The organism is Streptomyces vulcanius (assembly GCF_042653945.1).
Lineage (GTDB): Bacteria > Actinomycetota > Actinomycetes > Streptomycetales > Streptomycetaceae > Streptomyces > Streptomyces mangrovi.
Genome location: NZ_JBHSFK010000016.1, coordinates 171,811 through 229,481 on the forward strand (window position 1 = coordinate 171,811; position 57,671 = coordinate 229,481).

General features: G+C 70.9%; 45 protein-coding genes (2 of these 45 only partly in view). 25 read left to right on the plus strand and 20 right to left on the minus strand.

From position 1 onward, the window contains the following. From ACFPIH_RS24980 to ACFPIH_RS24990, 3 genes are all read left to right on the plus strand, one after another. Nucleotides 1–690, plus strand: the 3' end of a protein-coding gene (locus ACFPIH_RS24980; RefSeq protein ID WP_381168642.1) for a purple acid phosphatase family protein. It extends 921 nt beyond the left edge of the window; 690 of the gene's 1,611 nt are visible here — the last part of the coding sequence; its start codon lies beyond the left edge, outside the window; the stop codon is at nucleotides 688–690. 51 nt (nucleotides 691–741) lie between these two features. Further along, on the plus strand, nucleotides 742–1,497 hold the full coding sequence (locus ACFPIH_RS24985; protein ID WP_381168640.1) for an SDR family NAD(P)-dependent oxidoreductase: 756 nt from the start codon (nucleotides 742–744) through the stop codon (nucleotides 1,495–1,497). 181 nt (nucleotides 1,498–1,678) lie between these two features. After that, the gene (locus tag ACFPIH_RS24990; protein ID WP_381168638.1) at nucleotides 1,679–3,049 is read left to right on the plus strand and encodes a COG1361 family protein; all 1,371 of its coding nucleotides are present in this window, start codon (nucleotides 1,679–1,681) and stop codon (nucleotides 3,047–3,049) included. A 169-nt stretch (nucleotides 3,050–3,218) separates the two neighbouring features. Here the strand turns inward: ACFPIH_RS24990 and ACFPIH_RS24995 are convergent, their stop codons facing one another. After that, nucleotides 3,219–3,947, minus strand: a complete 729-nt coding sequence (locus tag ACFPIH_RS24995; RefSeq protein WP_381168636.1) for an SDR family oxidoreductase — start codon at nucleotides 3,945–3,947, stop codon at nucleotides 3,219–3,221. Between the two features lie 317 nt (nucleotides 3,948–4,264). Then, on the minus strand, nucleotides 4,265–5,791 hold the full coding sequence (locus ACFPIH_RS25000; protein ID WP_381168634.1) for an alpha/beta fold hydrolase: 1,527 nt from the start codon (nucleotides 5,789–5,791) through the stop codon (nucleotides 4,265–4,267). Between the two features lie 254 nt (nucleotides 5,792–6,045). Between ACFPIH_RS25000 and ACFPIH_RS25005 the strand changes: the two genes are divergently transcribed. Both ACFPIH_RS25005 and ACFPIH_RS25010 read left to right on the plus strand, forming a co-directional pair. After that, on the plus strand, nucleotides 6,046–6,390 hold the full coding sequence (locus tag ACFPIH_RS25005) for a MarR family winged helix-turn-helix transcriptional regulator (protein WP_381168632.1): 345 nt from the start codon (nucleotides 6,046–6,048) through the stop codon (nucleotides 6,388–6,390). Between the two features lie 116 nt (nucleotides 6,391–6,506). Then, nucleotides 6,507–8,153 (plus strand): MFS transporter, encoded by a 1,647-nt coding sequence (locus tag ACFPIH_RS25010; protein ID WP_381169190.1) that lies wholly within the window; start codon nucleotides 6,507–6,509, stop codon nucleotides 8,151–8,153. A 33-nt stretch (nucleotides 8,154–8,186) separates the two neighbouring features. On the opposite strand, the gene ACFPIH_RS25015 is transcribed toward ACFPIH_RS25010, so the two are convergent. Further along, a complete protein-coding gene (locus ACFPIH_RS25015) occupies nucleotides 8,187–9,206 on the minus strand; it encodes a LacI family DNA-binding transcriptional regulator (protein ID WP_381168630.1) in 1,020 nt (339 codons plus the stop codon). A 263-nt stretch (nucleotides 9,207–9,469) separates the two neighbouring features. On the opposite strand from ACFPIH_RS25015, the gene ACFPIH_RS25020 reads away from it, so the two are divergent. The 5 genes from ACFPIH_RS25020 (at nucleotide 9,470) to ACFPIH_RS25040 (ending at nucleotide 16,539) form a co-directional block, all read left to right on the plus strand. Beyond that, nucleotides 9,470–11,419 (plus strand): glycoside hydrolase family 127 protein, encoded by a 1,950-nt coding sequence (locus ACFPIH_RS25020; protein ID WP_381168628.1) that lies wholly within the window; start codon nucleotides 9,470–9,472, stop codon nucleotides 11,417–11,419. A 52-nt stretch (nucleotides 11,420–11,471) separates the two neighbouring features. Next, a complete protein-coding gene (locus tag ACFPIH_RS25025; RefSeq protein WP_381168626.1) occupies nucleotides 11,472–12,725 on the plus strand; it encodes a sugar ABC transporter substrate-binding protein in 1,254 nt (417 codons plus the stop codon). 73 nt (nucleotides 12,726–12,798) lie between these two features. Continuing rightward, a complete protein-coding gene (locus ACFPIH_RS25030) occupies nucleotides 12,799–13,782 on the plus strand; it encodes a carbohydrate ABC transporter permease (RefSeq protein ID WP_381168624.1) in 984 nt (327 codons plus the stop codon). Next, entirely contained in the window at nucleotides 13,779–14,612 is an 834-nt protein-coding gene (locus ACFPIH_RS25035) for a carbohydrate ABC transporter permease (RefSeq protein WP_381168622.1), read from the plus strand. Before ACFPIH_RS25030 ends, ACFPIH_RS25035 begins: the two co-directional genes overlap by 4 nt. Nucleotides 14,613–14,769: 157 nt before the next feature. Next, nucleotides 14,770–16,539 (plus strand): RICIN domain-containing protein, encoded by a 1,770-nt coding sequence (locus ACFPIH_RS25040; protein ID WP_381168620.1) that lies wholly within the window; start codon nucleotides 14,770–14,772, stop codon nucleotides 16,537–16,539. Nucleotides 16,540–16,587: 48 nt separating this feature from the next. On the opposite strand, the gene wrbA is transcribed toward ACFPIH_RS25040, so the two are convergent. The 4 genes from wrbA to ACFPIH_RS25060 all read right to left on the minus strand — a co-directional run bounded on the left by wrbA (nucleotide 16,588) and on the right by ACFPIH_RS25060 (nucleotide 20,151). Further along, nucleotides 16,588–17,199 (minus strand): NAD(P)H:quinone oxidoreductase, encoded by a 612-nt coding sequence (gene wrbA, locus ACFPIH_RS25045; protein WP_381168618.1) that lies wholly within the window; start codon nucleotides 17,197–17,199, stop codon nucleotides 16,588–16,590. A gap of 72 nt (nucleotides 17,200–17,271) precedes the next feature. After that, nucleotides 17,272–17,538, minus strand: a complete 267-nt coding sequence (locus tag ACFPIH_RS25050) for a WhiB family transcriptional regulator (protein WP_381168616.1) — start codon at nucleotides 17,536–17,538, stop codon at nucleotides 17,272–17,274. 38 nt (nucleotides 17,539–17,576) lie between these two features. Then, nucleotides 17,577–19,010, minus strand: coding sequence for a sugar porter family MFS transporter (locus tag ACFPIH_RS25055; RefSeq protein ID WP_381168614.1), 1,434 nt, complete (start codon nucleotides 19,008–19,010; stop codon nucleotides 17,577–17,579). Between the two features lie 154 nt (nucleotides 19,011–19,164). Next, the gene (locus tag ACFPIH_RS25060; RefSeq protein WP_381168612.1) at nucleotides 19,165–20,151 is read right to left on the minus strand and encodes an ROK family glucokinase; all 987 of its coding nucleotides are present in this window, start codon (nucleotides 20,149–20,151) and stop codon (nucleotides 19,165–19,167) included. Nucleotides 20,152–20,488: 337 nt separating this feature from the next. Between ACFPIH_RS25060 and ACFPIH_RS25065 the strand changes: the two genes are divergently transcribed. Both ACFPIH_RS25065 and ACFPIH_RS25070 read left to right on the plus strand, forming a co-directional pair. After that, complete coding sequence (locus ACFPIH_RS25065; protein WP_381169188.1) at nucleotides 20,489–20,863, plus strand: cupin domain-containing protein; 375 nt, start codon at nucleotides 20,489–20,491, stop codon at nucleotides 20,861–20,863. A 27-nt stretch (nucleotides 20,864–20,890) separates the two neighbouring features. Next, nucleotides 20,891–23,692, plus strand: a complete 2,802-nt coding sequence (locus ACFPIH_RS25070; protein ID WP_381168610.1) for an AAA family ATPase — start codon at nucleotides 20,891–20,893, stop codon at nucleotides 23,690–23,692. On the opposite strand, the gene ACFPIH_RS25075 is transcribed toward ACFPIH_RS25070, so the two are convergent. Next, nucleotides 23,689–26,526 (minus strand): helix-turn-helix transcriptional regulator, encoded by a 2,838-nt coding sequence (locus ACFPIH_RS25075; protein ID WP_381168608.1) that lies wholly within the window; start codon nucleotides 26,524–26,526, stop codon nucleotides 23,689–23,691. The genes ACFPIH_RS25070 and ACFPIH_RS25075 overlap by 4 nt on opposite strands. Before the next feature lie 94 nt (nucleotides 26,527–26,620). Between ACFPIH_RS25075 and ACFPIH_RS25080 the strand changes: the two genes are divergently transcribed. The 4 genes from ACFPIH_RS25080 to ACFPIH_RS25095 all read left to right on the plus strand — a co-directional run bounded on the left by ACFPIH_RS25080 (nucleotide 26,621) and on the right by ACFPIH_RS25095 (nucleotide 31,831). Further along, nucleotides 26,621–29,356, plus strand: coding sequence for an AAA family ATPase (locus ACFPIH_RS25080; protein WP_381168606.1), 2,736 nt, complete (start codon nucleotides 26,621–26,623; stop codon nucleotides 29,354–29,356). A 75-nt stretch (nucleotides 29,357–29,431) separates the two neighbouring features. Further along, nucleotides 29,432–29,881, plus strand: coding sequence for an SsgA family sporulation/cell division regulator (locus tag ACFPIH_RS25085; protein WP_381168604.1), 450 nt, complete (start codon nucleotides 29,432–29,434; stop codon nucleotides 29,879–29,881). A 319-nt stretch (nucleotides 29,882–30,200) separates the two neighbouring features. Continuing rightward, nucleotides 30,201–31,556: an NAD(P)/FAD-dependent oxidoreductase gene (locus ACFPIH_RS25090; protein WP_381168602.1), complete on the plus strand. Its 1,356-nt coding sequence runs from the start codon at nucleotides 30,201–30,203 to the stop codon at nucleotides 31,554–31,556. Continuing rightward, nucleotides 31,553–31,831 (plus strand): hypothetical protein, encoded by a 279-nt coding sequence (locus ACFPIH_RS25095; RefSeq protein WP_381168600.1) that lies wholly within the window; start codon nucleotides 31,553–31,555, stop codon nucleotides 31,829–31,831. Before ACFPIH_RS25090 ends, ACFPIH_RS25095 begins: the two co-directional genes overlap by 4 nt. Here ACFPIH_RS25095 and ACFPIH_RS25100 read toward each other — a convergent pair. The 4 genes from ACFPIH_RS25100 to aceE form a co-directional block, all read right to left on the minus strand. Continuing rightward, the gene (locus tag ACFPIH_RS25100; RefSeq protein WP_381168599.1) at nucleotides 31,794–32,003 is read right to left on the minus strand and encodes a hypothetical protein; all 210 of its coding nucleotides are present in this window, start codon (nucleotides 32,001–32,003) and stop codon (nucleotides 31,794–31,796) included. The two genes, ACFPIH_RS25095 and ACFPIH_RS25100, sit on opposite strands and share 38 nt — an antisense overlap. A 78-nt stretch (nucleotides 32,004–32,081) precedes the next feature. Continuing rightward, nucleotides 32,082–32,828, minus strand: a complete 747-nt coding sequence (locus tag ACFPIH_RS25105) for an SDR family oxidoreductase (protein ID WP_381168597.1) — start codon at nucleotides 32,826–32,828, stop codon at nucleotides 32,082–32,084. A gap of 91 nt (nucleotides 32,829–32,919) precedes the next feature. Then, nucleotides 32,920–34,626: an FAD-dependent oxidoreductase gene (locus ACFPIH_RS25110; RefSeq protein ID WP_381169186.1), complete on the minus strand. Its 1,707-nt coding sequence runs from the start codon at nucleotides 34,624–34,626 to the stop codon at nucleotides 32,920–32,922. A 129-nt stretch (nucleotides 34,627–34,755) separates the two neighbouring features. Next, entirely contained in the window at nucleotides 34,756–37,479 is a 2,724-nt protein-coding gene (gene aceE, locus ACFPIH_RS25115) for a pyruvate dehydrogenase (acetyl-transferring), homodimeric type (RefSeq protein WP_381168595.1), read from the minus strand. 230 nt (nucleotides 37,480–37,709) lie between these two features. Here aceE and ACFPIH_RS25120 point away from each other — a divergent pair, with 230 nt between their 5' ends. From ACFPIH_RS25120 to ACFPIH_RS25135, 4 genes are all read left to right on the plus strand, one after another. Next, nucleotides 37,710–38,081 (plus strand): cupin domain-containing protein, encoded by a 372-nt coding sequence (locus tag ACFPIH_RS25120; RefSeq protein ID WP_381169185.1) that lies wholly within the window; start codon nucleotides 37,710–37,712, stop codon nucleotides 38,079–38,081. Between the two features lie 6 nt (nucleotides 38,082–38,087). Next, nucleotides 38,088–38,672, plus strand: a complete 585-nt coding sequence (locus ACFPIH_RS25125) for a DUF5134 domain-containing protein (protein WP_381168593.1) — start codon at nucleotides 38,088–38,090, stop codon at nucleotides 38,670–38,672. 103 nt (nucleotides 38,673–38,775) lie between these two features. Then, entirely contained in the window at nucleotides 38,776–41,919 is a 3,144-nt protein-coding gene (locus tag ACFPIH_RS25130) for a family 20 glycosylhydrolase (RefSeq protein WP_381168591.1), read from the plus strand. Beyond that, on the plus strand, nucleotides 41,916–43,271 hold the full coding sequence (locus tag ACFPIH_RS25135; RefSeq protein WP_381168589.1) for a MarR family transcriptional regulator: 1,356 nt from the start codon (nucleotides 41,916–41,918) through the stop codon (nucleotides 43,269–43,271). The genes ACFPIH_RS25130 and ACFPIH_RS25135 overlap by 4 nt, the downstream gene beginning before the upstream one ends. Before the next feature lie 18 nt (nucleotides 43,272–43,289). On the opposite strand, the gene nagZ is transcribed toward ACFPIH_RS25135, so the two are convergent. From nagZ to ACFPIH_RS25165, 6 genes are read right to left on the minus strand one after another with little or no spacing between them, the layout of a single operon-like run. Next, the gene (nagZ, locus tag ACFPIH_RS25140) at nucleotides 43,290–44,744 is read right to left on the minus strand and encodes a beta-N-acetylhexosaminidase (protein ID WP_381168587.1); all 1,455 of its coding nucleotides are present in this window, start codon (nucleotides 44,742–44,744) and stop codon (nucleotides 43,290–43,292) included. Continuing rightward, on the minus strand, nucleotides 44,741–45,832 hold the full coding sequence (locus ACFPIH_RS25145; RefSeq protein ID WP_381168585.1) for an ABC transporter ATP-binding protein: 1,092 nt from the start codon (nucleotides 45,830–45,832) through the stop codon (nucleotides 44,741–44,743). Before ACFPIH_RS25145 ends, nagZ begins: the two co-directional genes overlap by 4 nt. Continuing rightward, complete coding sequence (locus ACFPIH_RS25150) at nucleotides 45,829–46,833, minus strand: ABC transporter ATP-binding protein (protein WP_381168583.1); 1,005 nt, start codon at nucleotides 46,831–46,833, stop codon at nucleotides 45,829–45,831. The genes ACFPIH_RS25145 and ACFPIH_RS25150 overlap by 4 nt, the downstream gene beginning before the upstream one ends. Further along, nucleotides 46,830–47,750: an ABC transporter permease gene (locus ACFPIH_RS25155; protein WP_381168581.1), complete on the minus strand. Its 921-nt coding sequence runs from the start codon at nucleotides 47,748–47,750 to the stop codon at nucleotides 46,830–46,832. Before ACFPIH_RS25155 ends, ACFPIH_RS25150 begins: the two co-directional genes overlap by 4 nt. Beyond that, nucleotides 47,747–48,838 carry an ABC transporter permease gene (locus ACFPIH_RS25160; protein WP_381168579.1) on the minus strand — a complete coding sequence of 364 codons (1,092 nt, stop codon included), beginning with the start codon at nucleotides 48,836–48,838 and terminating at the stop codon, nucleotides 47,747–47,749. The genes ACFPIH_RS25155 and ACFPIH_RS25160 overlap by 4 nt, the downstream gene beginning before the upstream one ends. A 25-nt stretch (nucleotides 48,839–48,863) precedes the next feature. Continuing rightward, nucleotides 48,864–50,519 carry an ABC transporter substrate-binding protein gene (locus ACFPIH_RS25165; RefSeq protein ID WP_381168577.1) on the minus strand — a complete coding sequence of 552 codons (1,656 nt, stop codon included), beginning with the start codon at nucleotides 50,517–50,519 and terminating at the stop codon, nucleotides 48,864–48,866. A 209-nt stretch (nucleotides 50,520–50,728) separates the two neighbouring features. Here ACFPIH_RS25165 and ACFPIH_RS25170 point away from each other — a divergent pair, with 209 nt between their 5' ends. Then, entirely contained in the window at nucleotides 50,729–52,012 is a 1,284-nt protein-coding gene (locus ACFPIH_RS25170; RefSeq protein ID WP_381169183.1) for an alpha-L-fucosidase, read from the plus strand. On the opposite strand, the gene ACFPIH_RS25175 is transcribed toward ACFPIH_RS25170, so the two are convergent. Continuing rightward, entirely contained in the window at nucleotides 51,957–52,430 is a 474-nt protein-coding gene (locus tag ACFPIH_RS25175) for a ribosomal maturation YjgA family protein (RefSeq protein ID WP_381168575.1), read from the minus strand. The genes ACFPIH_RS25170 and ACFPIH_RS25175 overlap by 56 nt on opposite strands. 222 nt (nucleotides 52,431–52,652) lie before the next feature. On the opposite strand from ACFPIH_RS25175, the gene ACFPIH_RS25180 reads away from it, so the two are divergent. Together ACFPIH_RS25180 and ACFPIH_RS25185 are read left to right on the plus strand one after the other, a co-directional pair. Next, nucleotides 52,653–53,684, plus strand: a complete 1,032-nt coding sequence (locus ACFPIH_RS25180) for a hypothetical protein (protein ID WP_381168573.1) — start codon at nucleotides 52,653–52,655, stop codon at nucleotides 53,682–53,684. Between the two features lie 167 nt (nucleotides 53,685–53,851). After that, the gene (locus tag ACFPIH_RS25185) at nucleotides 53,852–54,622 is read left to right on the plus strand and encodes an eCIS core domain-containing protein (protein ID WP_381168571.1); all 771 of its coding nucleotides are present in this window, start codon (nucleotides 53,852–53,854) and stop codon (nucleotides 54,620–54,622) included. 73 nt (nucleotides 54,623–54,695) lie between these two features. On the opposite strand, the gene ACFPIH_RS25190 is transcribed toward ACFPIH_RS25185, so the two are convergent. Further along, entirely contained in the window at nucleotides 54,696–56,081 is a 1,386-nt protein-coding gene (locus tag ACFPIH_RS25190; protein WP_381168569.1) for a COG1470 family protein, read from the minus strand. A gap of 160 nt (nucleotides 56,082–56,241) precedes the next feature. Between ACFPIH_RS25190 and ACFPIH_RS25195 the strand changes: the two genes are divergently transcribed. Together ACFPIH_RS25195 and ACFPIH_RS25200 are read left to right on the plus strand one after the other, a co-directional pair. Continuing rightward, nucleotides 56,242–56,865 (plus strand): response regulator transcription factor, encoded by a 624-nt coding sequence (locus tag ACFPIH_RS25195; protein ID WP_381168567.1) that lies wholly within the window; start codon nucleotides 56,242–56,244, stop codon nucleotides 56,863–56,865. Nucleotides 56,866–57,011: 146 nt separating this feature from the next. Then, nucleotides 57,012–57,671 carry the beginning of an HYR domain-containing protein gene (locus tag ACFPIH_RS25200; RefSeq protein WP_381168565.1) on the plus strand. Its footprint extends 2,499 nt past the window's final position, so only the first 660 of its 3,159 coding nucleotides appear in the window; it begins with the start codon at nucleotides 57,012–57,014; its stop codon lies off the right edge, out of view.

Genomic DNA, 57,671 nt, shown 5'->3' on the forward strand with positions numbered 1-57,671 from the left:
TGCCTCCAGGACGGCGGCGACGTCTACATCAGCGGCTACTCCGGCGGACGCCAACTCGCCTTCCTGGAAAAGGAACTGCGGGCGGCGCGGTCCTCTCGGGACATCGACTGGGTGGTCGTCGCTATGCACCAGGTGATGATCAGCTCCTCGGACGCGAACGGCGCCGACCTCGGCCTGCGCCAGAAGTACGGCCCGCTGTTCGACCGGTACGGCGTGGACCTGGTGCTGTGCGGCCACGAGCACAACTACGAGCGCTCGCTGGCCGTGCGGGGAGTCGTCACGGGCAGCGAGACCCTCACGCCGCGCCCGGTCTCCCGGGCCACCGACTCCATCGACACCGGACTGGGCACCGTCCACATGATCCTCGGCGGCGGAGGCGTCTCCGGAACCACGAACCAGAACTTCTTCAAGGACGGCACCGCCAAGGTCATCACCGCCGTGTCGGCGACCCCCGGCTCCAACGGCAAGCGCACCGCCACCTACACCAAGGAGGAGGCGGTCTGGACCGGCGTCCGGGACACCGAACACCCCTACGGCTTCGCCGCGTTCACCGTCGACCCCGGACGGCACGCCGGTGACACCACCCGTATGCACGTCACCTACTACAACGTGAACAAGCCGAACGGCGAGCTGTCGGTCTTCGAGACGTTCACCCTCCACCGCAAACGCTCCGACGGCCACACCGCCTAGCCCCGGACCGGCAGGCGGGCTGTCGAAAGCCCCGCGGCTATGCTGTCCGCCATGCCCACAGCCCTGGTCACCGGAGCGACGGCCGGTATCGGAGCGGCCTTCGCCCGGCGACTCGCCGCGGACGGCTTCGCTCTCGTCCTCCTGGCCCGGGACACCGAGCGCCTCGAACAGGCCGCGGAGCAGTACCGGACCGCCCACGGCGTCGAGGTGGAGATCCTCTCCGCGGACCTGACCACCGAGGCCGGCCTCGCCGACGCGGAGCGACGGGCCGCGCGGGACGTGGACCTGGTCGTCAACAACGCCGGGTTCGGGCAGCGTGGCGAGCTCCTCGGCACCGAACTGTCCGAGGAACTCGCGATGCTGCGCGTGCACTGCGAAGCCGTACTGCGTCTGACGCGCGCCGCTCTGCCCGGCATGACGGCGCGCGGACGCGGGGGCGTCATCAACGTCGCCTCGGTCGCGGCGTTCTTCCCGCGCGGTACGTACAGCGCGTCCAAGGCCTGGGTGGTGACGTTCAGCGAGAGCGTGTGCCAACAGGTTGCCGGTAGCGGCGCCCATGTGATGGCCCTGTGCCCCGGCTGGGTGCGCACCGAGTTCCACGAGCGGTCGGACATGGACACCTCGGGGATCCCGGACGCGCTGTGGCTCGACGCGGACCATCTCGTCGACGCCGCGATCCGCGACTTCCGCAGGGGCGTTCCGGTGAGTGTGCCGGACAGCCGCTACAAGGCGCTGGTCGGTCTCGGACGCGTCCTGCCCCGCCGACTCGTCGCCCGCCTGTCCGCCCGCGCGGGCAGCCACCACTAGGGCGTCGCCCCGGGAGCGTCGGGGGCCGACGCCCACGGGGCAGCGGTCCAGGCCGTGTTCTGGAACCGGGTGTTCTCCAACAGGGCCGGAAAACCCGGGCGCGGCGGGCTGTCCTGCCATGTGATGATCCTGCCGGTGCGCCGGGGCTGCCGGCGCGTTACCACACCCTTGGGGGGTAGCAATGAGACTGTTCTCTGCTGGACGCCCGTTACGTCTCAGATCCGGCGCCGCCTTGGCGGTGACGGCCGGCCTGCTGACTGTCGGCCTCGCCGCGCCCGCGCTCGCCGACGACGACCCGCCGCAGACCGACCAGTTGTGGATCAACGAGCCGTACGAGCAGACGCTGCCGCTCGGCATCGACGGCGGTCAGCCGCAGTCCCGCACCCTCGGCGTCGGCATCTACCACGACAACGAGAACTTCACGGTGACCGACGGCAGGCTCACCGTCGACGTCTCCGACCTCACCGGGGTCGCCGAGGTGACCTGGCCCGACAACTGCACGCCGAGCGGCACGAGTGCGGTGTGCGACGTTCCCGTGGTGCCCGCGATCGGGGGCGACTACGAGGACCAGGTGTTCCTGACGGTGCGCGCGGCCGACGGCGCCGAAGTCGGCGCACAGGGCAGCATCACCTACGAGGCGACGGCCACCGGCGGCCCCGACGGCACGCTCACCGCGCCGAACGAGAGCTTCGACACCACGCTCACCGTCGGCGCCGGGCCCGACCTCGCCCTCGACCCCGTCGCCGACATCGAGGACGGTCAGCCCGGCGACGAGCGGACGATCCCGTTGAGGATCACCAACAACGGCAACGAGAGCGCGAACGGGTTCACCGTCAAGCTGTACGCCTCGTACGGCCTGACGGATCTGACCCGGTACGACGCGTGCACCTACACCACGACGGACGGCAACGACTACGCACCGTCGAACAACGTAATCTGCACGTTCGACCAGGTGCTGGCGCCGGGCGACTCCTTCGAGCTGCCCGAGCCGCTGACGGTGCGACTCGCCCCGCACGCGCTGAACGAGCGGCTCGACATCGACGTCGAGCCGGGCGACGGCGCCCAGGACATCGACTCCCAGAACGACTACGCGGTCCTCCAGATCGGCGCGGTGAACACCGCGGACTTCTCCGTGACCGGTGACGCCATCTCCGGCGCGGCGGGCGAGACGGCCACGGCCGAGCTCACGTTCAAGAACAACGGCCCGGCCTGGTTCGGCAACCTCGGTTCCGGCGACCCGGTCGCCGAGGTCCGGCTGGTCGTGCCCGAGGGCACCAGGGTCACCGGCGTGCCGTCCGGCTGCTACCCGCGCACCCTCGACGGCGGCTACTACCCGAGGCAGACGGGCGCCCCGCGCTACGACTGCGACCTGCGGTACTGGGTGCTGGAGGACACCCGGCGCACGTTCGCGTTCTCCGTGCGCGTCGACACCGTGGTGCCCGGCGCGACCGGTGCCGTGAGCATCCACCCCACGTTCGGCGAGTTCGGCGCGTACCCCTTCGACTTCGACCCGGACCTCACGAACAACACGGCGGTCCTGGCCGTCAACTGACCGGCCCGGGGGGTTCGGAGCAGCCCTTCGAGCGGCTGCTCCGAACCCGCGCTTCACAGGGCGGACCCTGCCGGCCGGTCTCAGCCGGCCTGCCGGACACGGTGAGTGATCGCGGCGTATCGGCTCCGGATTCCGCGGTGTGCGCGCGAGCGGCCAGGCAGGAAATGGGTCAGACCTGTTCGAAGTGGAACGCCTTGATGAAGCAGTCGCGGGGCTGGGCGACGGCGAAGAGGATGCACTCCACGAGTGACTGCGCGGTGAGAGCGTCCTTGGCCTCGCGCGGTGTGGTCTCCCACTCCTCGGAGAGCGGGTCAGGGTTGTTGAAGTCGGGTGGGTAGAGGGAGATGACCCGGACTCCCTGGGGCCGCAGGCGCTTGGAGAGGATCTCGGTGAACCCTGCCTGGGCGCTCTTGGCCGCGTAGAAGGCGTCGTGCGCGTCTGAGCGGTGATGACCAGCTGTTCCGCAGGCGGAGATCATGGTCACCACGTCCGGCTTGTCCGAGTTGAGCAGGAGAGGGAGGAAGCTCTTCACGGTCAGGACGGTGCCGGTGGCGCCGGACGCGATGGTGTCGACGACGTCGGCGTCGGAGGCGGATGGGAGGTCTGGGCCGTCGAGGTAGCGGGAGCCGTTGTTGATCAGCACGTCGATGCGGTCGGTGTGCTGGGCGACGCCGGCCGCGAAGTCGCGGATCGAGGCGGGGTTTGTCAGGTCGCAGGCGAAGGCGTGGACCTGCTGGTGCCCTCGGCCGTGAATCTCGTCGCGGACACGCTCAGCGGCGGCGAGAGTGCGCGCGGAGAGGAAGACCTCGGCGCCGAGGTCCGCGAGACGGATGGCCAAAGTGCGTCCGAAATCGCGGCCGCCGGCGGTAATGACCACGCGGTGGTCGTCGAATCTCATGTCGGTACTCCTGGTTCGTGGATCGGATGCTGTGGTGAAGTGCGGCGGCTGATCTCGGCGGCGTAGGTGGCCCAGTCGCCGGCGGCGGCCCGCTGCCACTTGACGGCGACGGTGAGGTCGATGCCCAGGGTGCCGGCGAGGACCGCGGCGGGCAGCTCGGTGGCGGGCTGGAACAGCGCGGTCGAGCGGCTCTCCGCGAGCGGCTGAGGCGGCGAAGCCGTCGCAGGAGGTGTCAGGCGCCTGCGCAGCCAGCCCCGCGTCGTGAAACGCAGGATGTCCGACTACCGGCTCAAACGACCTCCGCAACGGCATGGGGCCTAGGCGTCGCAGGTCGTGTCCTCGGTCGGCAGGTGGCCTGTCGCGAGGTAGGCGTTGACCTTCGTGTCGACGCAGGTGCTGCCGTACACGCCGTACACCGCGTGCTGGGCGGGGCCGCGCAGGGTGATCAGACGGGAGGCGGGCCAGTCGCCGTGCTGGGCGACGGCGCCCGCGTAGGTGGTGCGTGGGTCACCGGTGGCGTTGACGAGGAGGGCGGGGAAGTCGTCCCGGACGGTCGTCGGGGCCTCGCGCGGCGGGTCCCAGAAGGCGCAGGGGCCGATGTTCCGCGTGATGGGGGCGAAGAGCGGCTCGCGTGCCCGGGTGCGCTGGATGTCGCGCCAGTACACCTCGGGGTCGCGCGGCGCGGCCACGTCACCGCAGAGGATCGCCGACTGCACGCTGCCGTAGGCCGAGTCGGCGTCCGTGAGGACGAACTTCAGCGTTTCGGCGAGGACGGGGTCCGGGTCGACGGGGTGACCCTGGGCGGCCCGGCGCATGTCCCGTACGGCTCGTGCCAGGTTTCCGTAGGCCTCGTCGTTGTCCTGGGAGAGCGAGCTGAAGACGACCACCGGCACGGTGTGCTCGTCCACCCGGTAGGAGCCCAGGGCGAGGGGCGCGCGGGTCGCCGCCGACCGGACGCGGTCCACGGCCTTCAGCACGGCGTCGCGGGTCCGGCCCAGCCCGTACTTGCCGTGCCGCGCGGCGGTCCACGACGCCCAGTCCTCCAACGCGAGCCGGTTCTCCGTCTCGGCGCCCCGCAGCAGGCGCGGGGAGTAGCGGGCCGGGTCGATGACTCCGTCGAGGACCATACGGTCGACGCGGCCGGGGAACATCGTGGCGTACACCTCGCCGAGGTAACTGCCGTAGGAATAGCCGAGGTAGGAGATCCTGCGCTCGCCGAGCGCCGCGCGGACGACGTCCATGTCGCGGGCGGTGTTGCGGGTGGTGGCGTACGGCAGCACCGGGCCCGCGTTGGTCCGGCAGCGGGTCGCGAGGTCGCGGGCGAACTCCGTCATCCGGTCGAATCCGGCGCGGTCCGCTCCCGCGCCCCGAATCAAGGTGCCGGTCGGCCAGCCGCAGTCCAGCGGGGTGCTGCGGCCCACGAAACGGGGGTCCACGCCCACGACGTCGTACCGTGCGGCGACGTCCTTCATCGCCTTGCGCACCCACGGCGGGTCGCCGAGGCTCTGCCCGCCGGGGCCGCCGCCGTTGAGCAGCAGCGGGCCGACGCGGTGTGCGGTGTCGGTGGCCCGGATCCTGGAGACCGCGACGGTGATGGTGCGCCCGCCGGGGTCGGCGTAGTCGAGGGGCACGGTGATGTCGGCGCACTCGGCGCCGGCCTTCTCCAGCTCCTCGCCGGTGGCGTCGTCCGGGCCCCGCACGCAGCTCTGCCAGGCGGGGCGCTGCTGGTGGAAGCGGGTCAGGGGGTCGCCGCCGCCCGTGCTCCCGGCCGCTGTGGCGGCGGGCGCGGTCAACGGCAGAACGGCCAGGGCGAGGGCCGTGCACAGGGCGGTGCGGCGGCTCATGCGGGTGTCCGTGCGGAGAACGATGTCATGCGCAGTCACGCTAGGCGACGCGCACCGGTCGATCACTCCGGTGAGCAGGTGTCCTGAACAGGGGGACAACCCAACCCCCGAACGCCCCGGATTTACTAACAATTGATTGAGCAGTCCAGCTGATAAACCTAATGTTAGTACCTGTGAAGGACACCACTCGTCTCGCATCCGATCTCCGGCTGGCCGTGGGGCGCGTGACCCGGCGCCTGCGTCAGGCTCACGCCGTGGGCGACATCTCCCTCTCGGGGGTGTCCGCGCTCGCGCGACTCGCCGGTGACGGCCCCGACTCCCCGACGTCCCTCGCCGAGATGGAGCGCGTACGCCCCCAGGCGATGGCCAGCACCCTCGCCCAACTCGAACAACGGGGGCTGGTCCGCCGTACGCCCGACGCCACGGACGGGCGGCGGAGCATCATGGAGATCACCGAGGAGGGGCGCGAGATGCTGGCCGAGCGCCGCTCCGAGTCGGTCCGGCTCCTCGGCGCCGTCCTCGAGGAGTTCACCGCCGAGGAGCGGGCGACGCTCGCGGCGGCCGTGCCGCTCCTCGACCGGCTGGCGGAGCGACTGTGACCGCGCGTACCCGGCCAGGCATCCTGCGCCCGGCGCGCCGCAAGGACACTCCGGTCGGGCCGGGCTACAAGTGGGTCGCGCTGTCGAACACCACGCTCGGTGTGCTGATCGCCACCATGGACGCCTCCATCGTGATCATCTCGCTGCCCGCGATCTTCCGCGGTATCGGCCTCGACCCGCTCGCACCGGGCAACATCGGCTACCTGCTGTGGATGATCCTGGGCTATCTGCTGGTCTCGGCCGTCCTCGTCGTCGTACTCGGCAGGCTCGGGGACATGTTCGGCCGGGTGCGGATCTACAACCTCGGCTTCCTGATCTTCGCGTGTGCCTCGGTCGCGCTCTCCTTCGACCCGTTCCGCGCCGGAGCGGGAGCACTGTGGCTGATCCTCTGGCGCATCGTGCAGGCCTTCGGCGGGTCCATGCTGACCGCCAACTCGGCCGCCATCCTCACCGACGCCTTCCCCGCCCGCCAGCGCGGCATGGCCCTGGGCATCAACCAGATCACCGCCCTCGCCGGACAGTTCCTCGGGCTCCTCGCGGGCGGACTGCTCGCCGTGGTCGACTGGCGTGCGGTGTTCTGGGTCAGCGTCCCGGTCAGCGTCACCGGGACGATCTGGTCGTATCTCAGTCTGCGCGAGACGTCGAAGGGCCGCCCCGGCCGCGTCGACTGGCTGGGCAACCTCACCTTCGCCGCGGGCGCCGGAATCCTGCTGGCCGGCATCACCTACGGCATCCAGCCCTACGGCGACAGCGCCACCGGCTGGGGAAGCCCCTGGGTGCTCACCGGCCTGATCGGCGGCTCCGCTCTGCTGCTGACCTTCTGCTACGTCGAGGCGCACGTCGCCGAGCCCATGTTCAACCTGGCCCTGTTCAAGGTGCGCGCCTTCGCCGCGGGCAACCTGGCGGCCCTGCTGACCGCGATCGCGCGCGGCGGCCTGCAGTTCATGCTCATCATCTGGTTGCAGGGCATCTGGCTGCCCCTGCACGGCTACGACTATGAGGACACCCCGCTGTGGGCGGGCATCTTCATGCTTCCGCTCACGCTCGGATTCCTCATCGCGGGCCCGCTCTCCGGCTACCTGTCCGACCGGTTCGGCGCCCGGTTCTTTTCTACGGCCGGCCTGACCGTCGTCGCCGTCTCGTTCGTCGGCCTGCTCGCGCTGCCCGTCGACTTCGACTACGGACTGTTCGCGGCCCTGCTCCTGCTCAACGGACTGGGGCAGGGCATGTTCTCCGCGCCGAACACGTCGTCCATCATGGGCAGCGTGCCGCCCGAATACCGCGGCGTCGCCTCGGGCATGCGCTCGACCTTCCAGAACTCCGGAACGGCCCTCTCCATCGGCGTGTTCTTCTCGCTCATGATCTCCGGGCTCGCGTCCTCACTCCCGGGCACACTGAGCGACGGACTGCGGACGCACGGGGTGCCGGCCGCCGCGGCCGAACACGCGGCGTCCCTGCCGCCGGTGAGCACACTCTTCGCGACGTTCCTCGGCAACAACCCCATCCAGCACCTGCTCGCCTCCGGCGGGACCCTCGACCAGCTGTCCGCCGCCCAGCGGGCCGTCCTGACCGGCCACACCTTCTTCCCCCAGCTGGTCTCCGGCCCGTTCCACCACGGTCTGACCATCGTCTTCAGCGTCGCGGCGGGCATGGCCCTGGTCTCCGCCCTCGCCTCCGCCCTGCGTGGCGGCCACCGCCCCACCATCCACGAGGACCAGCCACGCACGACCGCCCGGGAACAGGAACAGGGTCAGCCGCGCTGAAGCGCAGCCAAGTGAGCAAACATTTTCTCAGGCTCAGGTCGATTCGCGGACGACGAGGCGGCACGGAACGGTGTGCAGGCCGGGCTCCGGCTCCGAGCCGATCGCGTCCAGCAGTCGCAGGGCGGCCTGCCGGCCGATCTCGGCGAGGTCCGTGTCGATCGTGGTGAGGGGCGGGCGGCAGGCCAGGGCCATGATGTCCCAGTTGTCGTAGCCCACGATCGCGACCCTGCCGGGGACGTCAAGGCCGTTCTCGCGCAGCGCGTCGGCGACGCCCCTGGCGATCTGGTCGTTGCCGCAGAAGAAGGCGTCCGTGTCGGGCGCGGTCCGCAGGACCGCCTCGGCGGCGCGGCGCCCCCATGCCTCGCTCCACTCGCCGAAGTGGACCAGCCCGGTGGCCAGCTCCAGCGAGGAGCGTTCGAGCAGCTCGACGGTGTGGCGGGCGCGGTCGCGGGCGGCGGCGTGGTGCGCCGGGCCGGTGATGTGCGCGATCCGGGTGCGGCCGGTCGCCAGCAGATGCTCGACGGCCAGCCGCGCTCCGCTCCGGTCGTCGGAGACCACGGAGATGTCGTCCGGGTCCGTCGACGGCGAGAGCGCGTAGACCGTGGGGATCGGTTCGATCCCCTTCAGGGGCGGCCGTGGGTCGGTGCGCCGACCGGTCACGATGATGCCGTCCACCCGTCGGTCCATCAGGTTGCTCAGGTGGTGCTGCTCGCGGATGGTGTCACCGCGGGTGTCGCACAGCAGGACGGAGATCTTCCCGGCGCCGAGCGCGTCCTCGGCGCCGAGCAGGACGGGAGTGCTGAAGCGGCCGATGCCGTCCGTCGTCATCAGCCCGACGGTCCAGCTGCGGCCGGTGTGCAGGCTCTGCGCATGCTGGTTGGGGCGGAAGTCGAGCGCCTCCACGGCGGCCAGGACCCGCTGCCGTGTCTCGGGCCGCATCCGCCCGCTGCCGTTCAGCGCCTTCGAGGCCGTCCCGACGCTGACCCCGGCCAGCCTGGCGACATCGGCGAGCTTCGCCCGACCGGTGGGGGAAGAACCTGGAACCGCGGTCACGCGCAACCCTTTTCCTAGATGACATCGGCGACGAACATCCTGGCACCCTTCGTGACGGCTGGCCAGCCCCGATGCCGGCACCGAGAATACTTGTGCGTACCTCTTGACGCACGCTCCCCGTCTTTCTACGTTTCCGGGAAGAAAAACGTTTGCTCAATCGGGTTCCAGAGGCGGAGCACCGCCTGCCCGAATCCTGGGACGCCGCGTCCCGCCGCACGCGCCGGACCCTTGTTCCGCCGTTCCCTCCAACTCTCCGGAGAGCCATGCCCCGCCCACGTCCCGCCGTGCCCTCCGCCACAACCTGTCACCAGGCCGTCGGCCCGGTCCGCCACGGCCCGGGCGCCGAGGCCGCGTTCGCCCCCGCCGCCGTCGAGGTGCGGGGCGGCTTCTGGGACACCCGTCGCGAGGTGAACGCCCGTACCTCCATCCCGCAGGGTCCAGGGCTGCTGGAGTCGGCGGGGAACCTGCGCAACCTGCGGCTCGCGGCGGGTACGGACGACGGAGAGTTCCAGGGCGCGTACCCGTTCGTGGACTCGGACGTCTACAAGTGGCTGGAGGCCGCGTCCTGGCAACTCGCCCAGGCCCCGGACGACGCACTCGCGGCCGAGGTCGAGCGGATCGTCTCCCTGGTGGCCGGCGCGCAGCAGCCCGACGGCTACCTCAACACCTGGTTCCAGCTGCTCAAGGGCGGCGAGCGCTACCGGGACCTGCGCTGGGGCCACGAGCTGTACTGCGCCGGGCACCTGATCCAGGCGGCGGTGGCCCACCACCGGGCCACCGGCCGTACCGAACTCCTCGACGTGGCCGTGCGGTTCGCCGACCAGATCGACTCGGTCTTCGGCCTGCCCGGCAGCGGCAAGCCCCTCGACGGCGTCGACGGCCACCCCGAGGTCGAGACCGCCCTCGTCGAGCTGTACCGGGAGACGGGTGAGCGCCGCTACCTGGACCTCGCCGGCTACTTCGTGGACCGCTTCGGCCACGGCCTGCTGGGCGGCGAGGCGTACTGCCAGGACCGCGTCCCGCTGCGCGAGGCGGCCGATGTCGAGGGCCACGCCGTGCGCCAGCTGTACCTGCTGGCCGCCGCGGCCGACCTGGCCACCGAGACGGGGGAGGCCGGACTGCGGACCGCCGCCGAGCGGCTGTGGGCGGCGATGACCACCACCAAGACCCACATCACCGGCGGACTCGGCGCCCATCACGACGAGGAGGACTTCGGCGACCCGTACGAACTGCCGAACGAGCGCGCCTACTGCGAGACCTGCGCCGCCATCGCCTCGGTCCAGTGGAGCTGGCGCATGGCCCTGCTCACCGGCGGGGCCCGCTACTCCGACCTGATCGAACGCACCCTGTACAACGGCTTCCTCGCCGGCGTCTCCCTCGACGGCGAACACTGGCTGTACGTCAACCCGCTCCAGGTCCGCGACGGGCACACCGACACCGGCGGCGACCAGTCCGCCCGCCGCACCCGCTGGTTCCGGTGCGCCTGCTGCCCGCCGAACGTCATGCGGCTGCTGGCCTCCCTGGAGCACTATCTCGCCTCGACCGACACCGGCGGGCTGCAGATCCACCAGTACGTCACCGGGCGCTACGGCGACGACCGGTTCGCCGTCCGCTGCGAAACCGACTACCCCTGGCACGGCACCATCGCCCTCACCGTCGAGGAAGCCCCCGCCGACGGCCCCCGGACCCTCTCTCTGCGCATCCCGCAGTGGTGCCGCGAGTACCGGGTGCGGTGCGGGGAGACGACGTACGACCAGAGCGACGCGCCCGTCTCCGACGGCTGGCTGCGGCTGGCACGCACCTGGGCGCCCGGCGACCGGATCGTCCTCGAACTCGCCCTCGAACCCCGCCTCACCGCCGCCGACCCGCGCGTGGACGCCGTACGCGGCTGCGTCGCGATCGAGCGCGGACCGCTCGTGTACTGCCTGGAAGGTGTCGACCACCCCGGCGGCGGCCTGGACGACATGGTGCTCGACACCACCCGCCCGCTCGCCGTGAAGCACCGCCCCGACCTGCTCGGCGGCGTCACCACCGTCGTGGCCGCCGGGCACCGCCGGCACATCGCCGACGCGGGCTGGTGGCCGTACCGGACGGCCAGCGCCACCGCCGACGTCCCACCGGCCGACGAGCCCCTCGAACTGACCGCGATCCCCTACTACGCGTGGGCCAACCGCCAGGACGGCAGCATGCGCGTCTGGCTGCCCACCTCCTGAACCCCCGCCTCCTCCCTCTCCACGCGCCACCCCACAGACAACGAGGTCACCCGTGAGACACACCCGCCGCAACCTGCTCGCCGCCATAGCAGTCCTCGGCACCCTCGCCTCCGCCACCGCCTGCGGCGGCGGAGGCGACTCCTCAGCCTCCGGGTCCGGCGGCGCCGGCGGGACGTACGCCTTCTGGGACCCGTACCCGCAGTTCGACGCGTCCTCGGCGTGGGGCAAGCTCGTGAGCAAGTGCGGTACCGACGCCGGGGTCAAGATCAAGCGCACCGGCATGGACACCACGGACCTGGGCAACAAGGCGCTGCTCGCCGCCCAGCAGGGCAACGCCCCCGATGTGATGCTGGTGGACAACCCGGTCGTGTCCACGCTGGTGGAGGCGGGGATCATCAACAAGACGAGCGACCTCGGCCTGGACACGAAGTCGATCCAGCAGAACATCCTCGGCGCGGGCACCATCGACGGCTCCGCCTACGGTGTGCCGATCGGCGCCAACACGCTCGCCCTCTACTACAACAAGAAGGTCCTGTCCGCCGCGGGCGTCAACCCGGCCGCCATCAAGGACTGGAACTCGCTGACCGCGGCCCTGAAGAAGGTCAAGGACGCGGGCAAGAAGGGCATCACGTTCTCCGCGATCAACACGGAGGAGGGCAGCTTCCAGTTCCTGCCGTGGTTCTGGGGCGCCGGCGGCGACCTCACCAAGCTCGACTCGGCGAAGGGCGTCGCCGCGCTGTCCCTGTGGAAGCAGTGGGTCGACGCCGGGTACGCGCCCAAGGACGTCCTGCAGAACACCCAGACCACCAGCTGGCAGGAGTTCGCCACCGGCGACTACGCGTTCGGCGAGAACGGCACCTGGCAGCTCGGCAACGCGGCGAAGGCCGGATTCGAGTACGGCGTCATCAGCATCCCGGGGCAGAGCGGCGGATCGGCACCGGTGCCGACCGGCGGCGAGTTCGTCACCGTCCCCATGCAGAAGGACAGCGCGCGCTACGACGTCAGCAGCAAGATCGTCACCTGTCTGACCAGCTCGGCCAATCTGCTGTCCACGGACACGACCCTGGCGTACGTGGCCCCCACCGCGGCGGTGCAGGCCGAGCAGGTCAAGGCGAACCCCGAGCTCAAGCCGTGGGTCGAGGCGGTGGCCGCGGCGCGTGGCCGTACCAGCGGCGGGCTGGGCACCAAGTACCCGACCATCTCCCAGCCCATGTGGACCGCCGTCCAGGCCGCCCTGTCCGGCAGCCAGAGCCCGCAGGACGCCCTCGACGCCGCGCAGACGGCCGCCGGCAAGGGCACGAACTGACCCCCCGACGTGCTCGCGGCCCGTCCCGGGGCCCTTCCTCCGAACCGCATGCCACCCGCATCCAGGAGTTCGCATGACCACCGCCCGCGTCGACCGCCGCTCCCAGCGGTCCCCGGCCAGGTCCGGGGCGACCGGTGCAGACGACCGTACGGACGCCCCGGCGCTCCGGCGCCGTCTGCGCCGGAAGAGCCGGCTGACCGCACTGGCGTTCCTCGCGCCCCTGGCCGTCTACCTCGCCGCGTTCTACGTCTATCCGCTCTACCGCAACCTCGATCTGAGCCTGCGCGACTACACCGTCCGGTCGTTCGTGGCGGGCGACGCGCCGTTCTCCGGGCTGGACAACTTCAGGACCGTCCTCGACGATCCGACGTTCGGCCCGGCGATCCGCCACACCATGATCTTCACCTTCGTGTCGATCGCGTTCCAGTACGCCGCCGGGCTCGCCCTCGCCGTCTTCTTCAACCGCCACTTCCGGCTGGCCGGCACCCTCAGGGCGCTGTTCCTGATCCCCTGGCTGCTGCCGCTGATCGTGTCGGCGTCGACCTGGTCGTGGATGTTCAACAGCGAGTCCGGCGTCATCAACTACGCCCTCCACCTGGTGGGCGTGGCCCCGGTCGACTGGCTCACCTCGCCCGACTGGGCGTTGACCTCGGTCATCATCGCCAACGTCTGGATCGGCATCCCGTTCAACCTGGTCATCCTCTACAGCGGACTGCAGAACATCCCCGGCGAGCTGTACGAGGCCGCGTCGCTGGACGGGGCGAGCGCCTGGCAGCAGTTCCGGCGCATCACCTTCCCGCTGCTGCGGCCGGTCTCGGCGATCACGCTGCTGCTGGGTCTCGTCTACACCCTCAAGGTGTTCGACCTGATCTGGATCATGACCAAGGGAGGCCCCGGCGACGCCTCGTCCACCCTGGCGACCTGGTCGTACCAACTCGGCTTCGGCACCCTGCTGCCCAGGTTCGGCCCGGGCGCGGCGGTCGGCAACATCCTCATCCTCATCGCCCTCGCCTTCGGGCTGCTGTACATCCGTGTCCAGAGGAGGCAGCAAGCATGACCGCCGTCCACCGCCCCGCCCGGCGCTCGCGCCTCTACACCGCCGTCGGCGTCCTGCTCACCGCCGTCATGCTGTTCCCGGTCTACTGGATGCTCAACGTGTCCCTCACCCCGCAGCAGGACATGCGCAAGAGCCCGCCCGACCTGCTGCCCCTGCACCCCACCTTCGAGGGCTACCGCGCCGTTCTGCACGACCAGCTGCCCTACCTCGGCACCAGCCTGCTCATCGGCCTCGGCACGGTCGTCCTCACCCTCGTCCTCGCCGCCCCGGCCGGCTTCGCGCTGGCGAAACTGCGGCCCCGCGGCGGCGGCCTCCTCGGCCTCGTCCTGCTGGTCGCCCAGATGATCCCCGGCATCGTCATGGCGATGGGCTTCTACGGCGTCTTCCTCGACCTCGGCCTGCTCAACTCCTGGTGGGGACTGATCATCGCCGACTCCACCATCGCCGTGCCGTTCGGCGTCATGATCTTCACGGCGTTCATGTCGGGCATCCCCGGCGAGCTGATCGCCGCCTCCCGCATCGACGGCGCCGGCACCTTCCGCACCTTCTGGTCGATCGTCCTGCCGGTCAGCCGCAACGCGCTGGTCACCGTCTCCCTCTTCAGCTTCCTGTGGGCCTGGTCCGACTTCGTCTTCGCCAACACCCTCGACGGCGGCGGCGACTGGCGCCCGATCACCCTCGGCATCTACCACTACATCGGCAACAACAACCAGGAATGGAACGCGATCATGGCCACCGCCGTCGTCGCGTCGCTCCCCGCGGCGGTCCTGCTCGTCCTGGCCCAGCGCTATGTGGCCGCGGGCGTCACCGCGGGCGCGGTCAAGGACTGATCCACGATGCCCGCCGTCCCCGGCCCACCGGCCGGGCGGGGCCGGGATCCGCCCCGCCCCACTCACGATGCCACACCGCGCAGGGCTCTCATCCGTCACGAGGGTCCAGGTCCCCTTGCAACCGGTCGTCCCCCATCCACTCTCAGGAGAGCCGCTGATGTCATACCTGAGCGCCCGCCACCGTCTCAGAGCACCCCTGGGCCGTGTCACCGCCGCTGCCGTGGCCACCGCCCTGGCCGCCACCGCCGTCGTCCTGACGGGTACGTCCGCCCAGGCCGCGCCCACCTCGTCCACCACCCTGGTCGTCAACGCCGCGCAGATCCTGCGGTCCGTCACCCATGTCGGCACGGGCAGCCTCTACGGTCTGGCGAGCGCGAGCACCCCCGCAGACAGCCTTGTACAGCCCCTGAAGCCCAACACCTTCGTCCAGATGGCGCCGGGCGGCAGCCAGCTCCCCAACGGCGAGCCGGCTCCCGGCGGCGACTCCCTCGTCGTCGCCGCCAAGGCCGCCGCCGCGGGCGCCAAGGTCGTCGTGAGGATGCCGGACTGGTATCCGAACTTCCCCTACAAATGGGTGAGTTGGAGCAACTGGCTGTCAGCTGTCGACCAGCAGGTGGCCTCGGTGAAGTCCTCCGGTGCCACCAACATCAGCGCGTACGAGCTGTGGAACGAGCCCGACTGGACCTGGGACACCACCAACGCCGGTGCCTTCAACGCGGGTTGGGCGCGCACGTTCAAGGAGGTGCGGACCAAGGACACCACGACGCCGATCCAGGGGCCGAGTTACTCGGCGTGGAACCAGTCCTGGATGAGCTCGTTCCTCACCGACGCCAAGGCGAGCGGCACGGTCCCCGACGTCATCGCCTGGCACGAACTCCAGGGCAGCAAGGACATCGCCGCCCATGTCTCGGCGTACCGCGCCCTGGAGTCGAGCCTCGGCATCAGCCCGCGCCCGATCGACATCGAGGAGTACGGCACTCCGGACGAGATGGGCAACTCCGGTGCCCTGATCGGCTATGCCGCCAAGTTCGAGCGGGCCGGGGTGCGCGACGCCGAGCTCGCCTTCTGGAACCACTACGGCACCCTCGGCGACACCCTGACCGACACCGGCGGGTCGCCCAACGGCTCCTACTGGACGTACAAGTGGTACGGCGACATGTCCGGGAACATGCTCGTCACCACACCTCCCGCCCAGACGGGCATCGACGGCCTCGCCTCCCTCAACGGCGGGGGCAACCAGATCAGCGTCGTCGCCGGCGGCTGCACCGGCTCCTGCGCCGTCACGGTCAACGGCCTGAACTCCCTGTCGGCCTTCGGCAGCACGGTCCACCTCAAGCTGGAGTACTCCCCGAACACCGGCCGCACCACCGCCTCCTCCGGCCCGATCACCATCTCCGACACCGACTACACGGTCTCCGGCGGATCCATCACCGTGCCGGTCACGATGAACGCCTCCGACGGCTACCACCTGGTGGTCACCCCCGGCGGCAGCTCCACCACCCTTGCCGGGCGCTACCAGATCACCAACAAGAACAGCGGCCTCGCCCTCGGCACCGTGAACGCGGGCACCGCGCAGGGCACCTCGGTCGTCCAGGCCACCTCCACCACCGGAACCGACCAGAACTGGACCCTGGTGGCCGCCGGTTCGGGTCTGTACAAGATCGTCAACCAGAAGAGCGGGCTGCTTCTCGGCATCAACAACATGAGCACCAGCGACGGCGGTACGGCCCTGATCTGGGGCGACAACGGCACCGCGGACCATCTCTGGCAGGCCATACCGGCCCGTGACGGCTACTACAAGATCGCCAACTACAACAGCGGTCTGCTGCTGGGCGTCGACGGCATGAGCACGACGTCGGGCGCACAGGTCCTGCAGTGGTCCGACAACGGCACCGCCGACCACCTGTGGAGGCTCACCGCTCGCTGAGGCGACCACCGACGGCCCCGGCGCCCGCCATCACCTGGCGGGCGCCGCCTACGCCTCCGTCCGCAGCCGCCGCGTGATGTCCACGACCCGGCGTGTCTGGAAGTCGATGGCGGCCAACTCGGTCTGCCCGGGCGGGATCTCGCCGTTCCGGGACACGTGGCTGGTGCCGTAGGGATTGCCGGCCTCGAACTGGATGGGGTCGGCGTAGCCCGGCGGGACGAGGATGGCGCCCCAGTGGTAGAAGGTGTTGTTGATCGCCAGGATCGTCGACTCCTGGCCGCCGTGCGCCGTCGCGGTGGCGGTGAACGAGGAGCCGACCTTGTTCACCAGCCGTCCCTGCGCCCACAGCGGCCCCGAGGTGTCGATGAACTGTTTGAGCTGAGCGGCGGGCAGCCCGTACCGGGTGGGTGAGCCCAGCATGATCGCGTCGGCCCAGTCGAGGTCGTCGAGAGTCGCGACGCGTATGTGCTGGGTGGCGGCGAGGTGCTCGGACCAGCCCTGATTGCCGGCGATGGCCTCCTCCGGCGCCAGCTCGGCCACCTTGCGAAGCCGCACCTCCGCTCCCGCCTTCTCCGCGGCCGTGGCCGCCGCCTTCGCGAGTTCGAAGACGGTCCCGGTGGACGAGTAGTAGATGACGGACACGTTTACCGCGTAGTCCATGACGACTCCAAAGGGGGGAATGAACCGGATTCGGGATCGGTAACAGCCTGGCGATTCGCCGACACCGGGGCATCAGTCAACTGACCTGAGCCGTTGCTCCGGGACGCGTACGGCGGGCGCCGGCTCCGTGCGGGTGAGTGTTTCGCGCGTTTCCTCGGTCAGGCCGCCCCAGACGCCGTGCCGTTCCCGGTGGCTCAGCGCGTACCGCAGGCAGGGAGCCCGCACCGGGCAAAGGGCGCAGATCGCCAGCGCCCGCTGGATGGCGCCGTGGTCGCCCGGAGGCGGGAAGAAGGTCCGGATGTCGGCGCCGCGGCAGTACGCGGCCGTTCGCCAGCTCACCGCCCTACGGTCGGGCGAGTCGTGTCCGTTCGCCGAGGTCATCCCATCTCCTCCAGCTTCTTGCCGTTGGTTTCGCGCACCCGCGCGGCGACGAAGACGAAGGAGAGCAGAGCGAAGCCCGCGTAGACGGCGTAGGTGGACGACAGATTCCAGTCCGACATGCGCGGGAAGCTCTCGGTGACGGCCCAGTTGGCGATCCAGTTGGCGGCGGTCGCCACCGACATCGCCGCGGCGCGGATCTTCAGCGGGAACATCTCGCCGACCATCACCCAGAGCACCACACCCCAGGAGACCGCGAAGAAGAAGACGAAGGCGTGGGCGGCGATCAGCGCCACGGCGCCCTGGGTGTCCGGGATGGACAGACTGCTGCCACTGCCCGTCTTGTACGAGAACGCCCACGACGCGAAGGCCAGCGAGACGGCCATGCCGGCCGAGCCGGTCAGCGCGAGCGGTTTGCGGCCGACCCGGTCGATCAGGAGCATCGCGACGACGGTGCCGACGATGTTGATGGTCGATGTGGACAGGCTGATCAGCAGGGAGCTGGACTGGTCGATGCCCACCGACTGCCACAGGATCGACGAGTAGTAGAAGATGACGTTGATGCCGACGAGCTGCTGGAAGACGGCCAGCCCGATGCCGACCCACACGATCGGGAGCAGCCCGAAACGGCCGCCGAGCAGATCGCGTACCCGCGGCTTGTGGTCGGTCCTGAGCGCGTGCTGGATCTCGGCGATCCGGTCCTCGGTGCCGGCATACGTCCCCTGCAGATCGCTCACTGCCGCGCGGGCCTGGTCCAGACGTCCCGTGGCGACGAGGAAGTGCGGCGACTCCGGGATACGGAGGGTGAGGAACAGGTAGGCGAGTGCGGGTACGACGGCGGCCATGAGCATCCACTGCCAGGCATGCAGGGGACCCAGCGGGTTCTCGCTCTTGCCGTCGGCGCCCTGGGCGATCCCCCAGTTGACCAGCTGGGAGGCGGTGATCCCCAGCACGATGGCCGCCTGCTGGAACGACGCCAGCCGGCCGCGATGGTCGGCCGGCGCGACCTCGGCGATATAGGTGGGGCCGATCAGCGAGGCGAGGCCGATCGCCATGCCGCCGATGACCCGCCAGGCCCCCAGGTCCCAGGCGGAGAAGGGCATGGACGAGCCGAGTGCGCTGATCGCGAAGAGGACGGCGGCGAGGTGCATCACCCGCAGACGGCCGATGCGGTCGGCGAGGCGCCCCGCGACGGCGGCTCCGAACGCGGAACCGAGCAGGGCGGAGGCGACGATGGTGCCTGTCTGGCTGGAGGTGACGTCGAATCGGTGCTGGATTCCGGTGACGGCGCCGTTGATGACGGCGCTGTCGTAGCCGAACAGGAAGCCGCCGATCGACGCGGCTGCCGAGATGTAGGTGATGCGCCGGAGATCGGCGGTGCGGGGCGCGGCCATGTGCCGGGCGGACCCCGCCGGACTGGCGTTCGCGGTCATGGACAAGGGCTCCTTCACAGGACCGGGTTCTCGGACGCGCAGGCCAGGAATCCGGGCCAGGCGGGTAGACCGGTCGTGGGGGCGTGGATTCGGATCGGGTGACGGCTGCCTGCTCGGCGATGCTCGTCAGTGCTCGTCAGTGCGAGCCCCGTTGTCAGAGGCGGGCCGGGGACGAGATCAGCTCGTGCAGACGTGCGAGGTTCGCAGCGCCGATGAGGCCGGCGTCCTGCCCGGCGGTGGCGGTGCGGACCTCGGCGTAGACCCGGTGCTCGCCACCGCCGAGGGCCCGGCGGTAGGAGACCTCGGCCGGACGCCGGATCAGCTCGCCGGTGTCGCCGAGGCCGCCGCCGATGACGAGGACGGACGGGTCGAGGACAGAGGCGAGGTCGGCGAGGGCCTGGCCCAGCCAGCGACCCGATCGCGCGAACACTTCGAGGGAGAAGGGATCGCCGCGCCGGGCCGCCTCGGTCACGTGCGGCCCCTGGAGACCGGCGGGGGTGCCGTCGCCCAGCGCGAGCACCGCCGCGGCGCGTCCGGGATCGGCGGCCGCCATTTCCCGGGCGCGGCGCGTGTGGGCCGCTCCGCTCGCGTACTGCTCCATGCAGCCGTGCTGACCGCAGGGGCACGGGAGGCCGTCAGGGACCGCCCGGTAGTGGCCGATCTCGCCCGCCATGCCGAAGCGACCGCGGAAGAGCCGGCCTCTGCTGATGATGCCTCCGCCGAAGCCGGTGCCCGCCATCACCATCAGCATGTCGTCGTGTCCGGCACCGGCTCCATGGACGAACTCGCCCCATGCGGCGGCGTTCGCGTCGTTCTCGACGACGACCGGAAGCCCCGTGGCCTCCTGGACGATGTCCCGGATCGCCTTGTCGTGCCAGCCGAGGTTGGGCGCGAAGCGCACCGTCGAGCGCTCCGCGTCCACGTATCCGGCGGCTCCGACGCCGACCGCCCGGACGTCGTCCCAGCCCCTGCGGACCCGCTGGACCGCCTCGGCGATCGTGTCGGCGATCCGGTCCGGGTCCCGCGGGGTGGGGATGCGCACCCGGGAGACGACCTCCCCGGCGGGATCGACCGCTCCTGCGGCGATCTTCGTGCCGCCGAGATCGACGCCCACGGTCAGACCGCAAGTCTGTTCCCTCATCCGGCACCGCCCACGCTCTGGAACGAACGGTGGACGGCACCGGGCTTCCGGCGTTCGCCGTGCCGGCCCATGCCGATGAGACAGAGAGTCATGTCGGGTTCCTTGGCGTCGTGCGGGTGTGTGAGCGCCCTGGCGGGAGACGCTGCTTCAGCTTCCGTACTCCGGCGGCGAGTTGCTTGAGTCATTCGACTGGGTCCGGTACGGGCAGTCGTCCGGAAAAAAGCAAAAACGCACACCGTGTCACGGATAGCTGCCATGCGCTGTCTTCCCTGTGCAACAAGTGGTGTTTCTACGGAGGTGCACAGTGTCGGAGAAAGACGCAGAGTTCGGCCCCAGGATGCTGGCGGACATCAAGCCGCCCTTCATCCCGGAGGGCGCGTCGGGGATGACCGTTCTGGTCGAGTGGCCTCCGGGGCATCCCGGCACTCCTCCGCACCGGCACTCGGGGCCGTGTTTCGGCTATGTGATCGAGGGCGCGGTCCGGTTCGAGCTCGAGGGCGAGCCGGAGCGGGTGATCAAGGCCGGTGAACCGTTGTGGGAGCCGGGCGGTGACGTGATCCACTACCAGAACGGCAACGCCCTGTCGGACGCTCCCACCAAGTTCGTCGTCGTCATGCTGTCCGCGCCGGGCCGGCCGATGCTCACGCTGGTCGACGAGGAGGAGTTGGAGAAGCGGGCGCACCTGCGCGCCCCGCGTCCCTCCGCCGGCTGAGTCAGTTCGCGAAGGGGACATCCTGTGGTGGGTGATGGCTCGGCGCGGCGGAGCACGGCCGAGGCGCTGGTCGGACGCGACGGGGAGTCGGAGCTGCTGCGGTCGTTCGTCGACGAGGCGGCCGGCAGTGGTGGGGTCCTCCTGTTGTCGGGGGAACCGGGCGTCGGCAAGTCCGTCCTCCTGGACGTCGCAGCGAAGGCCGCGGTGGCAACCGGCGCGCTGGTACTGCGCTTCGACGGCGTGGAGTTCCTGGCCGATCTGAGTTTCTCCGGCCTGAACCATGTGCTCGAACCCTTGCGTCACGAGCGCGACGGACTCGAGCCGGTGCACCGTGACGCACTGACGGTGGCGTTGGGCGCCGCAGGCGAGGGCGCCCCGGTGGACCGTCTGGTCGTCTACGGCGCCGTGCTGGCGTTGCTCCGCCGGGCCGCCCTTACCCGCCCGGTGCTGCTGATCGTCGACGACCTGCAATGGGTCGACCGCGCGAGCGCGGCGGCGCTGGCCTTCGTCGCCCGTCGGCTGGCCGGGAGCCGAGTGGGCTTTCTCGCCGCCTCCCGGCCGGGGTTCGAAAGCTTCTTCGAGCGGGCGGGGCTTCCGGAGGTCACGGTCTCGCCTCTGGACGACAGGGCCGCGGCCGGCCTGGTCGGCACCCGGTTCCCGCTGCTCGGCACTCGGGAACTGCAGCGTGTCCTCGCGCAGGCCCGGGGCAATCCGCTGGCCCTGCTGGAACTGCCCGCCGCGCTCGGCGACTCGCGATACGGCGAGGGAGGCGCGCTGTCCGAGGTGCTCCCGCTCAGCCGTCGTCTGCGGGACCTGTACGCATCCCGGGTCGCGGAACTGCCGGCGCCCACCCGCCGGCTTCTGCTGCTCGCCGCGCTCGAAGGCGGCGACCTGTCGGTCCTGCGGGCCGCCGCCGCCCCCGACGAGGACGTGCTGTGCGAACTCGCCCCGGCGGAACGGGCCCAGCTGGTGCGGGTCGAGGACCGGGGCCTGGGGCGGCTGGCCTTCCGCCATCCACTGATCCGCGCGACGATCGTTTCGGGCTCGACCAGCGGTCAGCGTCTGGACGCCCATCGCGCGCTGGCGGACGCCTTCACCGATCAGCCCGATCGGCGGGCGTGGCACCTCGCCGAAGCCACGCCCGATCCGGACGAGCGGGTCGCGGCGCTCCTGGAGCAGACCGCCCACCGGGTCCGCCGGCGCGGCGACGCCGTCGGCGCGTTCAACGCGCTGATCCGGGCCGCCGACCTCACTCCCGGTCCCGCCGACCGCAGCAGGCGTCTGGCCGAAGCCGCCTACGTGGGCTCGGACGTCGCCGGAGAGCTGCGCACGGCGGCACAACTGCTCGTCGAGGCCCGGCGCGCCGACCCCGAGCTCAGGGGATCGCTGCAGGCGGCAGCCGCAGCCTCGCACGTGCTGCTCAACCGTGACGGTGACGTCACCACCGCGCACCGGCTGCTCGTCGGCGCGATCACGACCCGCGAGGGCAGGTCCGACAGCGACGACGACGAGGCGCTCTTCGAGGCACTGTGCACCCTGCGCAGGGTGTGTCTGTGCGCCGGCCGGCCCGAGTTCTGGGACGGGTATCACGCCGCCATGTCCCAGCCGGCCGTACGTCTGCCGCCCTCCCAGGAACTGATCGTCGACGTCTACGCCGACCCGGCACGCGCCACCGCGGAAGCCCTCACGGCCCTCGACGCGGCCATCCACGGCCTGCACCAGGAGACCGACCCGACCCGGATCGGGCGGATCGGGATGACGGCCCTCTTCGTGGACCGGGCGACCGCGTGCCGTGCGGCCCTGTGGCGCGTCGTCGACGACGGGCGCGAGGGAGGCGCGGTCACCTCGGCTCTCGTCGCGCTGGCGGTGCTGTGCCTGGACGACTTCATGACAGGCCAGTGGGACGAGTGCGGACGCCTGGCCACAGAAGGCCTCGCGCTGTGCGACAGCCACGGCTATCAGATGCTGGCCCGGCAGTTCCTCCGGGGCGAGGGCCTGCTCGCGGCGGCGCGGGGCGACGACGCCACGGTGCGCCGACTGGCGCGGCGGATCACGGAATGGGCCGCCCCTCGCGGCACCCGGACCATCGAGCAGTTCGCCTGGCACATGACGGCACTGGCCGCCCTCGGGCGCGGTGACTACGAGGAGGCCTACCGGTACGCGTCGGCGATCAGTCCTCCAGGCGGGCCGGCGCCCCATGTCCCGATGGCCCTGTGGATTTCCATGGACCTCGTGGAAGCCGCCGTCCGCACCGGACGCCGGGCCGAGGCACTCGCTCATGTCGCCGCGATGCGGCAGACGGGCCTGCCCGCCATCTCGGGCCGCCTGGCCCTGGTCACCGCCGGATCCGCTGCCATGGCCGCCCCCGAGGACCGGGCGGCCCGCCACTTCGAGGAAGCCCTCGCCGTTCCCGGCACCGAGCGCTGGCCCTTCGACCTCGCCCGCGTCCGTCTGGCCTACGGCGAACACCTGCGTCGCGTACGGGCCGGCAAGGACGCCAGGGCGCACCTCGACGCCGCCCTCGAGACCTTCCGTCATCTCGGGGCCGTCCCCTGGGCCGCACGGGCGGCCCAGGAACTGCGGGCGACCGGCCGTACGACCGCCTGGGCGCACGCCGACCCGCGGGCGAACCCGCTCACACCGCAGGAACACCAGATCGCCGCACTGGCCGCCTCGGGAATGACCAACAAGCAGATCGGCGAGAGACTCTTCCTCTCCCACCGGACCGTGGCGGCCCACCTGTACCGGATCTACCCGAAACTCGGTGTCACCTCCCGCGTCACCCTCGGCGGAGCCCTCGCCTCACTGCCGCCCCACCACGAGCCCTAGGCCCCTTCGGGAGTGGGATGCCGAGGAAGGGCCGCCAGCGCGTCCCTGAGTGCCGCGCGTGAGGCGATCCCGAGCTTCGGGAACAGCTGGTAGAGGTGCGAGCCCACGGTGCGGGGCGAGAGATAGAGACGTTCCGCGATCTGCTTGTTGGTCAACCCGGAGGCGGCCAGCTGAGCGATCTTCAGTTCCTGCGCGGTGAGAGTCACCGCGTCATGCGTCGTCCTGGTCAGGGACCGGCGGGTGGCACGGAGTTCGCCCGCGGCCCGGGCGGCCCACGGCTGCGCGTCCAGGCGTTCGAAAGCCTCTGCCGCCGCGTCCAGTTGGGCCCGCGCCTCGGTGACCGAGCGCATGCGCCTGAGGCGCTCCCCGTAGGCCAGCCGAATCCGAGCCAGATCGAACGGCCGGCGTTCCGCTCCCGGGACGGCCAGGGCCTGCTCGAAACGCCGGGGCGCACGGTCGTCGGGCGAGACGAGCGCGGCCGAGCCCGCCACCAGAAGTGCCAGCCGGGGCGAGAAGGCCGCGACACCGGACTCCCGCAGGGCACGGACGTGTGCCTGCGCCTCGGCGGTGCGCTGGGTGTGGACGGCGGCCTCCACGAGATCCATGCAGGCCCACAGGGCGTGGGGAGCATGGGACGCGAGTCGGCCGGCGGGGCTGATCGCCGCCGCGTGGTGGTAGGCGCCTTCGTAGTCGCCGTCGCCGAGCCCGGTGAGGACCCGGGCGTGGTTGGCGAGGGCCACGGCTCCCAGAGCGCCGCGGGGCACGGCCCACTGCGTGATGCGGTCGGCCAGAGCACGGCTCTCCTCGAAGCGGCCGTGGACGCCGGCGAGCAGCGCCTGGTGGTACTGGAAATACCAGGAGAAGAACCGGTACCGGTGCTCCTCACAGACCCTCAGGCCTTCAGCGGCCAGCCTTTCGGCCTCCTCCCACTGGCCGGTCAGGAAGTCGTCCAGGCACAGGTGCATGAGCGCGTCGATGTGCCGGCGTGCGGGGCCGCCCCGGCGTCCCTGGCGGACCACACGCCAGGAGACCTCCCGCACCTCCGCGAGGCGGTCCGGGTAGACGCAGGCCGTGCCGACGCGGACGACCTGCCCCGGGTCCTCCTCGTCCCGGATACCGGCGAGGACCGAATCGAGCTCCTTCAGGCCGGCCACCCCGGTGCGGGCCGGATCGGCGAACGTCCTGGCGCAGGCGGAGAGCAGCGGGGGAGGAGCCGGCTTCAGACGGTGGAGCGCCGCGTGGAAGGGTTCCCACAGGGCGACGCGACCACCCGACCAGCACACCAGCAGCAGGGTGTGCATCGCCTCGACGAGGGCGCCGTCCTCGGCGTCATGTCCGTGCGTGCCGGTCTCGATGGCGCCCACCAGAAGCCGGTGAGCCGTATCGACGTCGCCGTCACCGCTGTTGAGCAGGAGAAGCGCTGCCGTGGCGGCGGCGAGCGGAGAGCCGGTGACGTTCGGGTCGGCGCGCCGGGCGCTGTCGAGGAGTTCGGCAGCCGCGCGCAGCTCACCGGTCGAGTCGGCACCGAGGTAGGCGGCCTCCGTCAGCCGGCGTCCCCGGTCGGCGGGACGGGGGCTCAGCTCGGCGGCCCTGGTCAAGGCCGCGACCGCTCCCGCGGCGTCACCTCGTCGGGCGATGCGGTGCCCGGATTTCTCGAGGAGGGCCGCAACCCGCTCGTCGGGCGAGAGAGTCGCCTCTCCGAGATGCCAGGCGCGGAGCTCGGGCTCCTCCGCGCGGATCTCCGCGAGCGCCCGGTGAGCCTGGCAGCGCTCGGTCAGGGTGCTGACCTCGACGACGGCAGCCCGGATCAGCGGGTGAGGGAAGGTGACCCGGTGGTTCGTGTCGTCGACGGCGATCAGACGGTCCGATGCCGCCGACTCCAAGGCCCGCAGCCTCTCCCGGTCCTCCGGCCGGATCCGCAGGACGTCCAGCTCCCCGGTGCCGTCGAGTGCGAGGAGCAGCAGGAGCCGTCGCGCTTCGGCCGGCAGGCCGCGGACCCGCGAGACGTGGAGGCTCTGGAGGCGCTGGGGGAGGGGCGGCACGGCCGCCAGATCGGTCGGCGCGCCGCGTTGCGGGCCGCTCAGCACGGCGGGAAGTTCCAGCAGCGCCAGGGGATTGCCCTGCGCCTGCGCCAGGACGTGCCGTCGTGCGCGTGCGGCGAGCCCCGGAAACCGTGCGCCGACCAGTTCCACGGCCGCGCCGTGATCCAGCGGCGGTACCTCGTACTCGGTGAGTCCGGCCCGTTCGAAGAAGGTCTCGGCTCCCGACCTGGAGGCCGCGAGGAAACCGATACGGGTACCCGCCAGCCGACGGGCGACGAAGGCCAGCACCGCCGAACTGGCCCGGTCGAGCCAGGGAAGGTCGTCCACGACGATGAGCACAGGACGTTCGGTGGCCGCCCGGCGCAGCAGAAAGAGCACCGCGTTGGAGACGAGAAGCCGGTCGGGCGCCGGATCGCCGCCGAACCCCAGCGCACTGCGCAGCGCCTTCCGATGCGTGTCTCCCAAGCGGGCGAACCGGTCATTCAGCGGGAAGAGCAACTGGTGGAGACCGGCGTAGGCGAGCTCGGTCTCGAACTGGACACCGGCGGCCGGCAGCACCAGGGCGCCCGCCGACGCCATGACCTCGGCGGTCTCACGCAGCAGCACGGTCTTGCCCACACCCGGCTCCCCGGAGAGCAGCAGGGCGCGGCCCCCGGCCGTTCCCGGCCCGAGGAAGGCCGTGATCTCCTGGAGCAACCGCGCACGGCCCACTACCTCAGGGGGCGAAAGCCCGTCGAAGGAAACCCTCCCGGCGGCCGGCGCCGGCCGTGTCGCGCGAGACGCGAGTGACATGGATGCCCCCGAACACTGTGTTCGACGTTGTCGCCGAACAGTGTGAAACCTTGGACACACCGTGCACCGGCCCGCGAGGGCTAACATCGGTCAAGTGACTGTCGGGGCGGTCCGTTCGGGCCTGGTGGGACGGCGTGCGGAGCTGACGCTCGTTCGCGCGCTGCTCGACGAGGCCGTGACCGGTGGCGGGACCCTGCTCCTGACCGGTGAACCCGGCGTCGGAAAGACGGTGCTCCTGGACTGCGCGGCGGAGATGGCGTCGGCCGCCGGACTGGAGGTGCTGCGGGGTTCAGGCGTGCGGTCCGAGGCCGACGTCGCCTATTCCGGGCTCCATCAAGTCCTTCTTCCGCTCGAGGGCGAGCTGGGGTTGCTCCCACCCGCGCAGCGCGCCGCGCTGACGGTGGCGCTGGGGTTCGGGGCGGGCGCGGCCCCGGACCCGCTGCGGGTGTCCATGGCGGCCGTCGCCCTGCTGCAACGGGCCGCGGCACGTCGGCCGTTGCTGGTGATCGTCGATGACGTGCAGTGGCTCGACCGGGCGAGCGCCGGTGTGCTGGGATTCGTCTCCCGTCGTCCGCCGGGAAGCCGCGTCGGGTTTCTCGCGGTGGCGCGCCCGGGAACGGAGAGCCATTTCGAACGCGCCGGACTCCCCGAGCACGAACTGCGGCCGCTCGACGACGAAACGGCGACGGATCTGCTGCGCATCCGGTTCCCCGCTCTGGCGCGCCGGGACCGCGTACGCCTGGTGGCGGAGGCGCGGGGCAATCCGCTGGCGCTGCTGGAACTGGCGGGCGACGAGGAGAGCGGCCCGCCGTCCGCCGCGAGGCCGGTGCGGTCGTGCGTGAACGCGCTTCCCGCCCCTGCCTTCCGGCTGCTGCTGCGCGCGGCCCTGGACGTCACCGGCGATCCGCGCATCCTGCGGTCCACCGGCCCCGGCGCACCCGGTTTCGGTGATCTCGGCCCGGCCGAGCGGGCCGGACTGATCCGTGTCGACGACAACCCCCGCCGCGTCGAGTTCGTTCATCCCCTGATCCGTTCCGCGGTGCTGAGACGGTCGACCAGCGGCGAGCGGCGCGAGGCGCACCGGGCGCTCGCACAACTGCTGGCGGACCGGCCCGAACGCCGGGCGTGGCACCTCGCGGAAGCGAGCATCGAGCCCGACGAGCAGGTGGCCGTCCTGCTCGACGAGGTGGCCCCGCGCCTGCTGCGGCGCGGCGACGCCGTCGGAGCCGTCGCGGCGCTGTCGCGGGCCGCCGAGCTGAGCCCCCGCGGCACCGACCGGAGCCGCCGGCTCGCCGAGGCCGCGTACATCGGAGCGGACGTGACCGGGGAACTGCGCGGCACACCGCAGCTGCTGGCCGCTGCCCACGCCGCCGATCCCGGGACCGACCAGCCGCTGCACGCCGCGGTCGCCGCCGCCTACATGCTCCACACCGGCGAGGGCGACATCGACACCGCGCATCGACTGCTGGTCGGGGCTGTCGAGGCCTTCCCCGATCGGGACGGCGCGGACGACCCCATGGTGAACCGAGCCCTCCGCACTCTGCTTCTGGCGTGCTTCTTCGGCGGGCGAGCCGAACTGTGGGATCCCTTCCACGCGGCCGTCGCCCGCTCCGGGGGCGACAGCCTCGTGTCGCTGTGCGGCACCACCTCCTGCGATCCCGCCCGCACCACGGCGGACGTGCTGGAGCAACTCGACGACCTGATCGCTCGAAGCGGCGAGGAGTTGGATCCGAGCCGGATCGTGGGGCTCGCGACCGCCGGCGTCTTCGTCGACCGGCTCGCCGGCCTGCGTGAGTCGCTGTGGCGCGTCGTCCGCGACGCAAGGCAGGGGGGCGCCGTCGGCTCGGCCGTCGACGCACGGCTCCTGCTGGGCATCGACGGCTTCCTGACCGGCCGGTGGGACGAGGCGCGGCGGCTGCTCGACGAGGGCGTCCAGCTCTGCGACGACCACGGCTACGGGATCCTGGCCCTGCCGGGGCGGTGGGGGCAGGCGCTTCTCGCCGCCGCACGGGGCGACTTCGACGCCGCCGCAACCCTGACCGACGACATCGTCCGCTGGGCGGCGCCCCGGGGAATCAGGGTGGCCCAGATGTACGCAGGGCACATCCGGACCCTGACGGCGCTGGGACGGGGAGACTACGAGGAGGCCTACCGGCAGGCCACCGCCGTCAGCCCGGCAGGCGTCCTGCGCTCCAGGGTCCCCCTCGCGCTGTGGGTCGCCATGGACGTCGTCGAGGCCGCCGTCCGAAGCAACCGGCACGCCGAGGCGGACGCACACGTCACCGCCATGCGTGACGCCGGTATCGCCGGCCTCTCCCCGCGACTGGCGCTTCTCGCGGCGGGCTCGGCGGCCATGGCCGCTTCCGACAGCACGGCCACCGCGCTCTTCGAGGAAGCACTCGCCCTTCCCGGAGCCGAGCACTGGGCCTTCGAACTGGCCCGCGTGCGGCTGGCATACGGTGAACACCTCCGGCGTTCCCGGGCCATCACCCCCGCACGGGCCCAACTCGGCGCGGCGCTCGACGTCTTCCGACGGTTGGGCGCACACCCCTGGGCGACGAGAGCCGAGAACGAACTCCTCGCCACCGGGCAGACCAGGTCACGCGCGGGGGAGTTCGGGCCGGGGGCACTCACCTCGAGGGAGCGCGAGATCGCGACGCTGGCGGCGTCCGGGCTGCGCAACAGGCAGATCGGGGAGCGGCTCCAGCTGTCCGCCCGGACCGTCGGAGCCCACCTGCGTCATGTCTTCCAGAAACTCGGCATCGCCTCCCGGGCCGCGCTGCGCGACGCACTCGGCCCGGCCGGGGCAGAAGACGCGCGGGTCATTTGACTGATGACGACGTTCCCGCCCGCTCACAGAATCGTGGTGACCCCGACTCGCACCGGATTGCCGAATGGTGATGTGATGAGTAAGCGAGACAGTCTCACTCTGGTGGTGAGCCGGATGCTTGTCCGCCTGGCCGTCGCCGATGGGGTGGACCGGCCCGTGGTGCTGGATCTGTGTTACGACAGCGCCGATCCGTACGCGGTGTCCTTGACATTCCACATACACACCGATGACACCGTGCAGTGGGTGTTGGGCCGTGATCTCCTCCTGGACGGACAGCATGGGCTCGCCGGCGTCGGCGACGCCCAGGTCTGGCCCTCACGACGCTCATGGGCGGGCAAGGTGTGCATCGCGCTGCGCCCGTACCCGAAGAGGAAGGCGGTCGTGGTGACAGCCTCGGCGCGAGCCCTGGAGGCCTTCCTGCTGCGCACCCTCGCGGTGGTGCCCGCCGGCACCGAGGAACGCCACCTGAACATGGACGGAACCGTCCGTCAACTCCTGGGCGGCCCCGGCGAGCCGCATCGGTAGGGGCCCGCGAGGCCGCCTGCACCTGGATGGAGAACTGCCGTGACTGCCATCGACGTGCGCGAACTGGCGATGGACGCCCTCGCGCTCATGCTCTACCGAGCCGCGGCACCGGCCGGACGGTGCGCGGAGGACCTGCTGGCAAGCCTCTCGGACGCCGAACTGAGCGCGCTGTACCTCAGCTGCGCCGAGAGGATCTGCCGGAAGTACGGACCGCCGCCCGACTGCCCGGCCGGGGCGACCGCTCCATACCGGGCACCGGATGTCACACCGGGCCGCCCTGCGCGGTCTAAGCGGTGTCGGACAACAACCAGAGGAAAACATGCGTGAGATTGTGATCGTCGGCGGCGGCTACGCGGGCTTCTACACCGCATGGGGCCTGGAGAAAACACTGCGGTCGGGCGAGGCGCGGGTCACGGTCGTCGACCCCCGCCCCTACATGACCTATCAGCCCTTCCTGCCGGAGGTGACGGCCGGCTCGGTCGAGGCCCGTCACGCCGCCGTGTCGCTGCGGCGGCACCTGCGCCGCAGCCGGCTGATCGCGGGGACCGTCACGGAGGTCCGCAACGCGGACCGTACGGTGACCGTCCGCCCGGTGAACGGAGCCGACTACGAGCTCCACTACGACATCCTCGTGGTCACCGCGGGCGCCGTGACCCGCACCTTTCCCATCCCCGGACTCGCGCAGCAGGCGATCGGCCTCAAGCATGTGGAGGAGGCGGTGGCGATCCGCGACCGGCTGCTGACCGCGTTCGACCAGGCGGCAACACTGCCACCGGGTCCCGAGCGGCGAAAGCTGCTCACCGTCACGTTCGTGGGCGGCGGGTTCTCCGGCGTCGAGGGCTTCGGCGAACTGCTGTCGCTGGCTACCGCGATGCTCAAGTCGTATCCGGAACTGAGCTTCGACGACCTGTCCTTCCATCTGGTCGAGGCCCGGGGCCGCATCCTGCCCGAGGTGGGCGACAAGCCGGGGGCCTGGGTGGTGCGCTCGCTGGAACGCCGCGGCGCACGGGTCCACCTGGACACGCAGCTGGTGTCGGCGGAGGACGGGCATGTCGTGCTCTCCGACGGCGAGGAGTTCGAGTCCGGGCTGATCGTCTGGACCGCGGGCAACGCCTCGAACCCGGTCGTGCACAACCACACGGATCTGCCGGTCGACGAGCGCGGCCTGCTCGTGGTCCGCCCCGATCTTCGCGTGGGCACCGACAGCGAACCCGTGCCGGACGTGTGGGCGGCCGGAGACGACGCGACCATTCCCGACCTGGCATCGCCCGTACCGGGCGCACGCACGGTGCCGAACGCCCAGCACGCCGTGCGGCAGGGCCGGCTCCTCGCCAAGAACCTCGTGGCCGACCTGCGCGGGAAGCGGGTCCGCAACTACCGCCACAGCAGTCTGGGAGTGGTGGCGACGCTGGGGCTGGGGCGGGGCATCTTCCAGTACAAGGGCATCGTCATCAAGGGAGTGCCCGCCTGGCTGATGCACCGGGGCTATCACGTCCTGGCCGTGCCCACCTGGGAGCGCAAGGTCCGTGTGCTGACCGTCTGGCTCACCGCCGCGCTGTTCGGCCGGGATCTCGTCTCCCTCGCCTCCGTGCAGCACCCGCGGGACGCCTTCGTCACCAGCGGCGAGGCGCAGGGCTTCGGCGCGAGCCGAGCGGGAGAGGAGACGGCGGCATGAGCATGTGGGTTCCCCATCGGCGCGTGGCGGATTTCACCGCGCGCATACGGGGGCTGACCCCGGACCAGAAACGGGAGATCGAGCAGTGGTATCTCGGCGAGCAGAAGTACTTCGCCCGCCTGGTGACCGATCACATCGCCGACCGCATCGACGCGGCGGAGGAACAGCACCACATCCGGATCCGGCGCTGGCTCCGGGGAACACTCACCGTGATGGTCCTCGTCACCGTGGCAATGATCACGTGCGTCGCGGTGACGCTGGGAGCGAAGGGCTGAACGTGACACGGGCCCGGCGATGCAGCGCGGCCGAGACGGCTCTCATCCGCTCGTCGAGGTCCACGAGTTCCCGCCGCAGCGCGGTGACACGGGTCTGAAGCTCGGCGGCCTCGGCGGCCAGCGCTACGGCGGTGGCCGCGATGTCGATGCGGTCCTGACCGGCTTGGGTCATGGTGCCCCCTTGTGCTGTACGGCGGAGATGTCAAGGCGAGGGTGGCCCTCGTCTTTCGACGAGGGCCACCCTCAGGGCTTACTTCTGCTGTGCGAGCCAGTCGGGGAGGCGGGTCTCGCCGGTGTGCGCGTCCGGACCGGGCAGGAGGGTGTTCTCCTGCAACTCGGCACCCCAGTACCGTGCCGTCGGGTCCGTGACGACCGTGCGGGGGTCGTTCTTGGCGGCGAGCGCCTTGCGGATGAGCTCGTCGAGCTGGTACGCCTCGGGGCCCGCGACCTCCACCACGCCGTTGACCGGCGTACCGACCGAGGCGCGGCCGACGGCCGCGGCCACGTCGTCGGAGGAGATGGGCTGGATCTTGACGGGGGCCAGACGCACGGTGTCGCCCTCGGTGGCCGCGTCGGCGATCCCCTTCATGAACTCGAAGAACTGGGTGGCGTGGACGATGGAGTAGGGGATGCCGGACTCCTTGATCAGCTCCTCCTGGACCTGCTTGGCGCGGAAGTAGCCGCTCTCCTGGAGGCGTTCGGTGCCGACCACGGAGAGCGCCACGTGGTGCTTCACGCCGGCCTCCGTCTCCGCTTTGAGGAGGTTGGTGGTGGAGGTACGGAAGAAGGCCATGACGGCCTCGTCCTCGAAGGAGGGGGAGTTGGACACGTCGACCACCACCGACGCGCCCTCCAGGACCTCGGCCAGCCCCTCGCCCGTCAGCGTGTTGACACCGGTGTTGGGCGCCGCCGCGACCGCCTCGTGCCCGTGCGCGCCCAGCCTTCCCACCACCTTCGAGCCGATGAGCCCGGTTCCACCGATCACTACGACCTTCATGACGGAATTCCTCTCGGGGTTTCCAGATACCTGTACTCGAAGAGACCGGACAGCGGCTCTGTCCGTGACAGGCGGTTTGCGGTAATCGAGCTCATTCGACGAGTTTTCCCTCGGTGGAGACCTCTTCCCTTTCCATCAGCGAGGAGATCTCGTCGGGGACGGCGGGGATGCTCTCGCGGGTGATACCGGTCGTCGGGGACCACACGAGATTGACCTGAAGGGCGGGGTCCTGGTCGGGGTAGTCGCTGCGGTTGTGGCAGCCGCGCGTCTCGCACCGCTCCAGCGCCGATTCGAGGGTGGCCCGGGCCGCCAGCGCGGCGGACTTGAGGTCGAATGCGTGTGCGAGGTCCTGATAGCCGGCGATGTCCGGGTGGACCCCGACGTCCTCCATCCTCTTCTCGATCACCGAGAGCTCCGCCAGCCCGGCGCGCAGGCCTTCTTCGTCGCGTACGACGCCGGCGTGCTCGGTCATGGTGTTGCGCAGGGCGCGCTGCAGGGCACGGACGTTCTCCGGTCCGTCGGCCGTGAGCAGGTCGTCGATCTCCGCGCGGGCGTGGGCGACGGCCGATGCCGACCGCGGCTGCGCGGTGAGGGACTGGGAGTAGGCGGCGGCCGCCCGGCCGGTGAGGCGGCCGTAGACCAGCAGTTCGATGAGGCTGTTCCCGCCGAGGCGGTTGGCGCCGTGCAGCCCGCTGGATGCCTCGCCGATGGCGTACAGGCCGGACACGTCGGTGCTGTGGTCCTCGGGACGCACCCACACCCCGCCCATCGAGTAGTGCGCGGTGGGCGCGATCTCGATCGGTTCGCGGGTGATGTCCAGCATCTGCAGATCGAGCAGGGTCTGGTAGACGCGGGGGAGGCGGGTCATGATCGTCTGCCGGGGCAGGTGGGACACGTCGAGCCACACGCCTCCCTTGGCGGTGCCCCGCCCTTCCTTGATCTCCGTGTAGGAGGCCAGCGCCACGCGGTCGCGGGTGGACAGCTCCATGCGGTCGGGGTCGTAGCGGGCCATGAAGCGTTCCCCGAGCGCGTTGCGCAGGATCCCGCCCTCACCCCGGGCGGCCTCGCTGACCAGCGTGCCGGCCGCGTTCTCCGGCTCGATGATCCCGGAAGGATGGAACTGCACCAGCTCGGCGTCGCGCAGACGGGCCCCGGCCTCCACGGCCAGCCGGAAGGAGTCACCGGTGTTCTCGTCGCGCCGTGAGGACGTGCGCCGCCAGATACGGGTGTGGCCACCCGCGGCCAGGATCACGGCGTCGGCGTGGATCAGGTAACGCCTTCCGTTCGTGAGGTCGAAGCCGTAGGCACCGAAAACGGCGCCTTCGTGCACCAGGAGGCGGGTGATGTAGACGCTGTCGAGCACGGGGATGCCGAGCTGGTCCGCGCGCCGCACGAGCGTGCGCTGGATCTCCAGACCGGTGTAGTCGCCGGTGAAGGCGGTCCGCCGGAACGTGTGCGCGCCGAAGAAGCGCTGGGAGATCCGGCCGTCCTCCTCCCTGGCGAAGGCCATGCCGTAGCGCTCCAGGTCGTCGATGCCGCGGGCGGCACCCTGGGTGACGATCTGCACGGTGCGAGGGTCGGCCAGCAGGTAGCTCTCCTTGAGCGTGTCGGCCGCGTGCTGCTGCCAGCTGTCCTCGGGATCCATGGTGGCCAGTGCCGCGTTGATGCCTCCGGCCGCGAGCGCCGTATGCGCGTCCTCCTTGGGGCGCTTGCCGACCGCGAGGACGTCGACACCGGCCTCTGCCAGCTCGATCGCTGCTCGCAGCCCGGCACCTCCGGTGCCGATCACCAGCACCATGGTGGCAAGACGTTGTTCGGTGACAGCCACGGTCCACTCCGATCGCCTGGGTCGTCACCCACTACGACCGGACAGCGCCGCGATCTGTGACAACCCCGCCGAGCACCCCTGCCGTGACGCCCCCCATGGTCACCCCCGCCACCCGTACCACTCGCGCGCCTGCGCGACCGACTCCGGGCTGACCGCGTCGGCGCGCGCCAGCCGGTCCAGGGCGGCGACGACGATCGACTCGGCGTCCACGCGGAAATAGCGCCGCACGGCGTCCCGGGTGTCCGACAGCCCGAAGCCGTCCGTTCCCAGCGACGTGTAGTCGTGCCCGACCCACTGGCTGATCTGGTCGGGGACCTGTCGCATCCAGTCGCTGACCGCCAGGACGGGCCCCGGTGCGTCCGCCAGCGCCGCCGTCACATACGGGACGCGCTCCTCGCCCCGCAGCCGCGCCCGGTCGGCCTCCAGCGCGTCGCGGCGCAGCTCTGTCCAGGACGTCACCGACCAGATGTCGGCGTGGACGCCCCACTGGGACAGCAGAAGCTCCTGTGCCCTCAGCGCCCAGTGGATGGCCGTGCCGGAGGCCAGCAACTGGATCCGCGGTCCGGCGCCAAGGGGGTCTGCCTGCCGGAACCGGTAGACACCCCGCAGGATTCCCTCCTCGACCGAGGGCCCGGCGGGCATCGCCGGCTGCCGCTTGGGTTCGTTGTAGACCGTCAGGTAGTAGAAGACGTCCTCGGGCCGGTCGCCGTACATACGGCGCAGCCCGTCCCTGACGATCACCGCGATCTCGTACGCGAAGGCCGGGTCGTAGCACACGGCGGCCGGATTCGTGGACGCCAGCAGATGGGAGTGCCCGTCGGCGTGCTGCAGCCCTTCGCCGGTCATCGTCGTACGGCCCGCCGTCGCCCCGATGACGAACCCGCGTCCCATCTGGTCGGCGAGCGCCCAGAACTGGTCACCGGTGCGCTGGAAACCGAACATGGAGTAGAAGACGTAGAACGGGATCATGGGTTCGCCGTGCGTGGCGTACGAGGTCGCCGCGGCGGTGAACTCGGCCAGGGAACCGGCCTCGGTGATGCCCTCGTCGATGAGCTGGCCGTTCTTGGCCCCCCTGTAGTACAGCAGCTGATCCGCGTCGACCGGCTCGTAGGTCTGGCCGTCCGGCGAGTAGATCCCGGCCGTCGGGAACAGGGACTCCATGCCGAACGTGCGGGCTTCGTCGGGAATGATCGGCACCCAGCGCGGTCCGGTCTCCTTGTCGCGCATCAGCTCCTTGACCAGGCGGACCAGAGCCATGGTGGTGGCCACCTCCTGGTTGCCGAAGCCCTTCTCCAGGGTGTCGAAGGGGCGGTCCGGCGGCTGCTTCAGCGGCTTGGGCACCACCCTGCGCACCGGGACGGGGCCGCCCAGCGCGGTACGCCGGTCGTGCAGGTACCGCACCTCCTCCGAGTCCTCACCGGGGTGCCAGTACGGCACCAGGTCACCACTCAACGCACTGTCGGGGATGGGGAGTTCGAGCAGGTCACGCATCTCGCGGAACTGCGCGACGGTCAGCTTCTTCATCTGATGGTTGGCGTTGCGTGACTCGAAGGCCGGCCCGAGCGTGTGTCCCTTCACCGTCTGGGCGAGCACGACGGTGGGCGCTCCCCGGTGCTCGACCGCCGTCTTGTAGGCGGCGTAGACCTTGAGGGGTTCGTGCCCGCCGCGCGAGTTCGCGAACAGATCGGTGAGCCGGTCGTCGCTCAGCCCGGCGGCGATGCCGGAGAGCGCGTCGCCGGTGAAGAAGTTCTTGCGTATGTAGGCGGCGTCCCGGGCGGCGTACGTCTGCATCTGGGCGTCGGGCACCTCGCCGAGGCGGTGGACCAGGGCGCCGGTCGTGTCCTGACGCAGGAGGGAGTCCCAGGCCTCGCCCCAGAGCGACTTCACCACGTTCCAGCCCGCCCCGCGGAACCTGGCCTCGAGCTCCTGCACGATCTTGGAGTTCGGCCGTACGGGACCGTCCAGGCGCTGCAGGTTGCAGTTGACGACGAAGGTGAGGTTGTCGAGACGCTCACGGGCGGCGAGCGCCAGCGCGGCCGTCGACTCGGGCTCGTCCATCTCGCCGTCCCCGAGGAAGGCCCAGACACGGGACCCGGAGGTGTCCTTGATGTCCCGGGCGTGCAGGTAGCGGTTGAACCGGGCCTGGTAGATGGCGGCGAGCGGGCTGAGCCCCATGGAGACGGTCGGGAACTCCCACAGCCACGGCAGGCGCCTGGGGTGGGGGTAGGACGGCAGTCCGTGACCGGCGGCCTCCCGCCGGAACCCGTCCAACTGCCCCTCGTTCAGGCGCCCTTCCAGGAAGGCGCGGGCGTAGACACCCGGCGAGGCATGCCCTTGCACATACAGCTGGTCGCCGGAGCCTCCCCCACTCTCGGCTCCGCTCGAGCGGGAGGTGCCCCCACCGTCCTTGCCCCTGAAGAAGTGTTGGAACCCGATTTCGTAGAGCCAGGCCGCCGAGGCGTAGGTGGCTATGTGGCCGCCGAGCCCGAAGCGGGAGCCGCGGGTCACCATCACCGCCGCGTTCCACCGGTTCAGCGCGGTGATCCTGGACTCCATCGCGACATCGCCGGGAAAGGCGGGCTGCGCCGACGCCGGGATCGTGTTGATGTAGTCGGAGGACAGCAGCCCCGGCAGGCCTATGCCGGACCTGCCCGCGTACTCGTGCACGCGTCGCAGCAGGTACGCCGCCCGGTCCGGACCCGCGTTCCTGACGACGGCGTCGAGCGACGCCTGCCACTCGGCGGTCTCCTCGATGTCCTGGTCGGGCAGCTGGTCCAGCTCACTCGTCGAAGCGGCCTCGGCGGGCCCTGCCGAATCACTCATGACAGCCTTCCTGTCGCTCACAACATCTAGGACAGGGCTCGTGCCGATGTTGTGACACCGATGCAGTCCGTGGTGTCACGGATTCACCCCGGATCCGGTCATCACTGGCAAACGGCCATGGCAGACATGGCGCCGTGGATCTGTGGAGGTGCACCATCGTGTCGAACAAGGACTCAGTGAACGGGACCGGCGGGCAGGGTGTGTCGGAGGGGTGGAAGACCGCGGCGAAGATGTTGCAGGACACCGCACCGGTCACCGTCCCCGAGGGTGCCTCGGGGATGACCCTCTATGTCGACTGGGAGCCCGGAGACCCGGGAACCCCGCCGCACCGGCACTCGGGGCCGGCCTTCGGGTACGTCATCGAGGGCGCGGTCCGGTTCGAGCTCGAGGGCGAGCCCGAGCGCGTGATCGAGGCCGGCGGGACGTTCTGGGAGCCGGGCGGTGACCTGATCCACTACCAGGACGGCAACGCCCTGCCGGATGCGCGGACCCGGTTCGTCGTGACCATGCTGTGCGCGCCGGGTCAGCCGATGCTCACGCTGGTCGACGAGGAGGAGTTGGAGAAGCGCGCGCACCTGCGCGCCCCGCGGCCCACCGGCTGATGAGGCGTGAGCGCCGCTGATGCCGTGTACTGCATGCTGACCGCGCTGTTCGCGGTCGCGGCCGTCCTGGCGCTGCGGTATGCGATCCTGCCACCGGGTTCCGGATGGCGCAGCCGCGTCGACCATCTCCTGCACACCGCCATGGCCCTCTCCATGGCGGTGATGCCGTGGCGCTGGGACGGCAGACCGGCGGGGGCGGAGACGGCCTTCTTCGCCGCCGCCGCACTGTGGTTCCCGCTGACCGCTGTCATCGGCCGCCGGAAGTCCGGGCTGACCGACATCGCGCGGACGCTGCCCTACTCGGCCGGCATGGCCGCGATGGCCTGGATGACGCACCTGACGACGGGCCCGTCGTACCAGGCCGTACATCTCGACCACGCCATGGGGTCGAGGACCGAAGACGTCGTCACCGGAGTGCTGGCGCTGTACCTTCTCGCGTGCGCCCTTCGGACGCTGACCCTGGACATGCCCACGCTGCACGGCACTTCGGGCGCGGTGGACGTCTCCACCAGCATCGAGGGGCCCTGCACCCGCTTCTGGCACGGGTCGATGGCCCTGGGAACGGCCGTCATGCTGCTCATGCACCACTGACTTCTCCTGGTTCAACGATTCATCTTGTTCTCGGGAATGGGTGGCTTCTATCATCAGTGCGCCAGTCGGAGATCCAGAGGTCACCCTTGGGCAGGAGTTCCGCATGAGCACGATCCGCCGTGTCCTGCTGCCACTGCTCGTCGCGTCGGGGCTGGTACTAGGCGTGTTGTCAGCCGTGCCACCCGCGGTGGCGGCGGGTGCCGGCAGACCCTGGACGATCCCCGCGCTGAAGCAGTGGACCACCTCGGCCGGCGGCGCCGGATCCTTCACCGCCGACGCCTCGACCCGGGTGGTGACCGACAGTCCCCAACTCGCCGCCACCGCCCGCACCCTCGCCACCGACCTCGGTGACCTGCTCGGCCGCGAGGTCGACGTCGCCAAGGGGCACCCCCGCCCGCACGACGTCGTCCTGCGCACCGATCCGGCCGTGCGGCCCAAGGCCGAGGGCTACCGTCTGGCCGTCGCCTCCACCACCGTGATCAGCGGCGCGACCGACACCGGCGTGTTCTGGGGTACTCGCTCCGTGCTGCAGATGCTCACGCAGAACCGCACCCTCCCGGCCGGCCAGGCGAAGGACTGGCCGGACTATCCGTACCGCGGCATCTCCCTGTGCAACTGCAGCAAGTTCTTCTCGGTGCCCTGGCTGGTCCGGCTCATCAAGGACATGTCGTACCTGAAGTACAACCAACTGCACCTGGAAATGCGGATCGCCAGTACGGCGCACCCCGAGAACAACTCCGCCACCGGCCCGGTGTACTCGCCCGCGCAGGTGCGCCAGATCGTCAGCGCCGGCAAGCGGTACCACGTGCAGGTCGTCCAACAGGTCGGCACACCGGGCCACATGGACTACTACCTCGCCGCCCACCCCGGGCTGCGGGCCGCCGACGCCTCCGGCACCGCCAACCCGTCCAACCTGGACATGGCGGACCCGAAGGCGCTGCCGTACGCCAAGTCCCTCCTCGACGAGCAGATGCCGCAGTTCCCGGGCAGCGAGTGGTACGGCGGCGGCGACGAGTACCTGAGCACCGCGGCCGCCTACGAGCAGTACCCCTCGCTGGTGAAGTGGGCCCGCGAGCAAGCCGGTTCCGACGCGCCGGCCGCCGACTCCTGGGTGCTGTGGCAGAACCGGATCCACGACTACGTTGCGAGCAGGGGCCGTACCCTGCACGTCTGGAACGACCAGCTCTACGAGGGGCTGCCCACCAGGCTCGACCCGGGCGTCGTCGTCGACTACTGGATCCACCAGGACGGCCGGACGACCCCCGCCGAGATCGCCGCGAACGGCAACGACCTCGTCAACGTCTCCGACTCCCTCTACTACGCCAGCGGCGGTCCGCCGAACGCCCAGTGGATCTACGAGACGTTCACCCCCTCCCTCTTCAGCGGTGGCCTCACCCTTCCCGCCGACGACCCCCACCTCCTGGGCGCCGCCATGGGCGTATGGCCCGCCGCCTACGGCGACAGCCAACACGCCGTCGAACAGGGCATGTTCGGCCCGCTCCGCGCACTCGCGCAGAAGAACTGGGGAGGCAGCCCGCTCGTCTCCTCGTACGCGGACTTCCAGCCCGTCGAGCAGGCGATCGGCCACGCACCCGGCTACCCGACCACGGGCGCCCTCGCGGCGGACCGCGTCTACACCCTGCGGGCGGGCGACGCCGCGTACGCCGTCGCCGCAGGGGCCGAGGACCGCACCGGCTCGCTCGTCACCGCGGCCACCCCGGACACGGCCGGAGGCTGGCTGCTGCAGCAGGACTCCGACGGCGTGTACACCCTGCGCTCGCAGGCGGACGGACGCTGCGCCGAGGTCGCCGGCCAGTCGTACGCGGACGACGCGCGCATCGTCACGGCGGACTGCGCGGCCGACTCGGACGCCCAGAAGTGGCTCGCCGAACCGACGGCCCGCGGGCTGGTGCTCCGCTCCGGCCTCAGCGGACGAGTGCTGACCGCACCCTCGGGCGGAGCGGGCACGGCGCTCGTGCAGCGTTACGACACGGGCGCGAAGGACCAGCGGTGGACGGTGGCAGCGGCCGCCTCGCAGGTGACGGGCGCCCTGACGATCGACGACCCGGTCGTCCCCGCGGGCGGCCGGACCGACGCCACCGTGTCGCTCACCAACCACGGCAGCCGCCCGGTGACCCTGTCGAAGGTGTCGCTCGACACTCCCGACGGTTGGACGACACAGCCCCGGGGCACGGCACCGGCCAGGCTGGACGCGGGTGCCACCGCCACGCTGAAGTGGGCCGTGACGGCCCCGGCCGACGCCGCCACCGGCTTCGCGCAACTGCGCGCCGTCGCCGTCGCGGAAGGCGGCGACACGGGCGCCACCGGCTCCGCGATGACCACGGCGGCGAGCCTGAAGGGAGCCACCGCGTACGACGCCGACTTCGTCTCGGGCACGGTCACCCCGATCGACCTGGCCACCGGCACCGCGCAGGACGCCGTCACGGTCGGCAAGCTGCCCGGCACGATCGTCGCCGACCCCTCGGGCACGACCCTGTACGTCGCGAACCAGGGCTCGGCGTCGGTCAGCGTCATCGACACCGCCACGCGCGAGGTCACCGCCACGGTGCCGGTCGGCACCACCCCGGCGGGCCTGGCGCTGTCGCCGGACGGCACGACCCTGTGGGTCTCCGCGTACAGCGACAACGCCGTGCAACCGGTCGACCTCACCACCCTGACGGCGGGCCCGGAGATTCCCGTCGGCGCCGGGCCGGAGAACCTGGCCATGAGCCCCGACGGCACCACCCTGTGGGTCGCCTGCCGCACCGGCAACCAGGTCGTCCCCGTGGACACCGCCTCCCGCACGGCGGGCACCGCCGTGCCGGTGCCGAACAGCCCCTTCGGCATCGCGATCGACCGGGACGGCGGCACGGTGTACGTGGGTCAGCAGACGGCGAGGACCGTGCTGCCCATCGACACCGCCACCCGGACCCCGGGCACCCCGATCGACGTCGGCGGCGCGCCCTTCGGCCTGACCGTGAGCCCGGACGGCAAGACCCTCGCTGTGGGCGTGAACGACACCTACACCGCGGCCTTCGTCGACCTGGCGACCGGCAAGGTCCGCAGCAGCGTCCTGCTCGGTCTCCAGCCCACCCAGATCGCCTACACCCCCGACGGGACGGTGGCGTACGCCGCGGTGGGCGCCGACGGCACCGTCGTACCGATCCTGACCGCCGACGGCGAGACGGGCCCGCCCATCCGGGTCGGCAGCTACCCGATCGCCGTCACGGTCGTGGGCGCGTCGTGAGTCTGTGCATCGGCCTCGTCGTCCACGCAAGCCGCCGCGGGGTCTTCGAGGAGGCCGTCGAGCCGCTGTCCGGAATCTCGCTGAAGTGGGTCACCTACGGGCACGAGCGGGAAATCCGTCCCCGCGTCCAGAGCCTTGTCGACGGGCATGCCCTGGACGGACTGCTGGTGGGTGCCGTTCCGTATCGCGCCTGCCGCGACCTCCTCGACCACACCCTCCCCATCGCGGTCACCCGCAACTCCGCCCTCGACCTGGCGCTCGCGTTGGCCCAGGCGCAGGCCCGCGGCTGGCAGGCGGTTCCGGTCAGCATCGACACCTTCGAGCACGAGGTGGTCTCCGAGGTGACGGAGGCGCTGCACCTCGACCGCACCCGTGTCACCTGCCTGCCGTACGCCGACGACCAGAGTGTCGACGAGATCTGCGCCTTCCACCAGCGGTCCCTCCACGACGGCGACGGTTACGTCATCACCGCACGCACCGCGGTGCTGCGGCACCTGCGCGGCACCCTGCGGGTGCTGAACGGCTCACCCACACCGTCCGGCATCCGCGCGGAACTGCACGAGCTGCTGCTGCGCATCCGGTCCGAGCGGGCGGGCGCCGCCGGGTTCGCCGCGGGTGTCTTCTGCGTCAGCAGGCACGGCTGCCCCGGTGACCCGGAGCGCAGCCGCATGGACCTGCTGCACCTGCTGCGGGCCACGCCCGAACTCACCGACGCCTGGATCGAGAACCGCGGCCGGCGCGGTGTGGTGGTGCTCGGGCGCCGGACACTGTTCGAGCGCCTCAGCCGTGACTGGCTCGTCGTTCCGGTGCTGGACCGGGCCCAGGAGTCGCTGGGTGTGCGGGTGGCAGCCGGCTTCGGCGTCGGACCATCGGCCCGCACCTCGGTGGTGCTGGCCGAACGGGCCGCCGTCCGCGCGGAGTCGGAGAACCGGCCGTGCGGCTATCTGATGGAGGACAGCGGACTGGTCATCGGGCCGATCGGGCCGGGCGGGCAGTCTGCGGGACAGGTGGGAGGACAGCCGCCGGCCCGGCCCCGCCGCGACCAGGGCGACCGGATGCGGGAACTCGCGCGCACCGTCGGGCTGAGTCCGGCAACGTTGTCCAGGCTGGCCGCGATCGAGCACGACGTGGCCGGACGCACCGTCACACCGAGCGAACTGGCCGATGCCATGGCCATCACCGACCCCAGCGGCCGGCGTCTGGTCCGCAAACTCCACGCGCACGGCCTGGTCACCTCCGAGGGATGTGCCCAGACCCACCGGAAGGGGCGGCCGACAGGGCTGTACCGCCTGGCGATCGTCGCGGCCCTGACCGGTTCCCCCGCCGAAGGCCGCGCCCTCGAAGCCAGGTGAGCCCGGGCCGCGGTCCGGTCAGAGCAACGCCTCGGCCACGGCTCTCAGGTTGGCCCGGCCCCGCCCGTACGCGCACAGCCCGTCCGCCGCCTCCGTCTCCGCGTCCGGCATGCCGGTGGCGACGAGGAGCGCGTCGGGGCGGCCGGTGAGCAGGGCGGTGCGGGCCGCGGCCTGCCATGGATGCAGGTCCGCGTCCTCGGTGGCGATCAGCAGCGGTCGCCCCTGGGCGCGCCGCAGGATGCCGGCCACGTCCACAGGGCCCTGGGTGGCCACGACGCCGTCGGTACCGGGCATGGCCTCGCGCAGGAGTGTGACGAGGTCGGTGCGGGCCCATTCCAGCGCGGGGTGCGGGGGGCGGTGGAGGTCGACGACGAAGGGATCGAGGACGGGACCGGGCAGCGGCTTCCACCGGACGGCCCGACGGGCGGCGAGCAGCCCGACGTTACCGGAACCGGGCCGGTGGCCGGTGGCAGGTGGCCGCGCGAACCGTTCGGCCAGGGCGTCGACGCGGCGGGCGGCGTCGACCACCCGGGCGGGGTCGAGCGCTCCGCACACCATCGCGTCGAGCAGGGCGTCCCGGCAGCGCAGCCAGAGCCGAGGATCCGGGCGCGCGATGATGACCTGGTCGGCTCCGGCGGCGATCGCCGCGACGGCGCCGGCCGCCTCGCCCACCCCGTCGGCGATCGCCTTCATCTCCAGCGCATCGGTCACGATGACGCCCTGGAAACCGAGTTCGCTTCGCAGGAGGCCGGTGAGGACACGGCGGCTGAGGGTGGCGGGGGCGGCGGCGTCGAGCGCCGGGTAGACGACGTGCGCCGTCATGACGAGCGGGACGCCCGCCGCGACGGCGGCCCGGAAGGGCACCAGATCGATCTCGCGCAGGACTCGCTCCTCCCTGGTGTCGAGCGCGGCGCTCAGGTGGCTGTCCACGGCGGTCGAGCCGTGCCCCGGGAAGTGTTTGACGCACGGAGCGACGCCGGCGGCCAGCGTGGCCTCGATCCAGGCGGTGACGTGCCGGGCCGCGTGGCCGGGGTCGGCGCCGAAGGCGCGGGTGCGCACGATGGGATTGGCGGAGACCCGGTGCACGTCGGCCACCGGGGCGAAGCTCACGGCCACTCCGCACTCGGCCAGGTGCCGGGCGAGTGCGTTCGCGACGGCGGCGGTCAGCGCGGTGTCGTCGGCGACGCCGAGCGCCCAGGCCCCCGGGGTCTCCGGCGCCCCGGCCCGGGCCAGATGGCTGATGCCGCCGCCCTCCTGGTCGACGGTGACCAGCAAGCCGGGCCGCGAGGTGCGCAACTCGTCCGTGAGCGCACGCAGTTGGGCTTGCCCGGCGACGTTGCGGGTATGCAGGATGACGCCGCCGAGCCCGGTGTCGGCCAGCCGTTTCAGCTCGCCGGGGAGGGTCGTGCCGTCGAATCCGAGGACGAGGCAGCGGTTCGCGGCCTCGACCAGATCACCGGGCAGTGCGCTCACGGGGTCAACTCCGGAGTCGTCGTGTGGTCGTAGGCGTCCTCGTCCGGCTCCAACAGCAGTACACAGCGCGCCCAGTGACGCTCCGTCATGTCGACGCGTGGTGGTGGCTCCGTGCCGCACGCGGGCCGGGCGAGGGGACAGCGGGGGTGGAAGCGGCAGCCGGACGGGGGGTGGACCAGGTCCGGGGGCTCCCCGTAGTCGTCCTCGGCGGTGTCCGGCGCCATGCCGTCACCACGGTTCGTCCGTCCGGCCAGGAACTCCATCCGGTCGGGATCAGGCGTCGAGTCCAGCAGCAGCCGGGTGTACGGATGGGCCGGGGCCTGGGTGACGTCCTCCGCCGTGCCGTACTCGACGATCTCCCCCGCGTACATCACCGCGATCTCGTCGGCGAAGTACCGGGCGCCGGCGATGTCGTGGGTGATGTAGAGCATGGCCAGGTGCTCCTCGTCGCGCAGGGTGGCGAGGAGGTTGAGGATCTCCAGCCGGATGGAGACGTCCAGCATGCTCACCAGTTCGTCGCCGAGCAGCACCTCGGGTTCGACGGCGAGCGCGCGGGCGATCGCGACGCGCTGCCGCTGGCCGCCGGAGAGCTCGTGGGGGAAGGCGTCCAGGAAACGCTCGGGCGGGGTGAGCCGTACGCGTTCCAGCAGGCCCCGCAGTCGCCGCTCCAGGTCGTCACGGTCCGTGACGGAGGCGTGCAGCCGCAGCGGCCGTTCCAGCAGATACCGCACGCGGTGCAGGGGGTTGAGTGAGCCGAACGGGTCCTGGAGCACCATCTGGACCCGGCTGGCGTAGGCGCGGCGGGCCCGTCGGCCGCGCGCCGAGGCCGGTTTCCCGTACAGCAGGACGCTGCCGCCGGTGGGCTCCTGGGCGAGGGCGAGTGTCCGCGCGAAGGTGGACTTGCCGCTGCCGCTCTCGCCGACCAGGGCCACGGTGCGGCCGGGTCGCAGACTCAGGGAGGCGTTCTCCAGCGCGTGCACGGTCTCGCCACGTGAGCGGTGCACCGGGTAGTGGACGGTGACGTCCACGGCTTCCAGGACGGGGGCCGGTTCCACGGCCGTACCCGCCGGGTCGTGCTCGTCGGTCATGCTCGCCCTCCAGCTGTCGGCGCGGGCAGATCGTCGGCGTGGACACAGGCCACCGAGCGGCCGGGGCCGTGCTCGGCCAACTCGGGAGGTGCCACCCCGCACTCGGGTGTCACATGCGGACACCGCGGTTCGAAAGGACACCCCGGCGGGAGGCCGCGCAGGTCGGGAGGGTTGCCGGGGATGCCGTTCAGCCGACGCATCGGCCCACGCAACGGCGGGAACGAGTCCCGCAGCCCGCGCGTGTACGGATGTCTCGGATCCCGGTACAGCTCGCCGGCCGGTCCGCTCTCCACGATCCGTCCGCCGTACATCACCGCGATCCGGTCGGCGATCTCGAGGAGCAGTGACAGATCGTGCGTGATGAAGACGACGGAGAACCCCAACTCCTGCTGAAGCCGGATCACTTGGCGGAGAATCTGGCGCTGCATGACGACGTCCACGGCCGTCGTGGGCTCGTCCATCACCAAGAGGTCGGGCTCGCAGACCAGGGCGAGGGCGATGGTGGCCCGCTGCCGCATTCCGCCGGAGAGCTCGTGCGGATAGCTGTCCAGCCGGCCGTCGGGGATGCCGACCAGCCGGAGCATGTGCGCGGCGCGCTCGCGGGCCTGGGATCTGGGTATACGGCGGTGCGCGCGCAGGACGTCGGTGAACTGGGCGCTCAGCCTGGACACCGGGTTGAGGGCGTTCATGGCGCTCTGGAAGACGACGGCGGTGTTCTCCCACCGGGTCCTGCGCAGTGCGCGTGGCTCGGCGTGGAGGAGGTCGACGGGGTCACCGGAGCTCGGGTGGAGGATGGCGCTGCCCGAGCGGACGACCGCGGGTGGGCGCAGCAGCCGTAGCAGGGCGTTGATCAGAGTCGTCTTGCCGCTGCCGCTCTCACCGGCGATGCCGAGGATCTCGCCGCGGTGCAGTTCCAGGGAGACCTGGGACACGGCCGGGAGGGGTTCGCTCTCCGTGCCGTAGTCGACACTGAGGTCTTTCACGTCGAGCAACAGGTTCACTGTGCCCCCTTGCGGCGGGCGCCGCGCAGCCGTGGATTGGTCAGTTCGTCGATGCCGAAGTTGACGAGCCCGGCGGCGGCGCCGAGCACGGTGATGGCGATCCCGGGTGGCACGAACCACCACCACGCACCGGAGACCATCGCCTGCCGCTGCTGCGCGAAGTAGAGCATGGTGCCCCAGCTGACGGCGTTGATGTCGCCGATGCCCAGGAAGTCCAGGCCGGAGACGGCGAGGATGGAGGTGACGAGCGAGAGCATCAGCGTCGCCGAGATCACCGGCAGGAGATTGGGCAGCACCTCCACGAGCATGATCCGCAGATTGCTCTCACCGAGCAGCCGGGCGCCCACGACGAAGTCCCGGCCCCGCAGCGACAGGGTCTGCACGCGCTTGGAGCGGGCTCCCCAGGCCCAGCCGGTCAGTCCGATGACCAGCGCCACCGCGAAGGGCCCGCCCCGCCCCCGCAGATACCCGGCGAGGATGATGACCAGCGGCAGCCCGGGCAGGACGAGGAAGGCGTTGGTGAGCGCGCCGAGCACGGAGTCGACCGTGCCGCCGTAGTAGCCGCCGATCAGTCCGACGGCCACCGACAGCGTGGTGGAGACGACGGCCGCCAGCGCGCCCACGAGCAGGGACGTCCGGGTGCCGACGACGAGCTGGGCGAGGACGTCGGTGCCGTCCTGGGTGGTGCCCAACGGGTGGGCGGAGGAAGGGGGTTGGAGCACGGCGCCGGTGAGTTCCGTCGGGGAGAGGCCCATGAGCGACTGCACGATCCACGGGCCGACGGCGGCTACGAGGACGTACACGCCGATGATCGCGAGCCCGACGCGGGCCTTGCGGTTGGCGGGGACCAGCTTGCGCAGCGCGGTGCGCCAGGTCAGCCGGCCGGCGGTGGGAGTGATCGGAGCGGTGAGCGTCATGCGTCCTCCCGGGTGCGCGGGTCGAGCAGGACGTAGACGGAGTCGGCGATGAAGTTGGCCACGAGCACGGACAGCGAGATGATCAGGAACAGCGCCTGCATCAGCGGATAGTCGAGGTTCACCACGGCCTGGTAGAAGAGGTAGCCGATGCCGGGATAGGCGAAGACCGCCTCGGCGAGCAGCGAACCGCCGACGACCGTGCCGATCGAGATGGCCAGCCCCGCCACCTGCGGCAGCATGGCGTTGCGGGCGGCGTACGCCAGCAGGATCCGCCCGCGGCCGAGTCCCTTGGCCTCGGCGAGGCTGACGTAGTCCTCGGCCACGGTGGTGATCATCATGTTGCGCATGCCGAGCAGCCAGCCGCCGACCGAGGAGATGATGATGGTCGCGGCGGGCAGGAAACCGTGCGCGATCACGCTGGTGACGAACGCGAGGCTGAACCCTGGTTCGAGGTTGAGGTCGTAGCCGTTCTGCGAGGGAAAGACCGGCAGGTTCACCGACAGCAGCAGAAGCAGCATGGTGGCGACCCAGAAGTACGGCATCGAGCCGAGGAAGGTCGCGAGCGGTGCCAGCACGCTGTCCAGGCGGCTGCCTGGCCGGGCGCCGGAGACGATGCCGAGTCCGGTGCCGAGCAGGAACGCCAGGACGGTGGTCAGGCTGACCAGGCCCAGCGTCCACGGCAGGCCCTGCGCGATCAACTCGCTCACCGGCTGCGGGAAGTACGCGGTGGAGACCCCGAAGTCGAGGTGGGCGAGCTGGGAGAGGTAGTGCAGGTACTGCTGCCACAGGTTCTGGTCGGGGACGCCGAACAACGCCCTGATGGACTTCTCGGTCGCCGGGGTGACCTGCGCGCGCTGGGACAGCTTGTTCAGGATGACGGAGGCCGGATCCCCCGGCATGAGCCGGGGGATGACGAAGTTCAGGGTGATGGCCACGGCGGCGGTCCCGAGGTAGAAGCCGAGGCGGCGCAGCAGGACCCGGGCCCGGCCGCCGCGACGGCGACCGCGCGCGGGGCCGTCCGCGGCCGCCGACGGCCCTGCCCCTGCGCCTGCCCCTGCCTCGCCGAGCGGAAGCGTCGTCGCCGTCATCGGGCGGGCTCCTTGGGCGTGGCCATCACTTCACCGGCTTCAGCCGGGCGAGCACGTTCTCGAACGCAGGCCCGCCGTTCCACGGCGCGCAGATGTCGTAGGGGTTGTTCTCGCTGGGGAATCCGGTCCAGTTGCGGGCGCTCCACGCGCAGCCGGCGGTGATGTTCGACAGCGTCACGTACGGCACCTGGTCGACGATGATCTTCTCCAGCCTCCGGGTGAGGCCGATCTGCGTCTGCTCGTCGCCGGTGTTCGCGAGCTGGTTCAGCAGGTCGTCGGTGGTCTTGTCGCGCCAGCGCAGATAGTTGTTGGTCTGCGCCTTGCCGCCGTTCGGCGTGCCGGCGAACTCGCTGTTCAGCAGCGGGTTGTAGACCTGCCACGGCACGGCGCCGTACGCGAGTCCGTACGCGGCGAGGTCGAAGTCGCCCTTGGCCCGGGTGTCGGTGTAGGTGCCGCTGGCAAGGGGCTGCACATTCACCTTGATGCCGATCTTGCCGAGCTGGTCGGCGATGATCCGGGCCCGCTGCACGGAGTCCGCGAACTCGGCGACCTCGATGTAGTCGAGCGTGAGCTGCTTGCCGTCCTTGACCGCCTTTCCGCCGCTCAGGGTGTAACCGGCCTGCTGGAGCTGGGACTTGGCAGCCGCGAGATCGGTCTGGACGGCCTCCTTGTACGCGGGGTCGAGCCACTTGCCCTGTGTCGTGGCGTCCAGGCCGGTCTGGCTGATCGGGTCGGCGCCGAGCTGGGTGACGAGTTGGATGAGCTGTTTGCGGTCGATCGCCAGCTCGACCGCCTTACGGACATGGACGTCCTTCAGCGGGCCCCGGTCGTGGTTGAAGACCAGGACCAGCGCTCCGTACGTCGGATAGAAGTAGCCGTTCTTCGCCGGGTCCTTGTCGACGTACTGCTTCTCCAGATTGGGTATGGCGCCGCCGCTCAGGTCCTCCTGGCCGCTGGTCAGCTGGGAGATCTCGGTGACGGAGTTCACCACGGGCAGCCGGATCTGCTTGACCTGGATCTTGCTGCGCCAGTAGTCGCCGCGCAGCGCCAGCGAGATCTGCTGCGGGTCGAACCGCTTCAGTGTGTACGGGCCACTGGCCACGGGATCGGGGTTGGTGAAGGTGAGCGGGTTCTTTCCCGTCCAGTACTTCTCCGGAACGATGTACTGCTGGAGAATCGACGCGACCTGGGTGAAGGCGGGTTTGTCGAAATGGAAGACGACCGTCTTCTCGCCCTGCGCGACCACCGACGCGAACGTCACGCCGGACGAGTTGAGCGCCGGGTTCTTCTTCACCAGTTGGAAGGTGAACACCACATCCTTTGCGGTGACCGGTTTACCGTCGCTCCAGGTGGCTTTCTTGTCGACGTCAACGGTCAGCGTACGGCCGTCCGGCGACAGTTTCTGCCCGGAGGCGAGCCACGGTTCGAATTCGCCGCCCTTGAGGACATCCACCCCCATGAGCGACTGGTACATATAGATCCTGGTTCCCGGAGAAGCGTCCCCGGTGCTGGTCAGCGGATTGAAGTTGCGCTGCAGCACGGTTTTTCCGGATGCGTAATTGATCATCATCGAGCCGCTGCCCGAACTCGCGGAACCGCTGTCCTGGCAGGCGGTGAGCGCCAGACTCAGCACCACGGCGAGCGATGTCGGACCGGTTCTGAGGGACCATCTGAGCCGCACGGCTGACCTCCCGTCTCGGATGCCGCATTCTGTGAGTGGAAAATGCCGGCTGTCAAGGAAAGCCCGGAAATCCCCGACAAACGAACCTGGTTCCACAACACAAAGGAACCTGGTTCGTATGTCGTGGACGTGTTTCATTCGACGCCGGGGGAGGGGAAGAATGACTATCGGTCGAAGCGGCGTGAATGAGAGGCAATGAATTGACGGAGATGCGTGAGGCGCCCTCGGTGACCGGCTGGATGCGCGAGGCCAGGTTCGGTCTCTTCGTCCACTTCGGCGTCTACAGCATGGCCGCACGGCATGAATGGGTGCGCAGCTATGAGGAGATCGGGGACGCCGAGTACCAGAGATACGTCGACCACTTCGACCCCGACCTGTTCGACGCCGCCGACATCGCCCGTACGGCGCGTGCGGCCGGCATGCGCTACGTCGTACTGACCACCAAGCACCACGACGGCTTCTGCCTCTGGGACTCGGCGGTCACGGACTACACCTCGGCCAAGGTCTGCGGCCGGGACCTCGTCGCCGAGTTCGTCGCCGCGATCCGTGCCGAAGGGCTCAGGGTCGGCTTCTACCACTCGCTCATCGACTGGCACCATCCCGACTACGTCATCGACGGCATCCACCCGCTGCGGGGCGCGCCGGACGTGTCCGCCCTCAACTCCGGCCGCGACATGGGCAGATACCGCGCCCACCTGCACGCCCAGGTCCGGGAGCTGCTCACCTCGTACGGCCCTGTCGACCTGATGTTCTACGACTTCACGTTTCCCTGGAAGCGTGGCGGAAGGCCGGGCAAGGGACCCGAGGACTGGGACTCACCGCGGCTCCTGGAGATGACCCGCGCCCTCCAGCCCGGCATCGTGGTCAACAACCGCCTGGGCATCCCGGGCGACTACGTGACCCCCGAGCAGTACCAGCCGGACCGTCCGCTGACCCAGGACGGCGTCGAGGTGATGTGGGAGGCGTGCCAGACCCTCAACGGCTCGTGGGGCTACCACCGCGACAACCTGGAGTTCAAGGACCCCGGTGACGTGGTGCGCATGCTCGTCCAGTCCGTGTCGAACAACGGCAACATGATCCTCAACGTGGGCCCCGACGGCCGTGGGAACCTGGAGCCCCGGGCCCGTGCCATCCTGCGCTCCGTCGCGGACTGGATGCGGCTGCACGCCCGCGCCGTCCACGGTGCCGGTCCCGCGCCGTTCGCGCCGCCCGCCCACGGTGTCTACACCCTTCGCGGCAACCGCCTCTATCTGCACCTCTTCTCCTGGCCGTTCAAGCACGTCCACCTGCCCGGTCTGGCCGGCCGGGTGGAATACGCCCAACTGCTGGGCGACGGCAGCGAAGTCGGACTCAGTTCTCTCGACAGCACCCCGCAGCCGCACGCCCACCTCGCCCCCTTGCCGCAGGCCGCCGACACCCTGACGCTGACGCTCCCGGTCACCCGCCCCGACGTACTCGTGCCCGTCGTCGAGCTGTTCCTGACGCAACCGTGAGTCGTGCCGGCAGGCACGCACCCACCGCGGTGTGGACGAGCCAGCCCGCCGCCGCACCGACCGCGTACCAGAACAGGTCGGGTGGATTGAAGGTGGAACCGAGCACGAGGCGCGCGACGGCGCTGCGCTGGGAGAGTTCCGCCGTCACCTCGCTGAGCTGCAGGAACTCGACCCCCCAACTGACGGCCAGTGCGCTTGCGGCGGCTGTCAGGGGCGTCACCCGTGGCGCCACCAGAACGACGAGGGTGAGAACCAGGACGGTGTACAGCGCGTCTCCGCCGTACTTGGCCAGGCTCCCCGCCGCCACCGCCCGGAGCCCCAGCCCCGCGCCGACGGTCACCACCGCGGCCCCGGCCGCCGCCAGACGGATCCGTGCCGGCCCGGCGGCGCGGTCATGGGTTCCGGGGACGAGGGGCACGGGGACATACTGCCGGACGTCCGGTGCTCGCGGCGGAGCACACCGCGGGCCGGACAGCCGCGCGGAGCCCAGGGCCGGTGATCCCTCTTCCCTTACGCAGTACGAGTGAATGAGCCGATTGTTGAGTTCGGGGCAGGTGGCGAGTCTTCTACCGTCTCTGAATGGATCCGCGGGCTGCGGGAAAGGCCCCGCGGGCGGGGGACCGGTGGAAAGGCGCACCTGATGTCGGGGTTGGGGAAGTCGCCGGACGCGCTCGGGGTCCGGGCGGGCCGCTGCCATCGGACCGGGGCGTGGGCCTGGGGTGCGGTGGGCTTGGCCTGTCTGGTGGGAACGGCGCTGACTTTCAGCGGGCCGTGGGTGACCGGGAGCGTGGCGGCACGGATGGTGGCTTTCGGGCCGTCCACCGGTTGCTGGGCGTTGGCGGTCTCCCTGGTGCTCCGTGCCCGGGGGGCGAGCGGACGGGTACGGACGCGTCTGCTGCTGTTGGGGGGTTCGGCGGTAGCCGGGGGTGTGTACCGGGGGGCCGTCAACGTGCTGTCGGCTCAACCTCCGGGCTCGGGACGGGAGGAGCGATCGCTGCTCGGTTCGGTGGTGGTCACCGGAGTGACGCTGGCGGTCGGCCTGGCGATGGCCGGTCTGGTGGTCGCGGCCGATGCCGGCAAAGGCCGGCACGTGTTGCTGCGGCGCGTGCTGGACGGGGTCGTCACGGCCGGGGCCGTGTTCATGACGGGATGGGTACTGCTGCGGGGGGCCAGTGACGGCTGGCGCCTGGGGACGGGGATGGTCGGTGTCCTCTGGACCTCGGAGGTCGTGTTCCTCAGTTTTCTGTTCGCCCTGCGCCGTCTCGTACGGAGCGACCAGAGAGCCACCTTGTGGGTGGGGATCGCCGGGCTGTCGCTCATGCTGATCGGCGACACCCTGCGTGTGTGGACGGTCGGCCCGCACAGCCCCGAGGCGATGCCCTGTCAGCTGGTCGACGCCTGCAGCACCGCGGGCCTGCTGGTGGTCGCCGTCAGCCCGTGGGTGCCCGGCGGGGCGAGCGTCCTGGGCACTGCTCAGCCGACGTTGCGCTGGGGGATAGAGGGTGCGGCCGCGTTCATTCCCCTGACGGTCTGCACGGTCACGGCGCTGGGATATGTGCTGGCCCCTCCCGCCCGCGACCCGGTGCCGCTGTTGGTCGGGGGGACGGCGCTGCTGAGCCTCTGGGCCCGCCAGACGTTCCTGCCGAGGGAGACCACCAGACACGACGACTGAGTGAGAATCTCCAGCGACCGGCATACGGACACCCCCGGGATGGCGTCTGCCTCATCGGGCAGCGGTGGCTGCACCCCCGTCAGCAGTCGCACGCCTGTACCCGGCGCACACGCTGAGGCAGTGTCAGGGTCAGAGAGGTCTGCCGCTGGACGTCCCAGGGAGCGAGAATGCCCGACCACGCACACGACCACGACCACGATCACGATCACGACCACCAACAAGCCGGCCACAGGCAGTCCCAGGCCGACGACTCGCGGCTGTTCAAGGCGGCAGCCGCGGGCCGCCCCGATGTTCTGGGCCCGTCCGGCGTGAGCATGCTGCAGCGTGCCGTCGGCAACAGCGCGGTGGGCGCCATGCTGCAGCGGGAGCAGGACGAGGAGTCCCCCTCGCCGCAGCGCTCTCCCGTGCACGACGTCATCGGGTCCGGCTCCGGGCAGAGCCTCGGCGCCGATGTCCGCTCCGACATGGAGGCACGGCTCGGCGCGGACTTCTCCGACGTGCGGGTGCACACGGGCGACGCGGCGCACGAGTCCGCGAAGTCCGTCGGCGCGCATGCCTACACCGTCGGCAACAACGTCGTCTTCCAGCGGTCGGCCTACGACCCGTCGTCCCAGGCCGGGCGCACGACGATCGCCCATGAGCTGACCCATGTGATCCAGCAGCGCAACGGCCCGGTCGACGGGACCACGGCACCGGGAGGGATCCGGGTCAGTGACCCCTCGGACCGGTACGAGCGGGAGGCAAGCGCGAACGCCGAACGCGTCATGTCCGCCCCGGCCCCCGCCTCACAGGACGCGGAGCGGGCAGTGACCGCTCCCGAGCCGTCCGCAGCGGTCCAGCGGGAGTCCGAGCAGGAGGACGAGGAACCCGCCGACGTGCAGGGGCTGTTCGTGCAACGGGCCGAGGAGGAACAGCAGGAGGAGCCGGGCGACGAATGACCTGCACGGCCCCCGGGCTCCTGCCCGGGGGCCGCGTCGGCTCGCCGTCCAGTCGTCTCGGTCCTCGGCCGGGTCAACTCGCGGTGGGGGAGGGGCTCGCGCTGGGCGCCTGCCGCAGCGTCCCGCCGACGAGCACCGACTCGTCGCACTGGGCCGGCGTCGGACCGCCCACCGGCTTTCCCACCTGACTGCAGGTCACCGTCACGGTGACCCGCCCGCCGGCGGGCACCACGATCGGGGTGACGAAGTGGTAGTCCTGGTCACGGAAGTTCTGCAGCGCGAGCCTGAGCAGGGTCCGGGTCCCGGAGGCGATGACGACGGTGCCGGAGTCGCCCTGCGGGTTCTGCACCACGAGGTCTGTCAGGTCGAACACCTGACCGGCCGGGACGCGGTACACCGTGTCGGACGTCGGGTCGCCGCCCACCGAGTCCGTGACCCCGGCCTGGGCGCTGCGCGGATCCCCCGCACCCCCGCTTCCGCCCGTGCCCGTGCTGCCTGCTCCGCCCGTGCCCCTGCCGGTACTTCCGGCCGTCGATCCCGCCGCGGCGCCGGAGCTCGGTGAGCCGCCGGCCGCCGCATCCTGTCCCGTTCCCCCGGCGCCCGCCGACGCACCGGACGAGCCACCGCCGCCCGCGGTGCCCGACGCCTTGGGGCTGGGCGACAGTACAGCCGCCACCTGCTTCTCGGTCTCCGCCCGCGCCGCCGACCGCACCACCGGGCGCAGCAGGGCGAACCACACGATGGCCAGGGCCACCACTGCGGCCGCCGTCGCCATCAGGGCGCGCGGCAGCCAGCGCGGCAGTATCGCGTCCTGCTGATAGGTGCCGTCCAGGGGGACCGGTGCGTGCGGCACCTCGCCCGTGGGCGTCGCCACCACCTGGAAGGGATGCACGACGGGAGCGCCGCGCCACAGCCGCCGCGCCGGACGCGCGGTGAGCCGCGACAACTCGGCCGCACCCGGCGGCAGTTCGACGGTCTCCCGGGAGAAGCGCAGCCGCACCCGGGAGCTGTCACCCTGGGCCGCCAGCCGCACCGTCACCGGGATGTTGCCACGGTTGTCGACGGCCACGTCCGTATGGCCGCGCCAAGCGCCGTCGAACCCGCGGGGCACCAGCTCCCCGGTGATCTCGGCGAACGGCAGGACCGTGACGATGCCCTCGGGGACCACCACCGTGTCGGGGGCGCTGGTGGGCACCACCCGCACCCCGAACGGGACGTCCCCGGCCGGCACCTCCGAGCTCCGGGGCGGGCTCAGCGTGAGAACCGCGGTGCCCGTGCTGTCCGGAAAAAGGGAAAGGCTCGTTGGTTCGACGGTCGCCCAGGCCGCTGCCTGGCCCACGACCTCGAAGCGATACTCCTCCACCGTGCTGCCGGAGTTGCGTACCTGAAGGGGGACTTCAACCAGCCCACCAGGCTCGGCGGTCACAGCGGTCGTGTCCAGGCTCGCCGCAGTTGTCATGATCGGCACAATAAGACCGGTGGCGGTGGTGGGCAGGGGCCTCACAGGAAGACTTTGGGGAAGCTGAGGTGCCCATTGACGCCTTGTTGATTTGGCGTGGAGTCACCTGCCGCATACTGCTCGACGCGCCGCGATGCGCTCGACCAGGGGGGAGACTGGTGTGGACCGGATAGTTGTGTGCCTGCGGGCGGATGACCCGATCTCCAGAGTGGGGGTCGCCACGCAGTTGCGGCCCCGGCCGGAGATCCGGCTGCAGGAGGAGGGGGAGGAACCGGCCGCCGCCGTGGTGGTGGTCGTCGTGGACACCATAGACGAGGAGTCGCTGCGGACTCTTCGCCACATCCGGCGGACGACGGAGTCCCGGGTGGCGCTGATCGCCACCCGTATAGACGACCAGCAACTGGTCGGTGCCGCCGAGTGCGGAGTGGCGGGCATCCTGCGCCGGTCCGAGGCGACGCCGGAGCGGCTGGTGCAGGTGATCAACGCGGTGGCCAGGGGAGAGGGAAGCGTTCCCGCGGACCTGCTGGGCCGCCTGCTGGAGCAGGTGGGCCAGTTGCAGAGCCAGGTCCTGGCGCCGCGCGGCCTGAACTTCAGCGGGCTCACCGACCGGGAGGTCGAGGTCGTCCGACTCGTCGCCGAGGGATACGACACCGGGGACATCGCCACAAAACTCGCGTACTCCGAACGCACCATCAAGAACATCCTGCACGACCTCGTCACCCGGCTGCACTTGCGCAACCGCTCTCACGTCGTCGCCTACGCACTCCGGCAGGGGCTGATCTGAAGGCGTAGGTCCGCCTCGGCGGCCAGGGGAGAGGCGGATTGCCCGGAGGGGCAATCCGCACTTCCCAAACGCGTGTCCCATGCGCCGCTCCCTCGAAGAGCGGCGCCGGGGACGGTGGGGCAGACGTCGATCTGGGAGGGGATGTCGTGCGGTTGTTCCGGCTGAGGGCGGGCCTGATGGCCTCGGTCCTCGCGCTCGGCGCGGTGGGGGCAGGCATCGGAGACACGGCGCCGCGGGCCCGGACGACGGCTTCGTCCTCGCCTTCGCCCTCCCCTTCGTCTTCCCCGTCGTCCTCCCCGTCGTCCTCCCCGTCGTCTTCTCCGAAGTCGACGACCCCGGCGCCCCCGGTCACGCCGGCGCTGGTGGAGCAGTCGCTGAATCCCGGCGCCTCGATCACCGTCGCCAAGCAGGTGCGGACCCCGGTGGTGCCGCCCAAGCCGGACGTCGTGCTGCTGGTGGACAACACGGGGAGCATGGGCGGCGTCATCGCCAACGTGAAGAGCAACCTGCCCACGATCGTCAACCAGGTCTTCGGCGTGCAGCCCGACTCCCGGTTCGCCGTCGCCAGTTACGGCGACGTGGGCGGTGGAAGCCGACTCTTCCTGCTGCACCAGGCGTTCACCGCCGACCGCGATGCCATCCAGCGCGGAGTGAACGCCCTGACCGCTTCCGGCGGCGGCGACACGCCGGAGGACTGGGGGAACGCGCTCCACCAGGTGGCGACCGGGGCCGGCGGCCGGAACACGTTCCGGGACGGCGCCAGCCCCATCGTCGTCCTGGTCGGTGACGCCCCCAGCCACGACCCC

Coding starts and splice junctions, on each gene's coding strand:
- ACFPIH_RS25155 (WP_381168581.1), bottom strand. CDS start 47,750: ATGACGCTCACCGCTCCGATCACTCCCACCGCCGGCCGGCTGACCTGG.
- ACFPIH_RS25020 (WP_381168628.1), top strand. CDS start 9,470: ATGCCCCGCCCACGTCCCGCCGTGCCCTCCGCCACAACCTGTCACCAG.
- ACFPIH_RS25100 (WP_381168599.1), bottom strand. CDS start 32,003: ATGACCCAAGCCGGTCAGGACCGCATCGACATCGCGGCCACCGCCGTA.
- ACFPIH_RS25035 (WP_381168622.1), top strand. CDS start 13,779: ATGACCGCCGTCCACCGCCCCGCCCGGCGCTCGCGCCTCTACACCGCC.
- ACFPIH_RS25120 (WP_381169185.1), top strand. CDS start 37,710: ATGTTGCAGGACACCGCACCGGTCACCGTCCCCGAGGGTGCCTCGGGG.
- ACFPIH_RS25105 (WP_381168597.1), bottom strand. CDS start 32,828: ATGAAGGTCGTAGTGATCGGTGGAACCGGGCTCATCGGCTCGAAGGTG.
- ACFPIH_RS25145 (WP_381168585.1), bottom strand. CDS start 45,832: ATGACCGACGAGCACGACCCGGCGGGTACGGCCGTGGAACCGGCCCCC.
- ACFPIH_RS25060 (WP_381168612.1), bottom strand. CDS start 20,151: ATGAGGGAACAGACTTGCGGTCTGACCGTGGGCGTCGATCTCGGCGGC.
- ACFPIH_RS25160 (WP_381168579.1), bottom strand. CDS start 48,838: ATGACGGCGACGACGCTTCCGCTCGGCGAGGCAGGGGCAGGCGCAGGG.
- ACFPIH_RS25180 (WP_381168573.1), top strand. CDS start 52,653: ATGTCGGGGTTGGGGAAGTCGCCGGACGCGCTCGGGGTCCGGGCGGGC.
- ACFPIH_RS25055 (WP_381168614.1), bottom strand. CDS start 19,010: ATGACCGCGAACGCCAGTCCGGCGGGGTCCGCCCGGCACATGGCCGCG.
- ACFPIH_RS24995 (WP_381168636.1), bottom strand. CDS start 3,947: ATGAGATTCGACGACCACCGCGTGGTCATTACCGCCGGCGGCCGCGAT.
- ACFPIH_RS25030 (WP_381168624.1), top strand. CDS start 12,799: ATGACCACCGCCCGCGTCGACCGCCGCTCCCAGCGGTCCCCGGCCAGG.
- wrbA (WP_381168618.1), bottom strand. CDS start 17,199: ATGGACTACGCGGTAAACGTGTCCGTCATCTACTACTCGTCCACCGGG.
- ACFPIH_RS25000 (WP_381168634.1), bottom strand. CDS start 5,791: ATGAGCCGCCGCACCGCCCTGTGCACGGCCCTCGCCCTGGCCGTTCTG.
- ACFPIH_RS25130 (WP_381168591.1), top strand. CDS start 38,776: ATGAGCACGATCCGCCGTGTCCTGCTGCCACTGCTCGTCGCGTCGGGG.
- ACFPIH_RS25190 (WP_381168569.1), bottom strand. CDS start 56,081: ATGACAACTGCGGCGAGCCTGGACACGACCGCTGTGACCGCCGAGCCT.
- aceE (WP_381168595.1), bottom strand. CDS start 37,479: ATGAGTGATTCGGCAGGGCCCGCCGAGGCCGCTTCGACGAGTGAGCTG.
- ACFPIH_RS25110 (WP_381169186.1), bottom strand. CDS start 34,626: ATGGTGCTGGTGATCGGCACCGGAGGTGCCGGGCTGCGAGCAGCGATC.
- ACFPIH_RS24990 (WP_381168638.1), top strand. CDS start 1,679: ATGAGACTGTTCTCTGCTGGACGCCCGTTACGTCTCAGATCCGGCGCC.
- ACFPIH_RS25085 (WP_381168604.1), top strand. CDS start 29,432: ATGAGTAAGCGAGACAGTCTCACTCTGGTGGTGAGCCGGATGCTTGTC.
- ACFPIH_RS25095 (WP_381168600.1), top strand. CDS start 31,553: ATGAGCATGTGGGTTCCCCATCGGCGCGTGGCGGATTTCACCGCGCGC.
- ACFPIH_RS25010 (WP_381169190.1), top strand. CDS start 6,507: ATGGACGCCTCCATCGTGATCATCTCGCTGCCCGCGATCTTCCGCGGT.
- ACFPIH_RS25065 (WP_381169188.1), top strand. CDS start 20,489: ATGCTGGCGGACATCAAGCCGCCCTTCATCCCGGAGGGCGCGTCGGGG.
- ACFPIH_RS25075 (WP_381168608.1), bottom strand. CDS start 26,526: ATGTCACTCGCGTCTCGCGCGACACGGCCGGCGCCGGCCGCCGGGAGG.
- ACFPIH_RS24985 (WP_381168640.1), top strand. CDS start 742: ATGCCCACAGCCCTGGTCACCGGAGCGACGGCCGGTATCGGAGCGGCC.
- ACFPIH_RS25090 (WP_381168602.1), top strand. CDS start 30,201: ATGCGTGAGATTGTGATCGTCGGCGGCGGCTACGCGGGCTTCTACACC.
- ACFPIH_RS25170 (WP_381169183.1), top strand. CDS start 50,729: ATGCGTGAGGCGCCCTCGGTGACCGGCTGGATGCGCGAGGCCAGGTTC.
- ACFPIH_RS25185 (WP_381168571.1), top strand. CDS start 53,852: ATGCCCGACCACGCACACGACCACGACCACGATCACGATCACGACCAC.
- ACFPIH_RS25040 (WP_381168620.1), top strand. CDS start 14,770: ATGTCATACCTGAGCGCCCGCCACCGTCTCAGAGCACCCCTGGGCCGT.